Origin of the sequence: Mycobacterium barrassiae (assembly GCF_025822765.1) — a bacterium.
Lineage (GTDB): Bacteria > Actinomycetota > Actinomycetes > Mycobacteriales > Mycobacteriaceae > Mycobacterium > Mycobacterium barrassiae.
Window position 1 is genome coordinate 220,221 of the sequence record NZ_JACKUK010000025.1, and the last position, 57,282, is coordinate 277,502.

Here is a 57,282-nt window from a genome sequence, read left to right on the forward strand (position 1 = left end):
TGTTGATGCCGAAGTCGTCGACCAACTTCTTGTTTGTTGACACCGCCACGAAGTGATTCGACACCGCGGCATCGCCGAGCGCATCGGTGAGCCAGCGGCGCGCCGCCGTCGCATTGGTCAGTGTCTCCAGCGTCGAGAACGTCTTGGACGCGATGATGAAAAGCGTTGTCGCGGGGTCGAGTCCGTCGAGCTTGGCCACCAGGTCGGCGGGGTCGACATTGGACACGAACCGTGCCGAGATGCCGGCGTCCGCGTAGTGGCGTAGGCCGAGGGTGACCATCGCGGGGCCGAGATCCGAGCCGCCGATTCCGATGTTGACGACCGTGGTGATGCGTTCCCCGGTGGCGCCGGTCCATTCGCCGCTGCGCAGCCGATCGGTGAAGTCGCCCATTTTGTCGAGCACTTCGTGCACGTCGGCGGCGACGTCCTGCCCGTCGACCGTCAGCTCGGCGCCGCGCGGCAGCCGCAGCGCAGTGTGCAGCACCGCCCGGTCTTCGGAGGTGTTGATGTGCACACCGGAGAACATCGCGTCGCGGCGCTGCTCCAGGCCCGCCGCGCGAGCGAGGTCCACCAGCAACGACAGGGTCTCGCGGGTGACGCGGTGCTTGCTGTAGTCGATGTACAGATCGCCGACCGTGAGCGCCAGTTCCGTCCCGCGGGCGGGATCTTCGGCGAACAGTTCACGCAGCGACTTGTCGCCGATATCGTCATGATGCCGTTGCAGGGCCTGCCATGCGGCAGTGGTGGTGATGTCGGGAATCTGCGAGGTGTCGGCGGTCATGTAGCCGACACTAATGCGGCTCAATGGCCAAAGGAGTAATGAAGTAGTTATGGATACCGCCAAGCTGCTGTCGTCTGTGCCCACCGGTCTGTGGATCGGGGGCGAGGAGCGCCAGGGTTCGTCGACGTTCGACGTGCTCGACCCCTCTGATGACAAGGTTCTGATTTCGGTCGCGAACGCCACGGCCGAGGATGCCGTCGCCGCGCTGGACGCCGCCTGCGCGGTGCAGGCCGACTGGGCCGCCACCCCGGCGCGTGAGCGCGGCGAGATTCTGCGTTCGGTGTTCGAGACGATCACCGCCCGCGCCGAAGACCTCGCCACCTTGATGACCCTCGAGATGGGCAAGGTGCTGCCGGAGAGCATGGGAGAGGTCAAGTACGGCGCCGAGTTCTTCCGGTGGTTCGCCGAGGAGGCGGTGCGCATCGCGGGCCGGTTCACCCCGAGCCCGGCGGGTACCGGACGCATCCTCGTCACCAAGCAGCCGGTCGGGCCGTGTTACGCGATCACACCGTGGAACTTCCCGCTGGCCATGGGCACCCGCAAGATCGGCCCGGCGTTCGCCGCGGGCTGCACGATGATCGTCAAGCCGGCCCAGGAGACGCCGCTGACGATGCTGCTGCTGGCCAAGCTGATGGACGAGGCGGGCCTGCCCAAGGGTGTGCTGTCGGTGCTGCCGACCAGCAGCCCCGGCCCGGTCACCGAGGCGCTGATCAACGACGGCCGGCTGCGCAAGCTGACGTTCACCGGATCCACCGGCGTCGGCAAGGCGTTGGTGAAGCAGTCGGCGGACAAACTGTTGCGCACCTCGATGGAGCTCGGTGGCAATGCACCGTTCATCGTGTTCGACGACGCCGATGTCGATGCCGCCGTCGACGGCGCGATCCTCGCCAAGATGCGCAACGGCGGTGAGGCGTGCACGGCGGCCAACCGCTTCCACGTCGCCAACGCGGTGCGCGAGGAGTTCACCGAGAAGCTCGTGAAGCGGATGAGCGAGTTCACCCTCGGCAAGGGCCTCGACGAGAAGTCGACGCTGGGCCCGCTGATCAACGCCAAGCAGGTCGCCACGGTCACCGAGCTGGTCTCCGACGCGGTGTCGCGCGGCGCCACCGTCGCCGTGGGTGGGGTCGCTCCCGGCGGCCCGGGCAACTTCTATCCCGCCACCGTGCTCGCCGACGTGCCCGCCGACGCCCGCATCCTCAAGGAGGAGGTGTTCGGCCCCGTCGCGCCGATCACCGGCTTCGACACCGAGGAACAGGGCATCGCGGCGGCCAACGACACCGAATACGGGCTGGCGGCCTACGTCTACACCCAGTCGCTGGACCGCGCGCTCCGCGTGGCCGAAGCCATCCAATCCGGGATGGTCGGCATCAATCGCGGTGTCATCTCCGACCCTGCCGCCCCGTTCGGCGGCGTCAAGGAATCCGGCTTCGGGCGTGAGGGCGGCATCGAAGGCATCGAGGAATACCTCGATACGAAATACATCGCGCTGACGAAGTAGGTCACTTGTCGCGAACAGACGCGAAAACCCCCCAATTCTCGGCGTGTCGGGGGTTTTCGCGTCTGCTCGCGCGGGAAAAATCGCGGCAGTGCGCACCGCTGAAAGCCGTCGGGGCATTCCCGCGTTGGACGGCATCAGGGCCGTCGCGGTTGCGCTCGTGCTCGCCGACCACGGCGGCATCCCGGGAGTGCCCGGCGGGTTCCTCGGCGTCGACGTGTTCTTCGTCCTCAGCGGGTTCCTGATCACCTCGCTGCTGCTGGACGAACACCGCACCACCGGGCGCGTCGGGCTGACCGCGTTCTGGATCCGGCGCGCCCGTCGCCTGCTGCCCGCACTGCTCGTGATGGTGCTGGCCGTGGTGGCCGCGCGCGAGTTGTTCTCGCCCGAATCCACGGCGTCCCTGCGCGACGACGCCGTCGCCGCGTTCTTCTGGGTTTCGAACTGGGCCTTCGTCGCGCAGCGGACCGACTACTTCGCGCAGGGCGCGCCGCCGTCGCCGCTTCAGCACACCTGGTCGCTCGGCGTCGAGGAGCAGTACTACGTGCTGTGGCCGTTGCTGCTCATCGCCGTCGCCGCATTCTTCTGGGCACAGATGCGACTGGCGGTCTTCCTGCTGGCGACCGCCGGCGTCATCGCGTCGGCAACGGCGTCCATCGTGCTCACCACCGACACGACGCTGAACCGCATCTACTTCGGCACCGACTCGCGGGCGCAGGCGCTCCTCGTCGGTGCGGCCGCGGCGGCGCTTCTGGTGCGCGACTGGTCGGTGCTCAACGACCGCGGCACGCTGATCCGGACGCGCTGGGGTCACATCGTCGCGCGGATCGTCCCGTTCGTCGGCGTCGCGGTGCTGGCGGCCGCGGCGCACTACGCGACGGGCAGCGTCGGCGACTTCCGTCACGGCCTGCTGATCGTGGTCGCGATCGGGGCGGTCCTCGTCATCGCGCCGGTGGCGCTGGAGCAGGAGGGGCCCGTCGCCCGCGTCCTCGCCTGGCGGCCGCTCGTTGCGCTCGGCACCATCTCCTACGGCGTGTACCTCTGGCACTGGCCGGTCTTCCTGGCCCTCAATGGGCAGCGCACGGGATGGACGGGCTGGCCGCTGTTCGTGGCGCGCTGCGCGGTGACGGTCGCACTGGCCGCGGCGTCGTGGTGGCTGGTGGAGCAGCCGATCCGGCGCTGGCGCCCGGTGTTCGTGCCGATGCTGCCGCTGGCGGGTGCGACGGCCGCCACTGCGGCGGTCGTGACGATGACGGTGCTTCCGGTGGGCGTGAAGTCCGAGGTGCCGCTGGGTCCGTCGATCGATTCCGCCGCGCTGGTGGCCCCCGAGATACCCGTCGAAGTTCGCAGACCGACAGCGCGCGAGCCCGGTACCCGGACCGTCGCGGTGTTCGGCGACTCGATCGCGTGGACGCTGATGCGCTACCTGCCGCCGACGCCGGGGCTCGCGTTCACCAACTACACGACGATCGGCTGCGGTATCGCCCGCGGCGGGCCCTACCGCTACGTCGGTCAGACCCTGAACCAGAAGCCGGAGTGCGACGCGTGGCCGAGCCGGTGGTCACAGCGCATCAACCACGACCGGCCGGATGTGGTGCTGTTGATCGTCGGCCGCTGGGAGGTCGTCGACCGGATGAGCGAGGGCCGGTGGACGAATATCACCGAGTCCGGCTACGAGGACTATCTGCGCGTCGAACTCAACCGTGCGCTGGACATTCTCGGCTCGACCGGCGCGGAGATCGTCGTCACCACCGAGCCCTACAACCGGCGGGCGGAAAAGCCGGACGGCAGCCTGTATCCCGAAGACGACCCCGACCGTGTCGACGAGTGGAACGCGTTGCTGCGCAGCGTCGTCAAGAAGCGCCCGAACGTCACCCTGCTCGATCTGAACGACAAGCTGGGGCCCAACGGGGTGTACACCAACTGGGTCGACGGCATCCGCATGCGCAGCGACGGCGTGCATCCGACACCGCAGGCCGTGGAATGGTTGACGCCGTGGCTGACCGACGCGCTCCGTGAGTGATTTCGGCGTGCGCAGTCTCGCTAAGCGTGACCCAGCACGCCCAAATCGCAGAGGTGGCGGCTAGTGGCCGAGGCGACCGCGGCCCAGGCGCAGCAGCAGCATCGCCAGGTCTTTGCCGTCGGGTCCGAGTTCGCTGTAGCGCTCGATGACCTTCATTTCACGGCTGTGCACCAGGCGGGTACCGCCGGACGCCATCCTGGCCTTGCCGATGAGCTTGGACACCTCGGTGCGGCGCTTCACCGCTTCGAGGATCGCCGCGTCCAGCTGGTCGATCTCTTGACGCAGCTCGTCGATGGTTTGCAAGTGTTCAGCTTCGATCGTCATAGTCGTGTCTCGCCTTCTCTTGTGTGGGTATCCGGTCCGTCCGGATGCGGGCCTCACACAAGAGACGAGCCCCGGATCCGGAAGGGACCGGGGCTCTGCTGAGCAGCTAGACCACGGGCACCGCCGGCGGAGACCCGTAGAAAAATCGTCCTTGCTGCATGAGCATGTAAAGAGTGTGCCATCTAGGGCCACGCCCGCGCAAAGATGTCGCTGGACAGCGGTAAGTTCAGTGATGACATGTCTGTATCTTCCGCGACCAACGAGACCGATCAGTTGCTCGACGGGCTGAATCCCCAGCAGCGCCAGGCCGTGCTGCACGAGGGTTCGCCGCTGCTCATCGTCGCTGGCGCGGGGTCGGGCAAGACGGCCGTGCTGACCCGCCGGATCGCTTATCTGCTTGCCGCTCGCGAGGTGGGCGTCGGGCAGGTACTGGCCATCACGTTCACCAACAAAGCCGCCGCCGAGATGCGCGAGCGGGTGGTCGGATTGGTGGGGCCCCGGGCCAGGAACATGTGGATTTCCACCTTCCATTCCTCGTGTGTGCGGATCCTGCGCAACCAGGCGTCCCTTATCAAGGGCCTCAACTCGAACTTCTCGATCTACGACGCTGACGACTCGCGTCGGTTGCTGCTGATGATCGGCAAGGACATGGGCCTGGACACCAAGCGTTACTCGCCGCGTTTGCTGGCCAACGGCATCTCGAACCACAAGAACGAGCTGATCGGACCCGAGCAGGCCGCGGCCGAGGCGTCGGAGGCGGGCGAGGACCTGCCCCGCATCATCGCCGAGGTGTACGGCGAGTACCAGCGACGGCTACGTGCGGCCAACGCGCTCGACTTCGACGACCTCATCGGTGAGACGGTCGCGGTGCTGCAGGCCTTCCCGCAGATCGCGCAGTACTACCGGCGGCGGTTCCGGCACATCCTGGTCGACGAATACCAGGACACCAACCACGCGCAGTACGTCCTCGTGCGTGAGCTCGTGGGCCGGGAGACCGAAGACGGGGTGCCTCCGGCCGAGCTGTGCGTCGTCGGCGACGCCGACCAGTCGATCTACGCCTTCCGCGGCGCCACCATCCGCAACATCGAGGACTTCGAGCGCGACTTCCCGAACGCCACAACGATTCTGCTCGAGCAGAACTACCGCTCGACGCAGAACATCCTGTCGGCCGCGAACTCGGTGATCTCACGGAACGCCGGTCGCCGCGAGAAGCGGCTGTGGACCGATTCCGGCGAGGGTGAGCTGATCGTCGGCTACGTCGCAGACAACGAGCACGACGAGGCGCGCTTCGTCGCCGGGGAGATCGACGCCCTGGCCGACCGGGGCGAGATCAACTACAACGACGTCGCGGTCTTCTATCGCACCAACAACTCGTCGCGCGCCCTCGAGGAAGTGTTCATCCGCGCCGGCATTCCCTACAAAGTCGTTGGGGGAGTTCGCTTTTACGAGCGCAGGGAAATCCGCGACATCGTCGCCTACCTTCGCGTGCTGGACAATCCCGGCGACTCGGTCAGCATGCGGCGCATCCTGAACACCCCGCGTCGCGGTATCGGCGACCGCGCCGAGGCGTGCGTGGCGGTGTACGCCGAGAACACCGGCGGCAGTTTCAACGACGCGCTGCAGGCGGCCGCCGAGGGCAAGGTGCCGATGCTGAACACCCGCTCGGAGAAGGCCATCGCGGGTTTCGTCGCCATGCTCGACGAACTGCGCGGAGGCCTCGACGGGGAGCTGGGCGAGCTCGTCGAAGCGGTGCTCGACCGCACCGGATACCGCACCGAGCTGGAGTCCTCGAGCGATCCGCAGGATCTTGCGCGGTTGGACAACCTCAACGAATTGGTCAGCGTCGCACACGAATTCAGCACCGATCTGGCCAACGCCGAGGCGCTGGGTGAAATCGAGGACGAGGATGTCCCCGACACCGGGGTGCTTGCCAAGTTCCTGGAGCGGGTGTCGCTGGTCGCCGACGCCGACGAGCTCCCCGAGCACGGCGCCGGTGTGGTGACCATGATGACGTTGCACACCGCCAAGGGGCTGGAGTTTCCCGTCGTGTTCGTGACCGGCTGGGAGGACGGCATGTTCCCGCACATGCGGGCGCTGGGCGATCCGACCGAACTGTCCGAGGAGCGTCGCCTGGCCTATGTCGGCATCACCCGCGCGCGTCAGCGGCTCTACGTCAGCCGGGCCAAGGTCCGCTCGTCGTGGGGGCAGCCGATGCTCAATCCGGAATCGCGCTTCCTCAAAGAGATTCCGCAGCATCTCATCGACTGGCGCCGTCCGGATCCGGGTCCGTCAATGCCCGCGCCGGTCAGTGGGGCGGGTCGATTCGGCACGCCGCGCCCATCGCCCACCCGCTCGGGTGCCGGAAAGCGTCCGCTGCTGGTGCTCGAGCCCGGCGACCGGGTCAACCACGACAAGTACGGTCTCGGCCGCGTCGAGGAGGTCTCCGGCGTCGGCGAATCGGCGATGTCGCTCATCGACTTCGGCAGCGCGGGTCGGGTCAAGCTGATGCACAACCACGCCCCGGTGTCCAAGCTTTGATCGCTATCCGCTTTTTGCAGACCCCCACTCGCACTTCCTCTGCACTTCGCGGATAGCGTTGCGCTGCTTACGGTCTGGCCCACCGTCCCGTGGCGGGCAGCAGCGCCGACACGATGGTGGCCAGCGGTAGCACCGGGATCGCGTAGACGACCGGCGGCAGTTTGGCGCCGGCCACGAACAGACTCGAGAAGATCAGCAGCGCGACGACGGCGCCGACGATGATCAGCAGGCGACTCACGCGGCGGCGCAGCAGCAGCCCGATCAACCCCGCGATGAGGGCGGCCGCGGAGATCGCGGTCAGAAACGCGACGGCGACACAGAACAACATGTCGGACTCCCACCAACCGGTGATCAGGTCGGTGGCGATGACCGCGGTCGCCCAGCCGCTGAGGATGCTGAGGACGGCGGTCGCGATCGCGGTCCGCGGATTGGGCCACGGCGTCTTGGGGACGACGGCCGACGGCCTGGCGCGTGGAATGTAATCCCCCTGCCCTTCGGGCGGGAGGTGCCCCCACGTCTGCGGGTCTGCGCCCTCGGCGATCGGGAACTCGCCGGTGGGATGGCGACGGATGATCGACGTCTGCGGCTCCGCGGCGGCGGGGATTTCACCCGTGGGGTGCCGACGGATTATGCGAGCGGAGCTGGGTTCGTCGTCGTCGCTGGCCACTCAGCCAGACTAATTGGACGGCGAGAGTCCGCGTTTTGCGAGCCAGCCGACGGGGTCCACCCGGTCGGTGCCGTTGAGGAGCACCTCGAAGTGCAGATGCGGGCCCGTGGAGTTACCGGTGTTGCCCATCTTGGCGATCTGGTCGCCGGCCCACACGCGCTGCCCGATCTCGACATTCCATGCGCTGAGATGGCCGTACAACGTGACGGTGCCATCGGAGTGCCGAAGCTTGACCCAGTTCCCGTAGCCGCCCGTCGGTCCTACGTCGATGACGACGCCGTCGGAAGCCGCGAGGATCGGGGTGCCGATCGAGTTGGCGATGTCGATGCCGCCGTGCAGCACGCCCCAGCGGTATCCGAAGCCAGACGTCCAGGCGCCCTTGGTGGGCATCACGAACATGGGTCGCTGCAGCCGCGCCTCGCGCTCGGCGCGCTCCTGTGCGAACGCGGCGGCCTTGGTGACCTCTTCGGCGTGCACGGCCGAGTTGGCGGTGGAGGACACGCTCACGATCTGCATGCCGTCGGTCGAACCGACGATCGCGCCGCCGCCCATCACGTCCTGATCCGCCGCCAGGACGGTGCTCGGAGCTTCCTTGGACGAGTTGGCCATCGTGTACGCGCCCGCGGCGGTTGCTCCGACCGCCATGGCGGCGACCATCAACCGGCCCCTGATGGGCACTTCCTGCTTGCGGTGTGCACCACCGCGGCCGGCGATGGCGATGACGTCGGTCGCGGCGACGCCGTCGCTGACGTCGGTGTGGCTGTCGCGGTAGGCGTGAGACGACCGGCGTTCGTCGCGTGCAACGCGGCGAAACTCGGACGGCACGGCCAGTGGAAGCGGTAGCTGGTCGTCTGTGTCGTTCAGGTCGTCGAGCTCGGGTGCGCGGTTGATCCGCGCCTCGCGATCGAAGGCACTGTTCTCGTAGAAGTCGAGGTCAGTGAGGTCGCCGAATTCGTTGAACGGAATGATGTCGGTGACTTCGGCAGCCTGCTCAGGGATGCGGCCGGTGGTTTGCCGTTTCGTCGCTAGTCCTCTCGGAGACCGGGACGAACGGTGCTGGGCCAACCTGGAATTCCCTCTGCTCGTGATCAGTTCGTTATCTACCTAGACCACAGGCACGTTAACCAAATCCCAATGTTGGTGGCAACCCAAGGGAGTATTCCGCCGATTAATGTGACGTGTATCACCTAGGCCATGCGGTGAGATCCACCACATGACAGGTGGGCGGTTCAGAGGTCTCGACCCCGTGTGGATAAAGTTCCCCCGAGCCCGCCAGGGGTAAACCTTCGACCTCATGCTCGACTGACACGCTTCACAGACAAGGGATGTTCCAGAGCCCATGGATCTTTTCGAATACCAAGCCAAAGAGTTGTTCGCCAAGCACAACGTGCCGACCACGCCCGGCCGCGTCACGACGACCGCCGAGGACGCCAAGGCGATCGCCGAGGAAATCGGCAAGCCCGTCATGGTCAAGGCTCAGGTCAAGACCGGTGGCCGCGGTAAGGCTGGCGGCGTGAAGTACGCGGCCACTGCCGACGACGCCTTCACCCACGCTCAGAACATTCTCGGTCTCGACATCAAGGGCCACATCGTCAAGAAGCTGCTCGTCTCCGAGGCCAGCGACATCGCCGAGGAGTACTACATCTCGTTCCTGCTCGATCGCGCGAACCGCACTTACCTCGCGATGTGCTCGGTCGAGGGCGGCATGGAGATCGAAGAGGTCGCCGCCACCAAGCCGGACCGGCTCGCCAAGGTGCCCGTCGACGCGACCAAGGGTGTCGACGTGGCGTTCGCCCGCGAGATCGCCGAGAAGGGTCACCTGCCCGCCGAGGTGCTCGATTCCGCGGCGGTGACCATCGCCAAGCTGTGGGAGGTGTTCGTCAAGGAGGACGCCACCCTGGTCGAGGTCAACCCGTTGGTGCGAACGCCCGACGATCAGATCCTCGCGCTGGACGGCAAGGTCACGCTGGACGCCAACGCCGACTTCCGCCATCCCGACCATGCGGAGTTCGAGGACAAGGACTCGACGGATCCGCTGGAGCTCAAGGCCAAGGAGCACGACCTCAACTACGTCAAGCTCGACGGCGAGGTCGGCATCATCGGCAACGGCGCGGGCCTGGTCATGTCGACACTCGACGTCACCGCGTACGCCGGTGAGAAGCATGGCGGAGTGAAGCCGGCCAACTTCCTCGACATCGGCGGCGGCGCCTCGGCCGAGGTGATGGCCGCAGGCCTGGACGTCATCCTGAACGACTCTCAGGTCAAGAGCGTGTTCGTGAACGTGTTCGGCGGCATCACCTCGTGTGACGCCGTCGCCAACGGCATCGTCAACGCGCTGAAGATCCTCGGTGACGAGGCCAACAAGCCGCTGGTGGTCCGACTCGACGGCAACAACGTCGAGGAAGGCCGTCGCATCCTGGCCGAGGCCAACCACCCGCTGGTGATCCAGGCCGAGACCATGGACGCCGGTGCCGACAAAGCCGCCGAGCTGGCGAACAAGTAAGGGACGCAAGCTATGTCGATTTTTCTGAACAAGGACTCCAAGGTCATCGTCCAGGGCATCACCGGCGGTGAGGGCACCAAGCACACCGCGCTGATGCTCAAGGCTGGCACGCAGCTGGTCGGTGGCGTCAACGCGCGCAAGGCCGGAACGACCGTGTCGCACAAGGACAAAGACGGTAACGACGTCGAGCTGCCGGTGTTCGGCACCGTCGCCGAGGCCATCAAGGAGACGGGCGCCGACGTGTCGGTCGTCTTCGTGCCGCCGAAGTTCGCCAAGGACGCGATCATCGAGGCCATCGACGCCGAGATTCCGCTGCTGGTGGTCATCACCGAGGGAATTCCGGTGCAGGACAGCGCATATGCGTGGGCCTATAACGTCGAGAAGGGCCAGAAGACCCGCATCATCGGCCCGAACTGCCCCGGCATCATCACGCCTGGCGAGGCGCTGGCGGGTATCACGCCGGCCAACATCACCGGCTCCGGTCCGGTCGGCCTGGTGTCGAAGTCGGGCACGCTGACCTACCAGATGATGTTCGAGTTGCGCGACTTCGGCTTCTCTACGGCCATCGGCATCGGCGGTGACCCGGTCATCGGCACCACCCACATCGATGCCATCGAGGCGTTCGAGAAGGATCCCGAGACCAAGATCATCGTGATGATCGGCGAGATCGGCGGCGACGCCGAGGAGCGGGCGGCCGACTACATCAAGGCCAACGTCTCCAAGCCGGTCGTCGGCTACGTCGCGGGCTTCACCGCGCCGGAGGGCAAGACGATGGGCCACGCGGGTGCGATCGTGTCGGGTTCGTCGGGCACCGCCGCCGCGAAGAAGGAAGCGCTGGAGGCCGCCGGCGTCAAGGTCGGTAAGACCCCGTCGGAGACCGCCAACCTGGCGCGGGAGATCCTGCAGAGCCTCTAAGGCCTCATCGAAACTGTCCCCTACCTCCAGGTAGGGGACAGTTTCGCGTTCGGGGGCGTGACGTGCGCCGCAGAATTAGGAACACGTTCTAACAATCCGTTAGCCTGACGAATTAACACGTGTCAGGAGGTCTGTAATGGCAGTCGATCCGCGTACGCCGGTGTTGGTCGGTGTCGGCCAGTTCACCGAGCGCATCGACGACCCCTCCTATCGGGGCATGTCGTCCGTGGAGTTGGCGACGGCGGCGGCGGAGGCCGCGCTAGCCGACACCGGCGTGGATTCGGCCGCCGTTGCGGGTGCGATCGAGGTGTTCGCCGGACTGCGGCAGTTCGAGATCTGCACGCCCTACACCAAGCCGCCGCTCGGCTGCTCCGACAACTATTTGCGGTCGGTGGCGCGCCGGATCGGGGCCGACCCGAAGCGTGCCGTGCTGGAACCCATCGGCGGCAACGGCCCGCAGAAGCTGGTGACGGAATTCGCCGGGGCGATCGCCGCAGGCGACGTCGAGGTCGCGTTGGTACTGGGTTCCGAGAACGGTTCCACGCTGCGGACTTTTGCGCGCCGCGATGACAAGCCAGACCACAGTGAGACCGTCGGCGGCCAGCTCGAGGACCGCGGCTACGGCTTCGAGCAGTACATGAGCGAATACACCGCGACCCACGGTCTCACCGGCGCCCCCGTCCAGTACGGGCTGTTGGACAATGCGCGCCGCGCGCGGCTGGGCCTCAGCGTCGAGGACTACCTTCGCAGCATGGCAGAGCTCTTCTCGCCGTTCTCCAAAGTTGCTGCCAAGAACCCGTTTTCGTCTTCACCGGTGGAGCGTTCGGTCGACGAGTTGATGACGGTCACCGACGAGAACCGGATGATCTGCGATCCGTATCCGCGCCTGATGGTGGCGCGCGATCAGGTGAACCAGGGTGCGGCCGTGCTGCTGATGTCGGTGTCGGCCGCGCGCCGGCTCGGTGTGGCCGAGGAGAAGTGGGTGTATCTGCACGGTCACGCGGATCAAACCGAGCAGGATCTCCTGAACCGCGTTGACCTCAGTGTGAGCATTTCGGCGAAACAGGCGGTGGCAGAGGCGCTTCGGGTGGCAGACATCGGTATCGACGATGTGGCGTCATTCGATCTCTACAGCTGCTTCCCGTTCCCCGTCTTCGCGGTGTGCGACGAGTTCGGCTTGGCGCCGAACGATCCGCGCGGAATGACGCTGACCGGCGGCCTGCCCTATTTCGGTGGCCCGGGCAACAGCTACTCCCTGCACGGTATCGGCGAGACGGTTGCCGAAATGCGGGACAAGCCAGGCACATTCGGTCTCGTCGGCGCCAACGGCGGAATCATGTCCAAGTACTCGGTAGGGGTGTACTCGACCGAACCACGCGACTGGGCCCCCGACCGCAGCAAGGAGCTGCAGGCCGATATCGCTGCGCTCCCCAAGGTCGCGGTGACCCGTAACGTCGAGGGGCGCGGCACCATCGAGACGTACTCGGTGCGCTACGACTGGCCCGTCCGAACCGGCGTCATCATCGGGCGCCTGGACGCCGACGGCAGCCGATTCATGGCGCTGACCACCGACGAGGAGTTGGTGGGGTTGATGAGCGACGGTGACCCGATCGGTGCGGCGATCTCCGTCACCTGCGACGGCAAGAAGAACACCGCCTCGCTCAGCGTTTAGACCAGCGCGGCGAGCTTGCCCGCCAGGCGCTCCACGTAGGCCGCGACCTCGTCCGCCGATTTGTCGGGCAGGCCGAACAGCACCTCGGTGACCCCGAGATCGGCCCACCGCGCCAGCTTGTCGGGGTCGGGCTTGAAGTCCAGCGCGACGATCTGCGGTGCGCCGTCGCGGCCCGCCGCCGCCCAGGTGTCCTGCAGCAGCTTGACCGGCGCGTCTATGTCGAAGTCACGCGGTGTGGTGATCCAGCCGTCGGCCGAGCGCGCGATCCACTTGAAGTTCTTCTCGTTCCCGGCTGCGCCCACCAGCACCGGGATGTGCGCCTGGACCGGCTTCGGCCAGGCCCAGCTGGGCCCGAACTTGACGAACTCGCCGTCGTAGGAGGCTTCCTCCTGAGTCCACAGCGCGCGCATGGCCTCCAGGTATTCGCGCAACATCGTGCGGCGCCGGCCGGGCGGGACGTTATGGTCGGCCAATTCGTCTGTGTTCCAACCGAATCCGACGCCGAGGGATACGCGGCCGCCGGAAAGATGATCCAGCGTGGCGATCGACTTCGCCAGGGTGATCGGGTCGTGTTCGACCGGCAGCGCCACCGCCGTGGACAGCCGCACCCGCGAGGTCACCGCGCAGGCGGCGCCCAACGACACCCAGGGATCGAGGGTGCGCATATAGCGGTCATCGGGCAGTGATTCGTCACCCGTCGTGGGGTGCGCGGCCTCTCGCTTGACCGGGATATGCGTGTGTTCGGGCACGTAGAACGTGGTGAAGCCATGTTCGTCGGCCAGCTTGGCAGCGGATGCCGGGTCGATGCCCCGGTCGCTGGTGAAAAGTACGAGCCCGTAGTCCATAGCTGAATTAGAACGTGTTCTAGTCTGAAGGGCAAGACCGGGGTCCCCAACCGCAGACGAGGCCCTGGTGGCCGTTCGCTGCGGTGGTGTGAACCATTTCGCATTCTGCCGTGACACCCCGCGTGAGCGCCGGGTATCCGCCTTTGGCAAGCACGACGAATTACTTTGCCGGGTAACGGCATCGGTCCGGCGCCCGACATAGTCCAGGAAAGCTCCATTCGATTCGATTGCATGTTGAGCACGAATGCCCGGCGCAGTCGCCGGTGCAAAAACCAAATCCTGAGGCAAATTCATGGCCCGCGTTAACCGTGGCGGCGTCGTATTCGGCGCCGTTTTATTGATGTTCATCGCGTTCGTCGTCTTCGGCGGACGCCTGCTGGGAGGCGAGAGCCATTCCGGCGCACCACCATCGGTGCCCTCGTCGACCACCGACGAAGGCTCCTCCGGCTTCCAGCAGGTACCCGTGCCCCGCGCGCCCGGCGATCGCAGTGTCGGCGCCTCAGGAGGTGCGTTACCCCAGGCCGACGGCGTCCAGGCGGTCTCAGCGGAACCCCCGTCGTCGTCGGTGCCGCAGGCGCAGCGCCAGGATGACGCATCCTGGCCGCAGTTCATCCTCTACGGCCTGCTGATCGCGGTGTCGTCGGCGCTGTTCATCGTGGCCGCCACCACGCTCTGGTGGATGCTGCATGCCTGGCGCAGTCCAGACGTGTTGGCATCGACAGGGTTTCGCCGACGGTCCGCGCGGAGCCCACGCTCGTTCTCACTGCTGTTGCCCGCGAGACACGAAGAAGATGTGCTCGGCGACACCGTCGATGCGCTGGCGCGGCTGGACCATCCCTCCTACGAGGTGATCGTCATCATCGGCCATGACGACCCCGACACTGAGCGGGTGGCCCGTGCCGCCGCCGCGCGGCACCGCCGGACAGTGCGGGTGGTCATCGACGACAACATCCCGAAGAACAAGCCGAAGGCGCTCAACACGGCGCTGCCGGCCTGTCGCGGCGAGATCGTCGGGGTGTTCGACGCGGAGGACGAGGTACACCCGCGCCTACTGCGGCTCGTCGAGGCGCGGTTCGAGGAGTCCCGCGCCGACGTCGTCCAGGCCGGCGTGCAGCTGATGAACGTGCGGTCGACGTGGTGGTCGCTGCGCAACTGTCTGGAGTACTACTTCTGGTTCCGGTCGCGCCTGCACTTCCACGCCGACCAGCGGTTCATTCCGCTTGGTGGCAACACGGTGTTCGTCCGCACCGAGCTGTTGCGTGCGGTGGGGGGCTGGGACCGCAATTGTCTGGCCGAGGACTGCGAGATCGGGGTGCGACTGTCGACCCGCGGGGCGCGCGTCGCCGTGGCCTACGACCCCAAGGTCGTGACGCGGGAGGAGACGCCCGGATCCGTCCGTGCTCTGGTCAAACAGCGCACCCGCTGGGATCAGGGCTTCATGCAGGTGTACCGCAAGGGGGAATGGCGCAGGCTGCCCAGCAGGCGTCAGCGCCTGCTGGCGCGCTACACGCTGGCGATGCCGTTCCTGCAGGCGGCCACCGGTGCACTGCTACCGATCGCGATCGCTTCGATGTTCGTGCTCAAGGTTCCGGTTCCGATGACCCTCCTGACGTTCCTGCCGTTGGCGCCGACGCTCGTCACAGTGGCCGTCGAGTCGGCGGCACTCAGCGAGTTCGGCAAGGAGTTCGGCATCCGGATCCGGCTCTGGGATCACCTTCGGCTCGTGTTGGGCGCGTTTCCTTACCAGCTCCTACTCGCCGCGGCCGCTGTTCGCTCGGTGTGGCGTCAGAGCAGGGGACAGGGCGGCTGGGAGAAGACATCACACGCCAACGCCCACCGCACCGCAGAACCGGAACGGATCGCGGCATGAACCGACTGAGAAGGCTGAATCCGTCGATCCCGGTCGTTGCAATCCTGTTGCTGCTGACCGCGATACCGCGGTTGGTCAATCTGACCGGATCGCCGACCCGCCTCGACGACGAGGGAACCTATGTCGCACAGGCGTTTGCGGTCTCCGAATGGGGTGAGCTCGCCCACTACACCTACTGGTATGACCACCCGCCCGCCGGCTGGCTGCAGCTGGCCGCGTGGAACATGGTCGTCGGCAACGAATTCGGTGGCAGCGCGGTGGTCGCGGGCCGGTACCTGATGGTCCTGGTCGCGGTGCTCACGGCGACGCTGCTCTGGATGCTGGGCCGACGGATCGGGATGTCGCGCCTGGCCGTTGCGGCCGCGGTGACCATCTACGCGGTGTCGCCGTTGGCGATCTCGCTCAGCCGCTCGGTCTATCTCGACAACCTGGCGATCGCGTGGCTGCTGGGCGCGCTGGTGCTGGTGTGCTCTCCGCGGCACCGGTTGTCCGCGATCTTCGGCGCCGCAGCATGTTTCGGCATCTGTGTGTTGACCAAAGAGACGATGATGCTGCTCGTGCCGATGTTGGCATGGCTGGTGTGGATCAAGACTGCCCCCGCCACCCGTCGATACGCGTTGACCGTCTTTGCCGCGGTCTTCGGTGTGGCCGTCAGCACCTATCTACTGATGGCCGTGGTGCGAGGCGAGCTCCTGCCGGGTCCTGGCCACGTGAGCCTGTGGGAAGGCATCAAGTTTCAGCTGTGGCAGCGTGAGGACAGCGGTGCGCTCGGCGATCCCCAGTCGCTCAAACGTCACACCATCGACGAGTGGCTGGCACTCGACCCCGCTCTGCCATGGCTCGCCGCACCGATCGCCTTGACCGGCTTGCTCATTGAGCGCATCAGGCCGTTCGCAGTCGGACTGCTGATCCTCGTCGTCACGGTTGTCCGACCGGGCTACCTACCGGTGCCGTTTGTGATCGCCGCCCTACCGTTCATCGCGCTTTTGGCCGCGGGTATCGGCGAGGCCGGGGTGGCTCGATTGCGCCAACGTGCCGAGGCGCCGCGGCCCAGTGCCGCCCGGTACCTGCGCACCGCGGCCGTGGCGGCGACGGCGCTGGTCGCTTCCGTGGTGGTGTCGCTGTGGCTGCCCAGCTATCACAGTGTGCTTGTCGCCGACAACGATGCGTCGATGCGCCAAGCGCAGCAATGGATCACCCAGAATGTGCCCAAACCGGACCGGCTCATCGTCGACGACGCATTGTGGGTGGACCTGGTCGACGACGGACGCGACAGGCGCAACGTCATCTGGTCCTACAAGGTCGACACCGACCAGCAGGTGCAGAACTGGGCACCGCGCGGCTGGGCCGACTACGAGTGGGTGGTGTCGACGGCGTCGATGCGCGCCAACATGCCCGATGAAGGCGTCCTCACCGATGCGATGTCCCACGCCCGCCCCGTGGCGACCTTCGGTTCCGGCGGTAAGCGGGTCGACGTGTTACGTGTTGACACCGGATCCTCGTCCGAACCCGGGGCTCCCGCGCTGCCCTCGTTCGGTGGGCAGGTCGCGGCCCGTCTCGACGCGGCAAGCAACCCCGATGCGGTTGCGGCGCTGCAGTCACGCACCGTCGACCAGCGGGTGGTCGCCGCGCTCGCGGTTCTGTCATCCACACAACCCGTTGTGCTCGATGGGTTTTCGGCCATCGACGCGGAGAGGGTCGCAGGAACGCCGCAACGGGAGTTCACACTGAGGGGCGCGCCGGGACAGCTGCAGACGTTCGTCGCCTTCTTCGAACGGCAGAGTGAGCCATTCGCAGTCGAGTCCGCCAAAATCGACGGCGACAAACTCCGGGTCCGATTCCCGGCCCGCGCAACGGATGTCGGTCTCGGCGAGGGACAGGCCGCGCCCGCCGAGGGGACGGCCGCGGTGCGGGTCGCCGATGTGCGCAGGACCGTCCCGGCCGATCACATCGAGTTCGTCCGCATCGACGGGGGCGCGGACGGATCGGTCCACGCCGGGCCGGACCCGGCGACGTATCGGACGTTGCCGGCGGGCGCCTACGTCATGCTGACGGTGGGCGATCGCGGCGCTGCCCCGAAGATGCGCCAGGCGTTCACCGTGGCGCCCGGTGGTGTCTACACGCTCGCATTGTTCTCCGCAGCCGAATCCACCGATTTGGCAGCACAACTCGCTCCCGACAGTGCGCCGGGCGGTCCTGGGGTGCGGCTGCTGCACGCGGCCGGTGTCGCAGGAGCTGTCCGACTCACGTTGACGCCGCCGGGCGGCGAGCCCACCGTTCTCGCCGACAACGCGCAGTACGGACTGATCACCGGTTACGCCCCGATGCCCGCGGGCCGTTACGACGCGACGGTGACGGCCAACGGCCACGAATGGCGGATACCCGTTGAGGTGGCCGACGGTGGACCGACGACGCTGGTGCTCAACGACGGCCAGGACGGCCCGCTGCTGCACGGGATGCATGACGTGCCCGGTGCCGCCGCGCCGCTGGATCCGCCGAACCTGACGATGCCCGCTGCGGGTGCCGTCCCCGAGAAGACGCCATCGCAGGACGTGCATGCAGATACGTGGCGCGGCAAGATGATCCCCGTCGTGCTGTGCGCCGTCGTCATCGTCGGCGCGTCCGTCGTGTTCGCGAAAACCCGAGGGAGGCAGCGATGATGAGCAAGCTACGGATCGGTGCCCTGTACGCCCTGGCGCTCATCGTGATCGTCGGCGCGGGATGGGGAATCGCGCAGGCGGTCGACCCGAGGATCACCGCCAGTGACATTCAGGGCATGCGTGAAGCGGCCGCAGTGCAAGCCGGTCGGGAATTCCTCGACGAATACGTCGAGGACGACGGCAGGGTGGTCCGCCGGGACGAGGGCGGCGACGTCGTCAGCGAGGGACAGGCCTACGGCATGCTGATCGCCGTCGCGGTCGGCGACGAGGCCTGCTTCCGGAAGATCTGGGACTGGACCAAGACGCACCTGAGCAGACCCGACGGGTTGCTGTCGTGGCGTTGGGCCGACGGCGCCGTCACCGACGCCAACAGCGCCGCCGATGCAGATCTGGACGTGGCAAGATCACTTCTATTGGCGGGCAACCGATTTGAGGATAACGGTCTTGCGGAGGACGGCAAGCAGCTCGGTCGACACATCCTGGATGCCGAGAGCATCCCCGTCGGTGGTCGCACCGCACCCAGTGAGCAGGTGGTGGTGCCGGGCCGGATGGTGGTCGCAGGCAACTGGGCGACCGCACCGCCGTTCTCCGTCAACCCGGGATATTTCAGTCCCCGCGCCGAGCTTGAGCTCTTCCAGGTGTCTGCGGACCAACGATGGCGGGAGATCAGCCGATCCCAGCGAGTGCTCAGCTGGCAGCTGATCGGCGGGGGAGCGCTGCCGCCGGACTGGGCAGTCGTCGATGAGGCCGGCCATGCAGTGCCGATGCCGGCGCCGGGGGGCGGACCCGTGCACTTCGGCCTCGACGCCGCGCGCGTGCCGATCCGGTTCGCCGAATCCTGCGATCCCGCCGACCGCGAAGTGGCCGCCGGGATGCGCACCGTCGTCGCGGCGCCCGGCGATGTCCCCGGTCTGCGCAACCTCGACGGGACGCCGGCAGGAGACTGGCAGCATCCGGTGGCACTGGTGGCCGCTGCGGCGGCCGACGACGCGGCGGGGGACGACGACGCCGCGGCGACCCGTCTCGATGAGGCGACGGCGCTGCAGCGGCAGTACCCGACGTACTTCGGCTCCGCCTGGGTGGCGCTGGGCCGGATCATGTTGGCCACCTCGTTGCTGGGCGAATGCCCGCAGAACGGCGGACGTTTCCTTCATCGCGATCCATAACGATGACCAACAGGCCGCCCGGCGATGGGATGGCTTCCCATGACGACCGAACGCATCGCAGACCACATCAAGTTCGCGTACTGGGTGCCCAACGTCAGCGGGGGCCTGGTGACCAGCGATATCGAACAGCGCACCGACTGGAACTACGAATACAACGCCAAACTCGCTCAGACGGCGGAGAACAACGGCTTCGAGTACGCGCTGTCGCAGGTGCGCTACGAGGCCAGCTACGGCGCGGAGTACCAGCACGAATCGACCAGTTTCTCGCTGGCGCTGCTGCTGGCCACGCAGCGGCTCAAGGTGATCGCCGCGGTTCATCCGGGTCTGTGGCAGCCGGCCGTGCTCGCGAAACTCGGTGCGACGGCCGACCATCTGTCCAACGGCCGCTTCGCCGTCAACGTCGTATCAGGCTGGTTCAAGGACGAATTCACGCATCTGGGTGAACCATGGCTCGAACACGACGAGCGGTACCGCCGCAGCGCGGAGTTCCTGCAGGTGCTGCGCAAGATCTGGACCGAGGACGACGTGGATTTCCGCGGCGACTTCTACCGCATCCACGACTTCACGCTCAAGCCCAAACCCGTTACCACCCCCGATCGGCCGAATCCCGAAATTTTCCAGGGCGGCAATTCAACGGCCGCGCGGCGTAACGGCGGCCGCTACGCCGACTGGTACTTCTCCAACGGCAAGGACTTCGACGGCGTCACCGAACAAATTGTGGAGGTCCGCGATCACGCCCGCGACGCGGGACGCGAGGTGCGATTCGGCCTCAATGGATTCATCATCGCGCGCGACACCGAGAAAGAAGCCCGCGACGTCCTCCGCGAGATCATCGAGAAGGCCAATCGTCCGGCGGTGGCGGGGTTCCACGCCGCTGTGCAGCAGGCAGGCAACTCGACCGCGGACAAGCGCGGAATGTGGGCCGACTCGACGTTCGAGGACTTGGTCCAGTACAACGACGGGTTCCGCACCCAATTGATCGGCACTCCCGAGCAGATCGCGGAACGCATTGCGGCGTATCGCAAACGCGGAGTCGACCTCATTCTCGGAGGCTTCCTGCACTTCCAGGAGGAGATCGAGTACTTCGGCTCGCATGTGCTGCCGTTGGTTCGCGAAATCGAGGAATCCGAGAAGGACGCAGGGGGTGCGCCGGCCGAACCCTTGCTGGCTTCTCTCTAACCGTCGGTGCGCTAGCGTGGGTTGAAGCCGTCGAGCACAGGAGAGGTCATGTCGTACCCGCAAGGTCCGCCCGGAAACCCCGGATACCCGCCCGCGCAGCAGCCGACGACTCAGTTCGCCGCGCCGACCCAACAATTCGGAAGGACGCCCGAACCCGCACCCGCCGGACCTGCGGGCGCCAGCCCGCTGCCGATGTACCTGACGATCGCGGTCGCGGTGCTCGGACTCGGCGTGTACCTGTCCAGCTTCGGCCCGCTGTTCACGGCCGGCGCGGACTACTTCACGCCGACACTGCTCGACCTCGCGGTGGTCGCGTCGATCGCCGCCGGGTTGATCGCGGGTGTCTCCCTGCTGCCCAAGCAGAAGGCTCTGCCCGCGGTGCTCGCCGTCCTCTCGGTGCTTGCGTTTCTGCTCGTGATCGCGATCGTGCTGACGGCGCCGCAAGGGGTGTCCCTCGACTGGGGTCTCTACCTGATCATCGCGTTCACCATGTTCCAGGCCATCGTCGCGGTGGCGATCCTGCTGTTCGACGCGGGCATCATCAGCCCGCCCGCGCCGCGGCAACCTCGATACGAGCAGCAGCAGTACGGCCAGTACGGCGCGCCGGGCGGGCAATATTACGGACACGCCCAGCACGGCGGTCCGCCGCAGCAGCAGGGCCCGCCACAGCGTCAGGGCTATCCATCGCAGTACGGCGGATATCAGAGCAGCGGTCCGTCGACCGGCGGATACGGCGGCGCTCATCAGAGCGGACCCCCGACACCCCCGACCGGCTTCCCGGCCTACGGCCAGCCGCCGTCGAGCTCCGCGCCGACCACCGAGACGCAGTCGCCGTCGCAATCGGGGGCGTCTTCCACGCAGTCGGGCCTCCCGCCGTCGTAGTCTGAGCCGCGCGTGCGTCAACTTCGCGCGCGCGTGAGCTTGCGCGAGGAGCGGCCTTAGTGGAAAACCGGCCAGTCGGCACACGTCAGGCGCGTGAGCTGCTTCGGGTCGCGTTCGGGCCGTCCGTCGTGGCACTGGGCATCATCGCGGCGGTGGTGTTGCTGCAGCTGCTGATCGCCAACAGCGACATGACCGGCGCGCTGGGTGCGATCGCGAGCATGTGGTTGGGCGTGCACCTGGTGCCGATCTCGATCGGCGGCAGTGAGCTCGGCGTGATGCCGCTGCTGCCCATGCTCGCGATGGTGTGGGGCACCGCACGCTCCACAGCGGGGGCCACGTCGCCGCAAGGCTCCTGGTTCGTCACGCGCTGGGTCGTCGCATCCGCCTTGGGCGGCCCGCTGCTGATCGCCGCGATCTCGCTGGCCGTCATCCACGACGCCGCGTCCGTGCTCACCAAGCTCCAGACTCCCGACGCGCTGCGCGCATTCGGCTGCGTGCTGGCGGTGCACGCGGTCGGCGCGGTGATCGGGGTCGGATCGAGGATCGGCCGACGAGTGCTTGCGGACTCGCCACTGCCCGACTGGCTGCCCGACGCGTTTCGTGCGGCTGCCGCCGGCGTGCTGGCGCTGGTCGGGCTGTCCGGCGTCGTGGTGGCGGGGTCGCTGATCGTGCACTGGGCGACGATGGACGATCTCTACGGCGTCACCAACTCGGTGTTCGGGCAGTTCAGCCTGACGCTGTTGGCGGCGCTGTACATCCCCAACGTGCTCGTCGGCGCAGCCGCGGTCGCCGTCGGGTCCAGTGCGCACATCGGGCTGGCGACATTCAGTGCGTTCACCGTGTTCGGCGGGGACATCCCGGCGCTGCCGGTGCTGGCGGCCGTTCCTACGCCACCGCTGGGCCCAGTGTGGGTGGCGCTGCTCATCGTCGCGGCGGCCTCCGGTGTGGCATTGGGCCAACAGTCGGCGCGCAAACCGCTGCCGCTGGTACCGGCCATCGGCAAGCTCCTCGTCGCCGCCGCGCTCGCCGCACTGGTCATGGCGCTGCTCGGCTACGCCGGGGGCGGTCGGCTGGGTAACTTCGGGCCGGTCGGTGTCGACCAGGCGACGTTCGGGCCGGCCGTCTTCCTCTGGTTTGCCGGGATCGGAGCGTTGACCGTGGCGATGACCGGCGGTATCGCGCGGCGGGTCAAGGCGCCCAAACCGGCTCCGGACCCCGAGCCAGAGCCCGAGTCGGAGCCGGACGCAGACGAGCCTGAGCCGCGGGAGGACCAGGAGCCGGTGGCCGCCGAGCTGGTGGCCGAGGGGCCGGACGTCGAGCCGGAGATCGAGGAGGCCGAGGAGTTCGAGGAGCCCGAGGCCGCAGACCTCGACCTCCCGCCTGCCCCCGCCGAGCCGCCGGGCGTCTTCACCGACACCCCGGCGGACCCAATTGCAGACCCGTCGGCGGACCCCTTCGAGGACCCCGAGGAGCACTTCGTCGCGGACAACGACGGCGATCCGGACCCGACCACAGGTCGCGCACCTGACGGCGATGACTAGGCTGCCAGGCGTGCAGCAACCGGTTCATGTGCCCCCGAAGGTGCCTGCACGGGTTGTCGTGCTGGCATCTGGCACCGGTTCGCTGTTGCGATCACTTCTCGATGCCACCAGCGGCGACTACCCGGCCAGCATCGTCGCGGTCGGCGTCGACCGCGACTGCCCGGCCGTCCGCATCGCCGCGGAGGCATCCGTGCCGAGCTATGCCGTTCGGCTGCGCGACCATGCCGACCGCGACGCGTGGGACGTCGCCATCACCGAGGCCACCGCAGCCCACGAGCCCGACCTGATCGTGTCCGCCGGGTTCATGAAAATACTTGGCCCCCATTTTCTTTCCCGCTTCATGGGCAGGATCATCAACACTCATCCCGCGCTGTTGCCCGCCTTCCCGGGCGCGCACGCGGTTCCCGATGCGCTCGAGTACGGCGTCAAGGTGACGGGCTGCAGCGTGCACCTCGTCGATGCCGGAACCGACACCGGCCCGTTGCTGGCCCAGGAAGCCGTGCCCGTACTCGACGATGACGACGAAGCCGCCCTGCACGAGCGGATCAAGGTCGTCGAACGGCGACTGCTCGTGGATGTGCTGGCCGCGGTGGCGACCCGCGGTGTGACCTGGACCGGACGAAAGGCGAAAATAGGATGACTGACCGTAGGGCTATTCGGCGCGCATTGATCAGCGTGTACGACAAGACCGGTCTCGCCGACCTCGCGCGCGGTCTGCACGAGGCGGGCGTCGAACTAGTCTCGACCGGTTCGACCGCGAAAACCATTGCCGACGCTGGGGTTCCGGTCACCTCCGTCGAACAGGTCACCGGGTTCCCCGAGGTGCTCGACGGCAGGGTCAAGACGCTGCATCCGCATGTGCACGCGGGGTTGCTCGCCGATCAGCGCAAGCCCGCCCACGTGGCGGCGCTCGCCGAACTCGGTGTCGCACCATTCGAATTGGTGGTCGTCAACCTCTACCCGTTCAGTCAGACCGTCGATTCCGGCGCCGGTGAGGACGAATGCGTCGAACAGATCGACATCGGCGGTCCATCGATGGTGCGTGCGGCCGCCAAGAATCATCCGAGCGTCGCGGTGGTCGTCGATCCGCTGGGTTACGACGGTGTGCTCGCCGCGGTGCGGGCCGGCGGGTTCACGCTCGAGGAGCGGAAGAAGCTGGCGGCCTTGGCATTCCGGCATACCGCTGAGTACGACGTCGCGGTGGCGGGTTGGATGTCGTCTGTGCTGGTGTCCGAAGGCGATTCGGCTCCAGCGTCGTTGCCCGTTTGGGCGGGCGCGACATGGCGTCGTGAAGCCGTGCTGCGGTACGGCGAGAATCCACATCAGCAGGCGGCGTTGTATCGCAACGACGTGGACTGGCCGGGACTCGCGCAGGCCCAGCAGCTGCACGGAAAAGAGATGTCCTACAACAACTACACCGATGCCGACGCCGCATGGCGGGCCGCATTCGACCACGAAGAGATCTGCGTGGCGATCATCAAGCACGCCAATCCGTGCGGGATCGCGATCTCGTCGGTGTCGGTGGCCGACGCCCACCGCAAGGCCCACGAATGCGATCCGCTGTCCGCGTTCGGCGGGGTGATCGCGGCCAACACCGAAGTGACCGTCGAGATGGCCGAGACGGTCGCCGACATCTTCACCGAGGTGATCATCGCGCCCGCATACGAACCGGGTGCGGTGGAAGTCCTTGCGCGCAAGAAGAACATCCGCGTCTTGTTGGCGTCCGAGCCGCAGACCGGTGGCACCGAGTTCCGTCAGATCAGCGGTGGGCTGCTGATTCAGCAGCGCGACGAGTTCACCGCGCCCGGCGACGATGCCGACAACTGGACGCTGGCCACCGGCTCACCCGCGGACCCGGCGACGCTCGCCGACCTCAAGTTCGCGTGGCGGACGTGCCGCGCGGTGAAATCCAACGCGATCGTGGTCGCCGCCGACGGCGCGACCGTCGGGGTCGGCATGGGACAGGTCAATCGGGTGGACGCCGCCAAGCTCGCCGTGCAGCGCGCCGGCGACCGCGTCCGCGGCGCCGTCGCCGCATCCGACGCCTTCTTCCCGTTCCCCGACGGGCTCGAGGTGCTGACGGAGGCCGGCGTGAAGGCGATCGTGCACCCGGGCGGGTCGGTGCGTGACGAAGAAGTCACGGCGGCGGCCGCCAATGCGGGCATCACGCTGTACCTGACCGGCGCCCGCCACTTCGCGCACTGACGTTTCGCGCTAGGAGTTGCGGATCTTGTCGATCAGCTTCGACTTGGTGAGAGCCGAGTAGCCGGAGATGCCGATCTCCTTGGCCCGCTTCTTCAGCTCCGGAACCGTCCAGTCGTCGTAGGAACCGGACTTCCCGCCCTTGCGGCCCACGGCCGAGGTCCCGCGAGCAGCGGCGGCATTGGCGATCCTGGCGGACTTCTGCTTCGAGTTGCCCTCCTCGCGCAGGTCCTCGTACAGCTTTTCGTTCTTGATAGACGGATTTGGCATTCCGATGCTCCCTATCTGATTGCTCACCGAAGAGTGCCCGTTGCCTCGCCTTTTATGCAGGGATTGAGCGGTTGTGTCGACCGGGGGACACGCGCATGCGCGGCACACGTCGTAGCGTGGAGTGGTGACTTCACCGAACGACCTGCCCCGCACCGTCGGAGAGCTGCGCGCCTCCGGTCACGTCGAACGGGGCGTCAAAGCCGAGATCCGAGAGAACCTGCTGGCTGCGCTAGCCGAGGGGCGAGACGCATGGCCAGGCATCCTGGGCTTCGAGGACACCGTGATCCCGCAGCTGGAACGAGCCCTGATCGCCGGGCACGACGTGGTGCTCCTCGGCGAACGCGGACAGGGCAAGACGCGGCTGCTGCGGGCGCTGACCGGTCTGCTCGACGAGTGGACTCCCGTCATCGCGGGTGCGGAACTGAACGAGCACCCGTACTCGCCGATCACGCCCGAGTCGATCCGGCGGGCCGCGGACTCCGGGGACGACCTGCCCGTCGAGTGGCGGCACCGCAGCGAGCGCTACACCGAGAAGCTGGCGACCCCCGACACCAGCGTGGCCGACCTCGTCGGCGACATCGACCCCATCAAGGTGGCCGAGGGCCGCAGCCTCGGTGACCCCGAGACCATCGCCTACGGTCTGATCCCGCGCGCGCACCGCGGCATCGTCGCGATCAACGAGCTGCCCGACCTAGCCGAGCGCATCCAGGTGTCGATGCTGAACGTGATGGAGGAGCGCGACATCCAGGTGCGCGGCTACACGCTGCGGCTGCCGCTGGACGTGATCGTCGTCGCCAGCGCCAACCCCGAGGACTACACCAACCGCGGGCGCATCATCACACCGCTCAAGGACCGCTTCGGCGCTGAGATCCGCACGCACTACCCGTACGAACTCGAGGCCGAGGTAGGCGTCATCCGTCAGGAGGCGCATCTGGCCGCCGAGGTTCCCGAGTACCTGCTGCACGTGCTCGCCCGGTTCGCGCGCTACCTGCGCGAGTCGCGCTCGATCGACCAGCGTTCCGGTGTCTCGGCGCGCTTCGCGATTGCGGCGGCCGAGACCGTCGCGGCTTCGGCCCGGCACCGCGCGGCCCTGCTCGGCGAAGAGGATCCGGTGGCCCGAGTGGTCGACCTGTCGACCGTGATCGACGTGCTGCGCGGCAAATTGGAGTTCGAATCCGGCGAGGAGGGCCGCGAGCAGGCCGTGCTCGAACACCTCCTGCGCCGTGCCACCGCCGACACCGCGCAGCGACTGCTCGGCGGCATCGACGTCGGTCCGCTGGTCGTCGCGATCGAGAACGGTTCCGCGGTCACCACCGGCGAGCGGGTGTCCTCCCGCGAGGTGCTCGCCGCGGTGCCGGAGGTCCCGGCGATCGCGGAGATCCAGAAACGGCTCGGGGCGACCAGCGACGGTCAGCGTGCGGCCGCCGTCGAGCTGGCGCTCGAGGCGCTGTATTTGGCCAAACGCATCGACAAGGTGTCCTCAGAGGGCGAAACCGTTTATGGCTAAACGCACTTCGCGGTATTCGCGATACACCGGCGGCCCCGACCCCCTGGCTCCGCCGATCGATCTGCGCGAGGCGCTCGAGCAGATCGGCCAGGACGTGATGGAGGGCAGCTCGCCCCGTCGCGCACTGTCGGAGTTGTTGCGGCGCGGCACGCAGAATATGCGTGGCGCGGACAAGCTCGCCGCCGAGGCCAACCGTCGCCGCCGGGAACTGTTACAGCGCAATAATCTCGACGGCACCCTACAGGAGATCAAGAAGCTGCTCGACGAGGCGGTGCTGGCCGAGCGTAAGGAACTGGCGCGGGCGCTCGACGACGATGCGCGGTTCAACGAGATGCGGATCGAGTCGTTGCCGCCGTCGCCCGCGAAGGCCGTGCAAGAGCTCTCCGACTACGACTGGCGAAGTGCCGAGGCGCGCGAAAAGTACGAGCAGATCAAGGATCTCCTCGGTCGCGAAATGCTCGACCAGCGATTCGCCGGTATGAAGCAGGCCCTTGAGAACGCCACCGACGAGGATCGCCAGCGGGTCAACGACATGCTGGATGACCTCAACGACCTGCTGGACAAACACGCCCAGGGCACCGATACGCCCGAGGATTTCCAGAACTTCATGGACAAGCACGGCGAGTTCTTTCCGGAGAATCCGCGCAATGTCGAGGAGTTGCTGGACTCCCTGGCCAAGCGGGCCGCCGCCGCGCAGCGTTTCCGCAACAGCTTGTCTGCCGATCAGCGCGCCGAGCTGGATGCGTTGGCGCAGCAGGCATTCGGTTCGCCTTCGTTGATGAATGCGCTCAACCGGCTCGACGGTCATCTGCAGGCGGCACGGCCAGGGGAGGACTGGGAAGGCTCGTCACGGTTCTCCGGCGACAACCCAATGGGCATGGGTGAGGGCACCCAGGCGATGGCCGACATCGCCGAACTCGAAGAGCTCGCCGAGGCGCTCTCGCAGAGCTATGCCGGCGCCACGATGGAGGACGTCGACCTCGACATGCTCGCCCGGCAGCTCGGCGATGACGCCGCAGTCGATGCCAAGACCCTGGCCGAACTGGAACGAGCGCTGATGGACCAGGGCTTCCTGGACCGCGGGTCGGACGGACAGTGGCGATTGTCGCCGAAGGCGATGCGCCAGCTCGGTCAGGCCGCGCTTAGGGATGTGGCGCAACAGCTTTCAGGGCGACACGGCGAACGCGATACCCGTCGCGCAGGGGCTGCAGGTGAGCTGACCGGCGCGACGCGGCCATGGGCGTTCGGCGACACCGAACCGTGGAATGTCACCCGCACCCTGACGAACTCGGTGCTGCGCCAGGCCGGCGGCGGTGGCGTCGACATGCCGTTGAAGATCACCGTCGACGACGTCGAGATCTCTGAGACGGAGACCCGTACGCAGGCGGCGGTGGCGCTGCTGGTGGACACCTCGTTCTCGATGGTGATGGAGAATCGCTGGCTGCCGATGAAGCGCACGGCGCTGGCCTTGAGCCACCTCATCAGCACCCGGTTCCGCTCGGATGCGTTGCAGATCATCGCTTTCGGCCGCTATGCCCGCACCGTGACGACCGCCGAACTGACCGGGCTGGAGGGCGTCTACGAGCAGGGCACCAACCTGCATCACGCGCTGGCACTGGCGGGCAGGCATCTGCGCCGCCATCCCAATGCGCAACCGGTGGTGCTCGTGGTGACCGACGGTGAACCGACCGCGCACCTGGAGTCATACGGTGAGGGCGGCGACGGAACGTCGGTGTTCTTCGACTACCCGCCGCATCCGCGGACCATCGCTCACACCGTCAAGGGCTTCGACGACATGGCGGGATTGGGTGCGCAGGTGACGATCTTCCGGCTGGGCAACGATCCTGGGCTCGCGAAGTTCATCGATCAGGTCGCGCGTCGCGTGGAGGGGCGCGTCGTGGTGCCCGATCTCGACGGTTTGGGCGCCGCCGTCGTCGGCGATTATTTACGTTCGCGTCGACGCCGCTAGGCCTTCTACCTGCACTTTTGGGGTGTCCAGGCAACCTCTGCGGACCCCGGTCTTGCCCGGTATGGTTTCGGCGTGCTGAGCAGATTTCTGACGGGCCTCGGGATGGCTGGATTCGTCGCGATAATCGGTGTCCCGGCGACCGCCCTTGCTGATCCTGAGCCGGCGCCCGGCCCGCCGAACGTCGACGCCTTCGCACCGGTGAAGCCGTCGGACTATTCGGTGAATGACGGCGCCTGGTACGCCTTCAGCGCCCCCAGTGGCTTGACGTGCGTGCTGGACCGCCAGACGGGTGGCTATGGCTGCAGTGGGCCGCTGCCCGCGGCGCCGGGCGGAGCCAACCTGGTCAGCGCGGGCCCCGTCGGTGGGCCCGGCTTCGCGAACTCGGCTCGCCCGCTGTACGGCGTGAGCGACGGGGCCAAGCCGCTGCCGCCGAACACACGGCTGTCGTTTCGCACCGTCAGCTGCGGTACCGACGGTGTGGCGACGATGTGCACGAACAGCATCGACCAAACCGGCTTCGTGCTCAGCCCGGCAGGCAGCTTCGTCTTCGGGGCCTAATTACTGGTTTTGCGCGGCTTGCGCTTGACGCCGACGCTGCCCCACAGCGAGAACCCGCGGATTCGCACGCACGGTGCGCCGGGCGTGCCTTCACCGCTGACGGTCTGGTCGAAGGTGCCCATCACCCCGATGCCGCGCAGGTCCACGTTCACCTCGGGCGGCACCAGGATCGTCTGACCGCCGAAGATCGAGTACGAATGGATCTCGACTTCCGGCGCCGTGAAGTCCGCATAGCGCAAATCCAGCACTCCGCCGCCGAACAGAGCAAACGTGGTCATCCGTTTGGGGACGTTCCAGCGGCCGCGGCGCTCGAAGCCGCTCATGATCGCCAGCAGCAGGGTCGACGGCGCGGGCCGGACGGGGCCGCCGCTCGGGCCGCGGGTGAACGCCCCGGGCAGGTCGGCGGAGAGCCGGTCGAGCTCGTCGTACGTCTGGGCGGCGTATGCCTTCGTCAGGCGCGCTTCGTACTCGCTCAGCGGCAATCGGCCCTGAGCCGCGGCATCACTGAGCAACTGCGCCATCTGGATCCGATCAGTATCTGCAGCGCGCATCGAGCCGTTCCGCGACGCTGGAGTGCTCATCCCGGCCAACTGTTCTTTGCCAAAACGCTCATCACTGACGAGCCTACGACGAACGCTGGCACATGCAAGGCCGTTGCCCAAAGTGCGATGTCATCGTTGCCGGCGAATCAGCTAGCTGAACAAACTTTATTGTCTCGCCGACAGGTATTCGGCAAACCCGATGGTGCCGACCGGGTTCTCGGGTGCCAGGTTCGCACCCGCGCGGTAGCCGGCCGCAATACGTCCGGGCACCGGCACCGACACCACTTTCCGGCGGCTGCCGCGTGCCTTGAGGTACATCCGCGCCAGCTCCGCGTGGGTGTGGACCGTGGGGCCGCCGATGTCCGGGACACGGCCCATGGGCTCGGAGTCGATGAGCTCTACGAGCCGGTTGGCGACGTCGCGGGTGTCGATCGGTTGGAAGCGGATATCGCGCACGGCCCACAGCACCGGCGAGTACCGCTGAATCGAGAAGATGGTTTCGATCAGCTCGTGGAACTGGGTGGCGCGCAGCACGGTGTGACCCACGCCGCAGTCCCTCAGCACTTCTTCGACGCGGAGCTTCGTCTGGTAGTAGGGCAACGGGATGCGGTCGATCCCGACGATCGACACGTGCACGAGGTGCGCGACGCCTGCCCGCTGCGCCCCCGCGCCTGCGAGCAGATCGCCGCGCCGCCACTGCACTGCAGTGTCGTCGGTCCGGTCCCTGCGGCTCAGCCCGTAGACCTGATGACCGGCGGCCAATGCGGCGGGCACCACCCGGCGGCCCAACGTGCCGGTTGCTCCGGTGACCAGGACACGCACGGCGCTACTCCTCGGCGATCGCCCAGCTCGGTGGCCGCTTCTGCAGGAACGCCAACATGCCCTCTCGTGCCTCCTCGGACACGAACAACTCGGCCGACTGCCGCGTCAGCGCATCGGCGTCCCGGTCGAACGCGGCAAGCAGTGGGGCGGTGGTGAGTGCCTTCGAGGCCGCGAGTCCCTGCGGCGACGCCTTGCCGATCGCGGTCGTCAGGCTCTTGACCGTGGCGTCGACGTCGTCGGCGGCGACGGTGACCAAGCCGACCTCCGCGGCCTCGGCGGCGCCGAACTTCTCGCCGGTCAGGAAGTACCGGCCCGCGGCACGCGCCGTCATCTTGGGCAGCAGCGTCAGCGAAATGATCGACGGCGCAACGCCGATGCGCGCCTCGGTCAGCGCGAACGTGCTCGCCGGCCCGGCCACGACGATGTCGCAGGCGCCGACGATGCCGAGGCCACCTGCGCGCACGTTCCCGTCGATGGCCCCGATCACCGGCAACGGCAGCTCGAGGATGCGACGGAGCAAGCGGGTCATCTCACGGGCTCGGTCGACGGCCACGTCGCTGGGATCCCGACCCGCAGCCTCAGCGAGATCTGCTCCCGCGCAGAAGGTTCCGCCCGTATGGCCGAGCACCACCGCCCGCACTCCCGTCTCTTCGGTGGCGGCGGTCAGCCCTTGATGCAGCTGGTTCACCAACTCGGTCGACAGCGCGTTGCGGTTGCCGGGCGAATCCAACGTCAGCCGGGCGACGCCGGCTTCGGCGGAGTAACGGACGAGTGTGCTCATCAGTACGACCGTGGCAGACCGAGTGAGGTCTGCGCGACGAAATTGAGCACCATCTCCCGGCTGACCGGTGCGATGCGTGCGAGCTTCGACGCGGTCACTGCCGCAGCGATGCCGTACTCCTTGGTCAGTCCGTTACCGCCGAGGCTCTGGACCGCCTGGTCGACGGCCCGTACCGACGCCTCACCCGCAGCGTATTTGGCCATGTTCGCGGCTTCGGCGGCGCCGGCATCGTCGCCGAGATCGTAGAGAGTGGCGGCCTTCTGCATCATCAACTTGGCCAACTCGATCTCGATGTGGTTCTGCGCCAACGGATGTGACAACCCCTGGTGCGCGCCGATCGGCGTCTTCCACACCTGCCGGGTCTTGACGTAGTCGACGGCCTTGTTGATCGCGAACCGGCCCATCCCCACCGCGCTGGCCGCACCCATGATGCGCTCCGGGTTCAGGCCCGCGAACAACTGTGCGATCGCTGCGTCCTCGGAGCCCACCAACGCGTCGGCGGGCAGGCGCACCTCGTCGAGAAACACCTGGAACTGGCTTTCGGGGCTGATGAGTTCCATCTCGATCTTGGTCCAGCTCAGCCCGGGCGTATCGGTAGGCACGATGAACAGCGCGGGTTTCAGGTTGCCGGTTTTGTGGTCTTCGGTGCGACCCACCACGAGGACGGCCTGCGACTGGTCGATACCGGAGATGAACACCTTCTGGCCCGACAGGATCCAATCGCTGCCGTCGCGCCGAGCGGTGGTCGTGATGCGGTGGCTGTTGGACCCGGCGTCGGGTTCGGTGATTGCGAACGCCATGGTGATCGACCCGTCGGCGATGCCGGGGATCCAGCGCTTCTTCTGTTCCTCGGTGCCGAACTTGGAGATGATCGTGCCGTTGATGGCGGGGGAGACCACCATCAGCAGCAGCGCGCATCCGGCCGCGGCCATCTCCTCCATCACGAGCGACAGCTCGTACATGCCCGCGCCGCCGCCGCCGTACTCCTCGGGCAGGTTGACGCCGATGAACCCGAGTTTGCCTGCCTCACTCCATAACTCGTCGGTGTGCTGGCCGGACCGCGCCTTCTCCAGGTAGTAGTCCTGGCCGTAGTTGGCGGCCATCGCGGCGACGGCCTTGCGCAGCTCCCGCTGCTCTTCGGTCTCGACGAAGCTCATTGCTCTCCTCCAAGTACTCGGGCCAGTGGGAAGCCGACGTCGACCTGCTGGCCGACTTCGACATTGAGTTCGGCAAGCACGCCGTCGGCGGGAGCGACGATGGTGTGCTCCATCTTCATCGCCTCCAGCCACACCAGGGGTTGCCCGGCGGTGACAGGATCGTTGACCTTGGCGCCGATGCGCAGCACGGAACCCGGCATCGGGGCCAGCAGCGAGCCTTGTGCGACGGCGGCGTCGGGATCGCCGAAGCGTGGCAGCGCCACCAAATGTACGGGGCCCAAAGGGGAGTCGACGAACACGTCGGTTCCGTAGCGAGCGATGTCGAAGGGGCGTTCCACGCCGCCGATCGACAGCACGGCCCGGTCGGCCGCGGCGGTGACGAGGGTGATGTCGTCGTGGTCGGGAAGTTCCAGACCGGTGCGGATGTACCGGTAGCGGACCACATGCTCGGCACCGGCGTCGTCGACGTAGGGCTTGGTCTGGTACCCCGAGGCCAGGTTGCGCCAGCCGCTGGGCGCAGCGGCGAATACCGTTGCGCTGGCGCGGTTCTGCGCGGCGTCGGCCAATGCGGCTGCGACCGCGGACAGCTCGACGGCACGGTCGTCACCGAGGGGTGCGGCCAGTCGGTCCAGGCCGTGGGTGTCGAAGAAAGCGGTGTCAGTGGCGCCGTCGAGGAACGCCGGGTGTCGTAACACGTTGACCAACAGGTCGCGGTTGGTCCGCACACCGTGGATGCGGGCGCGGGTCAGCGCGTCGGCCAGCACACCCGCGGCCTGGCGTCGTGTCGGCGCCCACGAGATCACCTTGGCCAGCATCGGGTCGTAGAAGATCGAGACCTGCGAACCGTCCACGACGCCGGTGTCGACGCGCACGCCGCGCACGTCGGGATCGAACTCGGTGGCGGCGGGTACGTCGAAGCGGTGCACCGCGCCCGCCTGCGGCTGCCAGCCCTTCGCCGGGTCTTCGGCGTAAACCCTTGCCTCGATTGAGGATCCGCGTGACGCCGGTGGCTCGCCGTCCAGGCGTCCGCCGTCGGCGACGTGCAGCTGCAACTCGACGAGGTCCAGTCCGGTGGTGGCTTCGGTGACGGGGTGTTCGACCTGCAGTCGGGTGTTCATCTCGAGGAAGAAGAACTCTCCGTCATCGTCGGCCATGAACTCGACGGTCCCCGCGCCACTGTAGCCGATCGCCTCCGCAGCCAGGCGGGCGGCGTCGAACAGCTTGGCGCGCATTCCCGGTATGCGCTCGACCAATGGCGAGGGCGCCTCTTCGATGATCTTCTGGTGACGACGCTGAATCGAGCATTCGCGTTCACCGACCGCCCATACCGTGCCGTGTTGGTCGGCCATCACCTGGACCTCGACGTGGTGGCCGGTGGCCAGGTAGCGCTCGCAGAACACCGTCGGGTCGCCGAACGCCGACTGCGCTTCGCGGCGCGCGGCCTCCACTTGCCCGGCCAGCGCGGACAATTCGTCGACCACCCGCATACCGCGGCCGCCGCCACCCGCCGAGGCCTTGATCAGCACCGGCAACTGGTCGGCGGTCACTGTCTCAGGGTCGAGTTCGGTGAGCACCGGTACGCCCGCGGCGGCCATCAGTTTCTTCGCCTCGATCTTGGAGCCCATCGCTGCCACCGCGGCCACCGGCGGCCCGATCCACGTCAGCCCGGCATCGCCGACCGCTGCGGCGAAATCGGCGTTCTCCGAGAGGAATCCGTATCCGGGATGGATCGCGTCCGCGCCGGCCGCGCGTGCCGCGGCGATCAGCTGTGCCGCGTCGAGGTAACCGCGGGTGCCCTCCAGTCGCACCCGGGCGTCGGCCTCGCCGACATGAGGCGATGCTGCGTCGGGATCGGTGTAGACGGCCACGGTGCTGATGCCCAGTCGCCGGCAGGTGGCGAACACCCGGCGCGCGATTTCGCCGCGGTTGGCCACCAGCACTCGAGTGATCATGTCGCCTCCTCTGCGATTTGTGTGCGTTTCGGCGCGCTCACCGCTCCTGAATGCACACAAATCGCAATCACATCCGGAAGACGCCGAAGTTCGACGTCCCCTCGATCGGTCCGTTGGCGATCGCCGACAGGCACATACCCAGCACGGTGCGGGTGTCGCGCGGGTCGATCACACCGTCGTCGTAGAGGCGACCGGACAGAAACATCGGCAGCGACTCCGCCTCGATCTGCGCCTCCACCGCTGCCCGCAGCGCCGCGTCGGCGTCCTCGTCGACCTGCTGGCCGCGCGCCTCGGCGGCGGCTCGGCTGACGATCGACAGCACGCCGGCCAGCTGAGTGCCGCCCATCACGGCGGATTTCGCGCTGGGCCAGGCGAACAGGAAACGCGGGTCGTAGGCGCGCCCGCACATGCCGTAGTGGCCCGCGCCGTAGGAGGCGCCGATCAGCAGGGAGATGTGCGGCACGGTGGAATTGGAGACCGCGTTGATCATCATCGAGCCGTGCTTGATCATCCCGCCTTCCTCGTACTTGCGACCCACCATGTAGCCGGTCGTGTTGTGCAGGAACAACAGTGGCGTGTCGGCGCGGTTGGCCAACTGGATGAACTGGGTGGCCTTCTGCGACTCCTCACTGAACAGCACGCCACGATGGTTGGCCAAAATGCCGATCGGATAGCCGTACAGCGTGGCCCAGCCCGTCACCAGCGATGAGCCGTACAGCGGCTTGAACTCGTCGAAGTCCGAGCCGTCGACGACGCGGGCGATGACCTCGCGCGGATCGAACGGGATGCGCAGATCGGCGGGCACGATGCCGAGCAGCTCGTCGGGATCGAACAGCGGCTCGGTCACCGGCCGCGGCTGCGGCCCCTGCTTGCGCCAGTTCAGTCGGGACACGATGCGACGCCCGATCCGGATCGCGTCGAGTTCGTCGACGGCGAAATAGTCGCCGAGCCCCGACGTGCGGGCGTGCATCTCGGCGCCGCCGAGCGACTCGTCGTCTGATTCCTCACCGGTGGCCATCTTCACCAGCGGTGGCCCGGCAAGAAACACCTTGGATCGCTCTTTGATCATCACCACGTGATCCGACATGCCGGGGATGTAGGCACCACCGGCGGTCGAGTTTCCGAAAACCAGTGCAATGGTGGGGATTCCGGCTGCCGACAGCCGGGTCAGATCGCGGAACATCTGCCCGCCGGGGATGAAGATCTCCTTCTGGGTGGGCAGGTCGGCGCCGCCGGACTCCACCAGCGAGATGACCGGCAGGCGGTTCTCCAACGCGATCTGGTTGGCCCGCAACACCTTCTTCAAGGTCCACGGGTTGCTGGTACCGCCCTTGACGGTCGGGTCGTGGGCCACCAGCATGCACTCCACGCCCTCGACCGCGCCGATGCCGGTCACCAAGCTGGCGCCCACGGTGAAATCGCTGCCCCAGGCGGCCAGCGGACTGAGTTCCAAAAACGGCGAATCAGGATCGAGCAGCAGCTCGATGCGCTCACGCGCCGTCATCTTGCCGCGCTCGTGGTGGCGCCGCACGTACTTCTCACCGCCACCCGCGAGCGCCTTGGCATGTTCGGCGTCGAGTTCAGCCAGTTTGGCCGCCATCACCTCGGCGGCCTCGGTGAATGCCGCCGATCGCGGATCGATGGTGGACTTCAGCGCGGTCATGACTGAAACCCAAGGGTTTTGGCGGCGAGGCTGGTGAGGATCTCCGTCGTACCGCCGCCGATGCCGAGGATGCGCATATCGCGATACTGCCTTTCGACTTCGGATTCGGCCATATACCCCAGCCCACCGAACAACTGCACCGCCTGATTGGCCACCCACTCGCCCGCCTCGACGGCGGTGTTCTTGGCAAAGCACACCTCGGCGATCAGGTTGACTTCGCCGGCCAGCTGCCGTTCGACGACATGACGGGTGTACACCCGGGCCACATCGATACGCCGTGCCATCTCCGACAGCGTGTTCTGGACCGACTGTCGCGAGATCAACGGTCTGCCAAACGTTTCCCGGTTGCGGCACCACTCGACGGTGAGATCGAGGCAGCGCTGCGCGCTGGCGTAGGCCTGTGTCGCGAGGCCGACCCGTTCGGACACGAACGCCGCAGCGATCTGCCGGAACCCGGAGTGCTCCGGGCCGATCAGGTTGGCGACGGGCACGCGCACGTCGGTGTACGACAGTTCGGCGGTGTCCGACGACCGCCAGCCCATCTTGTCCAGCTTGCGGCTGACCGCAAAACCCGGTCCGTCTTTGTCGACGACGATCAGGGATACGCCGGCCGCCCCCGGCCCACCGGTGCGCGCCGCGGTCACCACGTAGTCGGCGCGCACGCCCGAGGTGATGTAGGTCTTGGCGCCGTTGATGATGTACTCGTTGCCGTCCCGCACGGCGCGCGTGGTCAGGTGCCCGACATCCGAGCCGCCGCCGGGCTCGGTGATGGCCAGGCTGCCGATGAGATCGCCCGCCAACGTCGGGCGCACATACGTGTCGATCAGCCGCTGGTCGCCCGAAGCGATCATGTGCGGCACGGAGATCCCGCAGGTGAACAATGACGCGTACACACCGCCGGGGGACCCGGCGTAGTGCATCTCTTCGCAGATGACCACCGCGTCGGCGCCGTCGCCACCACCGCCACCGACCGCCTCGGGATACGCCGCGCCGAGCAGGCCCGCGTCACCGGCCTTGCGGTGCAGCTCGCGCGGCAGTTCGCCGCGGCGCTCCCACTCCTCGACGTTGGGCAGCACCTCGCGTTCTACGAACGCCCGCACCGTCTTTCGGAGTTGTTCCCGTTCCGGGGTGTACCAGATGCTCAACGAAGCAGCTCCTCGGGTATCTCGATCAACCGGCTGCGCAGCCATTCACCCAGCCCCTTGGCCTGCGGGTCGAAGCGGGCCTGATAGGCCACCCCCCGGCCGAGGATGCCCTCGATCACGAAGTTCACGGCCCGTAGGTTCGGCAGCACGTGCCGCGTCACCTTCAGATCGGTAGTCTCAGGCAGCAACTCGCGGAGCTTGTCGACGGTCAGGGTGTGCGCCAGCCAACGCCAGTGGTCGTCGCGGCGTACCCACACTCCGACGTTGGCGTTGCCCCCTTTGTCGCCGCTGCGTGCCCCCGCGATCACTCCCAGCGGCACGCGTCGTGTTGCGCCACCGACAATCGGCTCCGGCAGCGCGGGCGTCGGTACGTCGGCCAGTTCCAGGGTGTCGGCGGCTGGCGGAATCTCGGTACGGGTGCTGTCGGCGTGCACCGCGACATGGGTGACGGCGGTGGCAGGCACGAAGGCGGGTTCGAACACGCCGTACAGCTGACCGTCGCCGGGTGGCGTGGTGCTGGTGAAGCCCGGATAGCTGGCCAACGCGAGTTCGACTGCCGCCGAGGAGAATTTGCGTCCGACATTGGCGGGATCGGGGTCGCGCACCACACAGCGCAGCAGCGCGCTGGCCGCTTCCTCGGTGTCGGCGTCCTCGTGGTCGGTGCGTGCCAGCGTCCACTGCATCTCGGCCGGTTTGACCGTCAGCGTGTCCTCGAGCTGTTTGCGCACCAGCGCGGCCTTGGCCTCGATGTCCAACCCGGTGAGCACCAATGTCATCTCGTTGCGGAATCCGCCGACGGCGTTGAGTGACACCTTCATCGTCGGCGGCGGCGGTTCGCCCTTCACTCCGCTGATGCGCACGCGATCGGGCCCGTCGTCGGACAGCTCGATGGTGTCGACCCGCAGCGTCGCGTCAGGATTGGCATATCGGCCGCCGGTGATCTCGTAGAGCAGTTGTGCGGTGACGGTGTTCACCGTGATTGCGCCACCCGTGCCGGGATGTTTGGTGATCACCGACGAGCCGTCGGAATGGACCTCGGTGAGCGGGAAGCCAGCATGAATGAGGTCGGGGATCTCGGTGAAGAAGGAGTAGTTGCCGCCGGTGGCTTGCGCGCCGCATTCGATGACGTGGCCGGCGGCGATCGCGCCCGCAAGCCGGTCGTAGTCAGTCCGACCCCATCCGTGGTGCGCGGCCGCAGGCCCGACGACGACCGACGCATCGGTGACTCGGCCGGTGACGACGACATCGGCACCCGCATTCAGGCAGTCGACGATGCCCCAGGCGCCGAGGTAGGCATTGGCCGCCAGGGGCGTGCCGAATCCCAGCTCCTCGGCACGAGGGAGGAGGTCGTCGCCTTCGACGTGGGCGACCGTCACGCTCAACCCGAGCCGGTCGGCCAGGGTCCGCACCGCGGCCGCCAACCCGGCGGGATTGAGCCCTCCGGCGTTGGCGACGATGCGGACCCCGCGGTCCAACGCGGTGCCCAGGCATTCCTCGAGCTGGACGAGAAAGGTCTTGGCGTAGCCACGGTCGGGCGACTTGGCGCGGTCGCGCGCGAGGATCAACATAGTCAGTTCGGCGAGGTAGTCACCGGTGAGATAGTCCAGGTCGCCGCCGGTGAGCATTTCCCGCATGGCCGCGATCCGGTCGCCGTAAAAGCCCGAGCAGTTGCCGATGCGAACCGCAGGCGTCACCTGACACGCTCCCCTCGTCATCGAGTGCGGGGCCGACCAACCGGTAGGTTAGCCGCAATTGCCGCGATAGTGCAGACAGGGTTGTGAATCGCCGCCGACAACGACCCTGGGTGCAATCTCGACGGTAGGACCCCGTTTCAAGTGCGGGGCCGCGGCAACCTCCGGCCTGCGCATTCTGCGGCGCGGCCCGGCGCCCGCGGTGCATTTTGGAGCAGATACAGGTCACGGGCTATCCTGAAGGGCAATTGCCGACGCCTGACACCTCGCGCGGCTCTGACTTCAGTACTTCTCAAGAGGAGAATCTCGATCATGGCTGTGCCCAAGCGCAGGATGTCGCGTGCGAACACCCGTAGCCGGCGTTCGCAGTGGAAGGCCAAGCGCACCGAGCTCGTGGGTGTGACCGTCGCCGGCCAGCAGCACAAGGTGCCGCGCCGCCTGCTCAAGGCCGCGCGCCTCGGCCTGATCGATCTCGACCGCCGCTGATCAGGGGGAGTGCCCCCGCATCGGCGCGCCTCTCAGGTCACTCTCAGATAGTGGGTTGACACTGTGGCTGTGCGCATACTTGTCGTCGACGATGACCGCGCTGTGCGCGAATCGCTGCGTCGTTCGCTGTCGTTCAACGGGTACTCGGTCGAGTTGGCCCAGGACGGACTCGAAGCCCTCGAACTGATCGCCAGCGATCGCCCCGATGCCCTGGTGCTCGATGTGATGATGCCGCGGCTGGACGGCCTCGAGGTCTGCCGTCAGCTCCGCAGCACCGGCGACGATCTGCCCATTCTCGTGCTGACCGCGCGCGATTCGGTTTCCGAACGGGTCGCCGGGCTGGATGCGGGTGCCGACGACTATCTGCCGAAACCGTTCGCGCTCGAGGAGCTGCTGGCCCGGATGCGCGCGCTGCTGCGGCGCACCTCGCCCGACGACGGCGCGGAGTCGCCCGCGATGACGTTCTCCGACCTGTCCCTCGATCCGGTTACCCGCGAGGTGACCCGTGGGCAGCGCTCGATCAGCCTGACCCGCACCGAGTTCGCGCTTCTCGAGATGCTCATCGCGAACCCCCGACGGGTGCTCACCCGCAGCCGCATCCTCGAGGAGGTGTGGGGCTTCGACTTTCCCACGTCGGGCAACGCCCTCGAGGTCTACGTCGGGTATCTGCGCCGCAAGACCGAGGCGGAAGGAGAGCCGCGGCTGATCCACACCGTGCGCGGGGTGGGTTATGTGCTGCGCGAGACCCCACCCTGATGTCGGCACCGCACTACTCGCCCGAGTCCCGGCCCTCGGCGCCGCCGGCGAGTTCATTGTCGCTTCGCTGGCGGGTGATGCTGCTCGCGATGTCGATGGTGGCGATGGTGGTGGTCCTGATGGCCGTCGCCGTGTACGCGGTCGTGTCCCGCGCGCTCTACGACGACATGGACAACCAGCTGCACAGCCGGGCCAGGCTGCTGATCGAGAGCGGCTCGTTGACCAGCGACCCCGGTAAGGCGATCGAGGGCACCGCCTACTCCGACGTCAACGCGATGCTGGTGAATCCCGGCCGGTCGATCTTCACCGCCAACCAGGAGGGCCAGACCCTGCCGCTGGGTGATCCCGAGAAGGCCGTCATCCGCGGCGACCTGTGGATGTCGAAGCGGTCGGTCGACAAGCAGCGGGTGCTCGCGCTGCACCTGTCCAACGGAAGTTCGCTGCTGATCTCCAAGAGCCTGGTGCCGACCGATCAGTTGCTGAAACGGCTCGGCACGGTTCTGCTCATCGTCGGCGGGGTCGGGGTGGTGGTGGCCGCGATGGCGGGCGGCGCTGTCGCCCGGGCGGGGCTTCGCCCGGTGGCGCGGCTCACCGAAGCTGCGGAGCGGGTGGCCCGCACCGACGACCTGCGACCCATCCCTGTCTACGGCAGCGACGAACTCGCCCGTCTCACTGAGGCTTTCAACATGATGCTGCGCGCGCTGGCCGAATCGCGCGAGCGTCAAGCAAGACTCGTGACGGACGCCGGCCACGAACTGCGCACGCCGCTGACGTCGTTGCGCACCAACGTCGAACTGCTGATGGCATCGATGGCTCCCGGCGCCCCACGACTGCCCGAGGACGAGATGGAGGGTCTACGGACCGACGTCATCGCTCAGATCGAAGAACTGTCCACCCTCGTTGGCGATCTCGTCGATCTGACCCGCGACGAGGCGGGTGTCGTCATCCACGAACCCGTCGACATGACCGAGATCATCGACCGCTCTCTGGAGCGAGTTCGGCGTCGCCGCAACGACATTGACTTCGACGTCGCCGTGGTGCCGTGGCAGGTCTACGGTGACAGCAGCGGACTGGGCCGTGCGGTCCTCAATGTGCTGGACAACGCCGCCAAGTGGAGCCCGCCCGGTGGACGGGTAGGCGTGCGACTGGAACAGGTCGATGCGGGCCACGCCGAGATTGTCGTGACGGATCAGGGGCCCGGTATCCCGCCCGAGGAACGGCGATTCGTGTTCGAGCGGTTCTTCCGTTCGGAATCCGCACGCGCGATGCCGGGTTCGGGACTCGGCCTGGCGATCGTGAAACAGGTTGTCCTCAAACACGGCGGCGCGCTACGCGTCGAGTACGCCGACCCCGGTGCACAGCCGCCGGGCACCGCGATTCACATGGTGTTGCCCGGCCGGCCGTTGTCTGACACGGAGCGACACGCGGGCACGGGCGTGGACTTGCCCGTGGTCAGCGCCGACAATGATTAGCCAGGGACCGATGGGGGAAGCAAATCTGTGCGGGTCCCGAAAGTTCTCTAAGTGGATTCTCAGCCCGCTTAGGCAACTTTGACGGTGCGAACGCCGTTGTTCTATTTGCCGGACTACAACAGGAAGAACACCGCAGCGAGATGACCAACCACCCGAGGTATTCGCCGCCACCGCCCCCGGGTCGTCGGCCCGGCGTTCCCGAGCACACCCCACCCGGGTACCCGGGTGGGCAGCGGCCCGACCCGTACGGGCAGCCGTATGACTGGCGGTATCAGACCCAGCAGCAGCCGCAGCAGACGTTCCGCGCCCCCTACGACCCGTACCGCGGTGCCCCGTCCCCTGCGACAGCTGGCTATGCGCAAGTTCCGATGCCGCCCCAAAAGCGTTCTCGCGCTGGAGGTTTGATCGCGGGTGCGCTCGCGATAGCCGTCGTTTCCGCAGGTATCGGCGGGGGTGTCGCACTGCTCGCACAGCCCGACCAGCCGAGCGCGACATCGACCCTCAACGGCGCAGCGCCCGGCGTACCCGTCGCCAGCCTGCCCGCCGGTTCGGTGGAGCAGGTCGCCGCGAAGGTCGTGCCCAGCGTCGTCAAGCTCGAGGTGGACCTCGGCAGGCAATCGGAGGAGGGCTCCGGGGTGATCCTGTCGTCGGACGGCCTCATCTTGACCAACAACCACGTCGTGACCGCCGCCCAGGATGGCCCCGCCGGGCCGGGTGGGCCCGCCGCGCCGGGCGGTGCGGGCGCCAAGACCAAGGTGACCTTCGCCGACGGCCGCAGCGCAGCGTTCACCGTGGTCGGCACCGACCCCAGCAGTGACATCGCGGTGGTGCGCGCCAAAGGAGTGACGGGTCTGACCCCGATCACCGTCGGATCATCGGCCAACCTGCGGGTGGGCCAGGATGTCGTCGCCATCGGGTCGCCGCTGGGCCTGGAGGGCACCGTCACCACGGGCATCATCAGTGCGCTGAACCGGCCGGTGGCCGCGGGTGGCGACATCCGCAACCAGAACACCGTGCTCGACGCGATCCAGACCGACGCCGCGATCAACCCCGGTAACTCCGGCGGAGCGCTGGTCAACATGAACGGCGAGCTGGTCGGCATCAACTCGGCCATCGCCACGCTGGGCGGTGACGCTGCCGGGGAGGGCCAGGGTGGCTCGATCGGCCTGGGCTTCGCCATCCCCGTCGACCAGGCCAAGCGGATCGCGGACGAACTGATCAACAACGGCACCGCCTCGCACGCCTCGCTCGGTGTCCAGGTGGGTAACGACGCGAACACCGACGGCGCGCGAATCGTCGAGGTCACCGGCGGCGGTGCCGCCGCGGCGGCGGGACTGCCCAGCGGTGTGGTGGTGACAAAGGTCGACGACCGCGTGATCAACAGTGCCGACGCCCTCGTCGCGGCGGTCCGGTCCAGGGCCCCCGGGGACAAGCTCACGCTGACCTATCTCGATCAGTCGGGTAAGCCGCAGACCGTGGAGGTCACCCTCGGGAAGGCCCAGCAGTGACGCCTCCGTCGACTTCCGGGCCGGCGACCCTGAGAGTGGCCGCGCCGCTGTCTCTGCCTGGATATACGGTTGGCGTCATGGAACAGCCAGGGGAGTTGGTGGGCCGCGCACTGGTCGTTGTTGTCGACGACCGCACCGCACACGGTGACGAGGAGGACCACAGTGGTCCGTTGGTCACTGAACTGCTCGGGGAGGCGGGGTTCGTCGTCGACGGCGTGGTCGTCGTCTCCGCCGATGAGGTCGAGATCCGCAACGCACTGAACACAGCGGTGATCGGCGGTGTCGACCTGGTCGTTTCGGTCGGCGGAACGGGTGTGACCCCGCGAGATGTCACGCCGGAGGCGACCGTCGATCTGCTCGATCGCGAGCTGCTCGGCATCGCGGAGGCGTTGCGCGCGTCGGGTTTGTCGGCCGGCATCGCCGACGCCGGGGTATCGCGTGGCCTCGCCGGGATCTCCGGCAGCACTCTGGTTGTCAACCTCGCCGGCTCGCGTGCAGCGGTGCGCGACGGCATGGCGACGCTTAGCCCGCTGGCCATTCAGATCATTGGGCAGCTCTCCAGCCTCGAGATCTAAGACCTAGCTGAGGCTAGGCTGTGAAGTGTGACCTTCGTCACACTGTGAGGAAGGCGATGTCAGACCGGTCGGAGCGCCCGCGCGATGCGGTGAGCAAAATCTTCGGAGACGAGCTAGCGCCGAAGAGTATTGACGACCCTGAAAACGCTGGCTCCGAGGAGTCTGCGCACGACCGGTGGTTGCGCGAGAACACTCCGCCGCATCATCAGTGACCTGCTGCTTTGCCGTAAGCCCCGACCCCGGTAACCCCGACTGAGCTGATACCCCCCGTTGTGGGGCGGCAAAGCCGAAACAGGCGGTCGAATATCCCGCAAAGACCCCGCTGTGGACGCGTTGCACACGTGACGCAAGTGGGCAAAGTGGTGTTTCGGGTAACACTCGCCTGACCAAATGCGATTCTCGCGTTGCCGGGTTGGTGCCCGACCGTTATGTTCCTCGCGTCAACGATGAGTAAGACCTAAGACCTGCATGTGAGAACTCTCATTTGCCTCTCATGAAGGCTCTTTCTTTCGAGTCGTTGGCCACGTGTGCCAGGCACGAACAACAACAGGACACAGTGAGCCCGGTCGGGTAGCTGTCGACATCGCTAGGGAGATCATGAAGGTATTCAGTCGGGTGCTGATTGCGGTGGTAGCGGCCATCGCGTCTCTGTTCGTGAGCACTGGCACCTCTCACGCTGGGCTGGACAATGAGCTGAGCCTCATTGACGGCCAAGACCGGACGCTGACCATTCAGCAGTGGGACACCTTCCTCAATGGTGTGTTCCCGCTGGACCGCAACCGGCTGACCCGTGAGTGGTTCCACAGCGGCCGCGCCAAGTACATCGTGGCCGGCCCCGGCGCCGACGAGTTCGAAGGCACCCTGGAACTCGGCTACCAGATCGGCTTCCCGTGGTCGCTGGGTGTGGGCATCAACTTCAGCTACACGACCCCCAACATCCTGCTCGACGACGCGTCGATCTTCCCGGACGTCACCGCTCCGATCGGTAGCCCGCTCGGCCCGACGGTCGGTGTCGGCTTCGCGCCGCTGGGCTCGATCATCACGCCGAACCTGTTCCCCGGTGTGTCGATCAGCGCCGACCTCGGCAACGGCCCCGGTATCCAGGAAGTCGCCACCTTCTCGGTGGACGTGGCAGGCCCGCAGGGCGGTGTCGCGGTGTCGAACGCACATGGCACGGTGACCGGTGCTGCCGGTGGTGTGCTGCTGCGTCCGTTCGCCCGGCTCATCTCGTCGGCCGGTGACAGCGTCACCACCTACGGCGAGCCCTGGAACATGAACTAGCACTCTCCCGAGAGCAACAAAGCAGCCCCCGGAACCATCCGGGGGCTGCTTTGCGTATGTCGCTCAGGTTGGGTCGTTGCTTGTGGTCTTCGCCGTATCGGTGCCGCGCCCCGGCGTTTCGGCCAGGATGTTGCGGATCTCGGTGAGCAGCGACAGTTCGGTGTCCTGGGCCTGTTCGACTTCGCCCTTCTTGCGCAGCCTGTTGTAGGGCACCACGACCAGGAAGTAGACGACAGCAGCGACGAGGATGAAATTGATGGCCGCCGAGAGCAATACGTTCAGGTCGATGGTCTGGTCGCCCCCGATGTTGATGCGCAGGATGCCGTAGTCCGATTCCCCGCCTGCGCCGATCCGGTTGATGAGCGGTTGGATGATGCTGTCGGTGAACTTGGTGACCAGAGCCGTGAACGCGGTACCGATGACCACCGCGACCGATAGGTCGACGATGTTGCCCCGGGCGAGAAACTCCTTGAAACCCTTCAACATGCGTGTACATCCCTCCCTATCCGTACGGCAATCTGACAGCTATCGACGTTAGTCCGGTCAACCCTGCGGTACGTGGAGTCCGGTGTTAGCTTGCGTGCAGAAACTGTGCACCAGGAAGGGGTTTGCGATGCGGTGGCTGTTCGCGGCGGTGGCGGCAGTGCTGATCGGCCTCGCGGCGGGCGCTACGGGCGTGGCGAGCGCGCAGCCGGATCCGCCGCCGGGGCCCGGATCGACCACCGACGAACTGGCGGACATGGTCCTCGACGTGATCGAACACGGCTCACCTGCTATTCCGACCACAACGCCGCTGCCCCCGCCACAGCCCTGACCTGTTCAGTGGAAGGTCAGCGTGACGGTCTGCACCAGCGCCGCACCCGCGACCTTGTTGGCCTCGTGACCGGGCAGGGCGACGAGCACCACCCGGTCACCTCCGCTGCCCGCACCCGCCGGTTTCTGTGACACCAAAACCACCACGGCATCGGTGGCCATGACCTGTGGCGTCGCGTCGGTGTCCCCTCCGGCGTCGGATCCGGCACCCAGCACGTCGACCACGTCGCCGGGGCGAATCAAGTCGAGCAGAGCCGTGTCCTCGAGGTGAAGCGGAACGATGCGGGCATCGGGGCCGGCGGTCGATTCGGCGAGTCGAGGACCCAGCAGTCGAACGTCGGTGAGTGCTTCTCCGCGGCGGGCCGGACCGGCTAGCGTCGCGCCAACCACCGACGCGAGATCTGTCTGTGAACCGTCGGGAACTGTTGTCGCCGTATGGGTTTCGAGCCGCACGTCGTCGACGCTCAGTTCGATGCCGGGTGCCAGATCGCGGGCGGCGACGACGATGTCGGTCCGGTCGTGCGTGGGATCGGGTCGAAGTGCCGCGACGGCGGCCAGGATGACGAGAGCGCCTGCGGCGACCCGTCGCGCCGCCACGGTGCGTGACCAATCCGGCCGTAAGCGGTCAGCTATCCGAGTCAGTACCGACGGATCGAGCGATTCCCCCATACCGCCAAACTAGGCAGCCGGCGAGGGTGGTGGCGCCGGGTGACGACGCGCCTGTGGATAACTAGCTCGATGCCGCTGCGGCCGGGGCCGAACTCGTGGAGCTGGAGCTCGAGTCGCTGGACGAGCTGGACGACGACGCTTTGTCCGACGACGAGGAAGAGGAGTCCGAGCTGCCGTTCGAGGACCCGTTCGATGACGAGCTGGACGTCGAACTCTTGCCCGCCTCACGGCTGTCGTTGCGGTAGAAACCGCTGCCCTTGAAGACCACTCCGACGTTGCCGAACAGCTTGCGTAGCCGACCATTGCACTTGAGGCAGGTCGTCAGCGCGTCATCGGTGAACGCCTGCACCTGATCGAACCGATCGCCGCATTCGGTACATGCATACGAATACGTGGGCACGAAAACCTCCGAGGTCGTCAAACTTCTTAGCACTCTACCGGCTCAAGTGCTAGAACCGCTATGTGGGCTCGGTCATTCCCGGCCATTGCCGCCCCGCTACACCTTCTCCGCCCGCCCGCTCAGGGCCGCGGTCAATGCGCGTCTGAGTTATGGTTTGTGGAATTTTTCGAGCTCAGGAACGGCGGTGGTGATGACTGATCGGGACGGGCAGGAGGGCAGCCTCCGCCGACGTTTCGGGCAGCTTTCGTCACTGCAAGAGCGGTTCGAGGGCTCTCCCGTAGGCCAGGTCGTGATCAGCGCTGTCGTCACCGCGATCATCGGCGTCACGGTGGCCTTCAACATGCCCGATTCGCCGATCAAGCGCGCTCTCGCACCGGTGGTCGATCGGGTTGCGACGGCCGCCTACCTCAACCAGCAGTTCGCGCTGTTCGCCCCGGACGTTCCCAAGCGGACGGAGACGGTCGAGGTCCAGGTGTTGATGGACGACGGCACGATCCGTGTGTGGACCATCCCCGAACGCGACCGTGCGACGGGTGGATTCGCGTACGCCCGTTGGATGCGGTTGGCCAGCCTCGCGGTGACCAAGCCGGAGATACGACCCGGGATCGCGCGCTGGGCCGCCCATGAGGTCGCCGAGTCAAACGAGCGTCCCATCCAAGTCGCCATGGTGCTGCGCGTCCAGAACCTGCCCCCACCCGGAGAGAGCACTCGAGGAGCGACCGCAATGAAGGTCCTCTACCAGGAAGACCTCACAGGACAACGATGACGGATTCGACCCGCCCGCAGCGATCGGGGATCGCGGCGGCCATCGACGCCTGGCGCGCGTTCTGGTTCGCCCCGCAACCCGCCCACACGCTCGGACTCGTCCGAATGGCGTTCGGCGCGTTGACCGTGGCGTGGGCGCTGGCGCTCCTGCCGGACCTCTACAACCTGTTCGGCGAGAGCGGCGTCGCGCCGGAGCCCACGCATTGGGCGTACCAATGGGGCGTCTTCGAGTTCTTCAGCAGCGACCGAGCCCTGCTGATCGGCTGGGTCGTCCTTCTGCTGGCGGCGCTCGCGCTGGCCGTCGGCTGGCACAGCAGGCTCGCCGCGATCCTCGTGTTCGTCCTGATCCAGTCGTTCATCCAACGCGACCGCTGGGCCTTCAACGGCGGCGATGCGTTGATGAGCATCGAGGCCTTGTTCTTGGCGCTGTCCTCGTGCGGGGCGGCCGTCTCGCTCGATCAGCGCCGACGGACCGGCTCATTCTGGTCGGCGCAGACGCGAGCACCGTGGGTCATCCGACTGCTGCAGGTTCAGCTGTCGGTGATCTACCTGGTGAATGTGCAGGCAAAGCTGGCCGGCGAAGCATGGCTGGACGGCTCTGCGGCGTCGTATTCATGGCGGGCATGGCCGCTGCACATGGCGCCGGAATGGTTGACGGGCAACGCATTACTGTCCAATGCCGCAACCTGGGGCACGATTCTGATCGAGCTCGCGGTCGCGATTCTGGTCTGGAACCGGCGGTGCCGGCCCTGGGTTCTCGCCGCAGGCGTCGCATTGCACCTGGCGATCATGATCACCATGAGCGTCGGTTTCCACAGCCTGGCGATCTTCGTGCTGTACCTCGCGTTCGTCCCCTGGGAAAGGGTCGCTGAACTGCCCGACAAGCTCAGCCGGAAACGGTCATCGCCGTCGACCGAGCCAGCGGCGGACCCAGTCGGCGAACCCGGTACTGAACCGGCCGTCTGATCCCGAGAGCCGGGACCCACAGTCAGCAGACTCTGAGTTTCGCGCCCTAGGCTCGAGATTGAACAGAGGGTTGTCGTCGAGTAGCCACCAAACGGCTAGCCGAGACTTACAAGTCCGCCGTGCGGGGTCAGCGCGTGGGTCATGGGCACATCGTGCCGTTCTGCGGGCAGGTGGTCGACGAGTTCGTCGTCGCGCACGATCGCGATCAGGCGGGCCGCCGCATCCGCCAGCGCAAGGGACCGATCGTAGAAGCCCGCGCCGCGACCCAGTCGTACGCCCGTGCGATCGACGGCGAGCGCGGGAACGAGGATCACCGAGGCCTCGGCCACCGCTCCGGCGCCCAGCCACGGCGGCGCGGGCTCGCGTAATCCGTAAGGCGCGTCGACGAGTTCGCCGGGCCGGTACTCGCCCCACTGCAACGGCTGCGGGTTACCCGCGCTGTCGCCGCGCGCGATTGGCAGCAGCGCCCGAATCCCACGCCGATGAAGCTCATCGATGAGTTCAGGGGAGCCGGGCTCGGAGCCGACCGGCACATAGGCGCAGACGGTTTGGACGTCGGTGATCAACGCCGAGAGATGGCCGACGAGCGCCTGCGCCTCGGCGTCATGTTCGTGCGGTGTCAGCGCGCGGCGAGCCGCCAGAATCGCTGTCCGTAGTTCGGCCTTCGATCGCTGCACTGCACTGCCTCCAAACACCGGGGCCTCGGGACGTTGTGCCGCCACAGGGACACTAATGTGTGAACGATGACACGGGCTGAGGTACCAATTCCGCGTACCGCTGTCGTTCCTGCGGCAGGTCTGGGAACGCGATTCCTGCCTGCCACGAAGACGGTGCCGAAAGAACTGCTGCCCGTCGTGGATACACCGGGAATCGAACTGGTGGCCGCGGAGGCAGCGGAGGCGGGCGCCGAACGGCTCGTCATCGTGACGTCCGAAGGCAAGGACAGCGTGGTCGCACATTTCGTCGAGGACCTCGTCCTCGAGGGCACGCTGAAGGCGCGCGGCAAGCACGTGATGCTGGAGAAGGTGCGCCGGGCCGCGGAGCTCATCAAGGTCGAGTCGGTGGTGCAGGCCCAGCCTCTGGGTCTCGGCCACGCGGTCGGCTGCGTCGAAAGTGTCCTGACACCCGAGGACGATGCGATCGCGGTGTTGTTGCCCGACGACCTCGTGCTGCCCACGGGCGTGCTGGAGACGATGTCGAAAGTCCGTGCCAAGCGCGGCGGTTCGGTGCTGTGCGCCTTTGAGGTGCCTCCCGAGGAGATCAGCGCCTACGGCGTATTCGACGTCGAACCCGTTGCCGACACCAACAATCCGAACGTGATGAGGGTCAAGGGCATGTACGAGAAGCCGAAGGCCGAGGACGCGCCGTCGCCCTATGCCGCCGCAGGACGTTACGTGCTCGACCGCGCGATCTTCGATGCGCTGAAGCGGGTTCCGCGAGGTGCCGGCGGTGAGATCCAACTGACCGACGCGATCGCTCTGCTGATCAACGAGGGTCATCCGGTTCACGTCGTCGTGCATCGCGGTGCTCGACACGACCTCGGAAATCCCGGCGGGTACCTCAAGGCTGCGGTTGACTTTGCGTTGGAGCGCGACGACTACGGGCCCGAGTTGCGGCGGTGGTTGGTGGAGCGCTTAGGGCTGGTCGATTGCTGACACGCAACGATCGCCCCGACACCTAGAAAGGCGTGTTGTGCGGTCGGTGGAGGAGCAGCAGGCTCGGGTAGCGGCTGCCGCGGTGGCCCCAAGACCGGTCCGGGTGGCGATCGCCGAGGCGCAAGGCCTCATGTGCGCCGAAGAGGTGGTCACCGAACGCCCGCTGCCGGGATTCGATCAGGCCGCCATCGACGGTTATGCCGTGCGCAGCGTGGACGTGCTCGGCGTGGGCACCGGTGACGACGACTCAGACGACGGCGAATCGGGCGACGGCCCCAATGGTGAGGTGAGCCTGCCGGTGATCGGGTCGATCGAGGCCGGCGCCCGCACCCCCAGCCGCCTGCAGCCGCGCCAGGCCGCGCGGGTCCAGACGGGCGCGCCGATGCCGACACTCGCCGACGCGGTGCTTCCACTGCGGTGGACCGACGGCGGGGATTCCCGAGTAAGGGTGCTGCGCGGGGTGCGCTCCGGCGCCTATGTCCGCAGAACCGGCGACGACGTTCAACCCGGCGACGTGGCGGTGCGGGCGGGAGCGATCATCGGGCCCGCCCAGGTGGGACTGCTGGCGGCGGTCGGCCGGGAGCGCGTGCTGGTCCACCCGAAGCCACGGTTGTCGGTGCTGAGCGTGGGCGGCGAACTCGTCGACATCTCCCGCACGCCGGGCAACGGACAGGTCTACGACGTCAACTCGTATGCGCTCGCCGCGGCGGGACGTGACGCGGGCGCGGAGGTGAACCGGGTCGGAATCGTCGACACGGATCCCAAGACGCTGCGCGACGTCGTCGAGGGACAGCTCAACCGGGCTGAGGTGGTGGTGATCGCCGGCGCGGTCGGCGGTGCGGCCGCCGAGGGTGTGCGGGCGGTGCTTTCGAAGCTCGGCGAGATGGAAGTGGCGCGCATCGCCATGCATCCCGGCTCGGTGCAGGGGTTCGGACAGTTGGGCCGCGACGGTGTGCCGGTGTTCCTGTTGCCGGCGAATCCGGTCAGCGCGCTGGTGGTTTTCGAGGTGATGGTGCGCCCGCTGATCCGGCTTTCGCTGGGCAAACGGCAGGCCCACCGGAGGATCGTGCAGGCGCGCACCCTCTCGCCGATCACGTCGGTGGCGGGTCGCAAGGGCTTCCTGCGCGGACAGCTGATGCGCGACCAGGACACCGGCGAATACCTGGTGCAGGCGCTCGGTGGTGCGCCGGGCGCGCCGTCGCATCTGCTCGCGACACTGGCCGAGGCAAACTGTTTGGTGGTCGTTCCCAGCGAGGCCGAACAGATCCGCACGGGCGAGATCGTCGACGTGGCATTCCTGGCTCAGCGCGGCTGATCGACTCCGGGGCTACCGTCATGAACCTGTGGCGTAACACTTCGATGCATCCGGGATGGCCCGCCCCTGCCGGTGCGCTGCGGGTGCCTGCCGGCGCGGTGAAACTTCGTCCGGTTCGTCTGCGCGACGGGGCCCAGTGGAGCCGCATCAGGTTGGCCGATCGGGCTCACCTGGAGCCATGGGAGCCGTCCAACGGTGTGGATTGGGAAGCGCGCCACGCTATTACGGCATGGCCGTCGGTGTGCTCCGGGTTGCGGTCGGAGGCGCGTAAGGGGCGGATGCTGCCCTATGTGATCGAGCTCGACGGGGAGTTCGTCGGTCAGCTGACGATCGGAAACGTCACGCACGGCGCGCTGCGCTCGGCGTGGATCGGGTACTGGGTGGCGACCTCCGCGACGGGTGGAGGTGTCGCGACGGCCGCGTTGGCGCTGGGGGTGGACCACTGCTTCAGCGCGGTGCGGCTGCATCGGGTCGAGGCGACGGTGCGTCCGGAAAACGCGGCGAGCCGCGCCGTGCTGGCAAAGGTTGGCTTTCGCGAGGAGGGTTTGCTGCGGCGCTACCTCGAGGTAGACGGCGCGTGGCGCGACCACCTGCTGGTGGCCATCACCATCGAGGAACTTCACGGCTCGGCGGCGTCCGCCCTGGTGCGCGCGGGCCACGCCAGCTGGTCCTGACCCTGCGCGAACAGACGCAGAGTTCACCACTTCTCCGGCGTGTCTGGTCACTTTGTGTCTGCTCGCCGCAGAGACCCAACTGTTACAAAAGTGACACATGTGACTTTTGGTGCTTGTCAGCAACGAATTACAGGTGTGTAATTGTCTCGGCGCGCCGTCCACGGATGCGCAGGTCACAGACCTAGCCTTAACGGGGAAAGGAGCCGGCGACATGCCAAGCCTCCCCCAATCCCTCCTGTGGATCTCTCTCGTCGTGTTGTGGCTGTTCGTGCTCGTTCCGATGCTGATCAGCAAGCGCGACGCGGTCCGGCGCACCAGCGACGTCGCATTGGCGACGCGGGTTCTCAACGACGGCAGAGCGCGACTGCTGCGGCGCAAGGCGCCGGCGGCTGGCCACGCGAGCGATCCCGACTGGCGGCCATCCGACGAAGACCTCGATGACGATCTCGACGACGACCCCGCCGAGGAACCGGCGCGCCGCTCGGTCGTGCGGGTCGCGGGCCTCGACATCGAACAGGACGACGATCCGGGCTACCTCGACGTGGACGTGGTCGAAGAACCCTCCGGCGCGTTGCCCATCGGTGAGTCCGCCCGCGCCGCCGCTGAAACCGATGAGCTGGCACTCGATTTCGGAGAGGAAGCCGACGCGGAGCCCATCGCAATGGAAGCCGAGGAAGCCGACGAACCGGAGGCCGAACCCGAGCCCGACGGCTCCGAGGACGAGTACGAGTACGTGGCCGATTCGTCCGGGCTGGAGACGCCGTCGGAGTCCGACCTGGAGCTGGCTGACTCCTTGAGCGCAGCCCGCAGACGCCGGTACGAATCGAAGACCGGCGCGGCGGTCAGCGCCCGTAAGTACAAGTTTCGCAAGCGCGTGTTGACGGTCATGGCGATCTTGGTGATCGCCTCGGTTGCCACGGCGTACACGGTGACCCCGACCATGTGGTGGGTCAGTGCTGCGGTCAGCGCGATGACCCTGTTCTACCTGGCCTACCTGCGGCGTCAGACCCGTATCGAGGAGCGCCTGCGGCGCCGTCGGGCGCAGCGCATCGCCCGGTCGCGGCTCGGGGTGGAGAACACCGACGACAGGGAGTTCGACGTGGTGCCCTCGCGGCTGCGGCGGCCGGGTTCGGTCGTGCTGGAGATCGATGACGAGGATCCGATCTTCGAGCACCTGGACTACGCACCGTTCGCGCGCCACTTCGATCTGCCGCGCGCCGCGGGCCAGTAGCCTCGCGGTTTCGACCCGCGGGTCACGGCTGGTAGCCTGTGCTACCGGTATCAGGGGCTATGGCGCAGTTGGTAGCGCGACTCGTTCGCATCGAGTAGGTCAGGGGTTCGATTCCCCTTAGCTCCACAATTTTTGAACAAGCGTCGGCTCACGGCGTCCAGATCATCAGGTCTTCCATGCCGTTGTTCATCACGTCGAAGTGGATCTTGCCGGTCGACTGCGCCCCCGACGAATCGTCGCGCCACTGATGTTGACCGGGCTCGCGACCTGCCACAGCACACGGTAGGCAGCCTGGTTCGGCGCGACGGCGTTGAACTGTGAAATCGCCGGGGTGACGGGGCCGTCGAGCGCCTGGCCGGTGGCGGTGGCCTCCCACAGCTGGCCGGCGACCGTGCGGCCAACGACTACCGACGTTCTGACCGGTCAGACCGAACACAATTTGGCTAGTTCATAGCTCGCTCACAGCAGTGGCTGCCCTGCACCGCTCATGCTGGGTTGTACCGTCGAGGGTCGTCGCGTGTACTTCGACGACGCGAAGAGGACCGCGAAGAGGACCGCGTAGGAGACAGGGCCATGACGCCGACACAGTCGACCACTTGTGCAATCGTCGGCGGCGGTCCGGCCGGAATGGTGCTCGGCCTGTTACTGGCGCGCGCCGGAGTCGAGGTCACCGTGTTCGAGAAGCACGCGGACTTCCTTCGCGACTTCCGCGGCGACACTGTCCATCCCGTGACGCTCACCCTGCTCGACGAGCTCGGCCTCTACGAGCGGTTCAAGGCGTTGACCCACAGCGAGATCCACAAGGCCGAGTTCACCATCGGCGGGCGCATGGTGACGGTCGTCGACTTCCGTCGGTTGAGTGAACCGCACCCGGTCCTGGCTTTGGTGCCGCAATGGGATCTGCTCAACTTGCTGGCCGAGGCTGGGCAAGCCGAGTCGACGTTCACCCTGCGGATGCAGACCGAGGTCACCGGGCTACTCCGGGATGGCGGGAAGATCGCGGGTGTGCGCTATCGCGGGCCCGACGGGTTCGGAGAATTGCGCGCCGATCTGACGGTCGCCTGCGACGGTCGCACCTCGCTGGTACGACGTGATGCCGGCATGGTGCCACGCGACTTCCCGGTACCGTTCGACGTTGCCTGGTTCCGTCTGGACGCCAAGGAGAACATCAAATATCAACTGACCCCACGTCTTTCAAGAGGGCAGGCGCTGGCGCTGATTCCGCGCGAAGGCTACTTCCAGGTGGGTGCGTTCCTGCCCAAGGGCGGTGAGCCGCAGTTGCAGGCCCGTGGGCTCGACAGCTTTAAGTCCCAGATCGCCGAGCTGGTGCCCGAAGCGTCGGTCGACAGCATCCAATCCTGGGATGACGTGAAGGTTCTCGACGTCCGGGTCAACCGACTGCATCAGTGGTACAAGCCCGGACTGCTGTGCATCGGCGACGCCGCCCACGCCATGTCGCCCGTTGGCGGTGTCGGTATCAACCTGGCCGTCGCCGATGCGGTCGCCGCTGCCGAGATCCTCGCCGAACCGCTGCTCACGCGCCGGGTAACCGAAGAGGACCTCGCGAAGGTGCAAGAGCGCCGCAAGCTGCCCGCCGTCATCACCCAGGGAGTCCAGCGGCTCCTGCACCGCGCGATGCGGCGCGTCCTGCTTGGCGGCGTCGTGCCGGATCCGCCGGAGTTCGTAGCGCGTGGGCTCGGGGCGATTCTCACCCGTCTACCCGCGCTCGCGGTGGTGCCCGCGTACCTCGTCGGCGTCGGCGTGCGGCCCGAGCGCGCACCCGAATTCGCGCGCCGCCCACCCTCCTGAGATCTTCTACTTGGGATCGGTAAGCGACGCGACGCTGTGTACTGGGCCGAATCGACCTGTCCCTAGAAACGGAGCCCTGGTATGCGCAGAGCCCTCGTCACCGCATTGGCGACCGCGTGTTTCAGTGTCGCCGGCGTGCTGGTGCCAACCGGCACAGCCTCCGCCACACCGTTCTGCGAACCGGCGAACGCGAACACACCGCCGTGCGCCCCGCCCGAGGGTCCTCCCGGCACCTGCGACGCCAACGGCGTCTGTGGACAGCTGTGGTGCCCAGGGTCGGGCATGGCGCCGATACCGGACTGGGACCCGACCGTCTGCCACACCTTCTACTTCGACCCCAACGCACCACTGACCGAACCGGTGATCATTCAGGGGCAGCCTCCCGGTCCGCCGGCACCCCCACCGCCGCCGTGCATCCCGCTCATCAACTGCCTGCCCGGTCTCTGATGGCTTGACGGGTCGGTAGATTGCGACCCGTGAGCGAAGACAGGGTTCGGGTGCACGTCGGCGACAACGGCGTGGCCACGGTGACGATGGTGCGCACCGATAAACACAATGCGCTCGACCAGGCGATGTTCCAGGGCCTGGTGGACGCCGCCGAGCAGGTGGCAGGCGACAACTCGGTTCGCGCGGTCGTCTTGCACGGCGACGGCAAGAGCTTCTGCTCCGGGTTGGACGTGGCGAGCTTCATGGCCGGCGCCGGTGGCACCGGCGTCCTTTTGAAAAGGGACGACACCCGGATCGCGAACTTCGCCCAGCGCGTGACCTACGACTGGTCGCTGGTGCCCGCACCCGTCATCGCCGCGATTCACGGCAACTGCTTCGGGGGTGGTCTGCAGATCGCACTCGGCGCCGACATCCGGATCGCCGCGCCGGACGCGAAGCTGAGCATCATGGAGATCAAGTGGGGCCTGGTGCCGGATATGGGCATCACACACACGCTGCCCAAGCTGCTGCCGATCGACGTCGCGAAGGAACTGACGTTCACCGGTCGCATCGTCTCGGGCAGTGAGGCGTCACAACTCGGGCTGGTCACGCGGACGGACGAAGATCCAATGTCGGCGGCGCTGGCGCTGGCCGAGGAGATCGCGCAAAAATCCCCGGATGCCGTCCGCGCCGCGAAGCGTCTGTACGAGGAAACCTGGGCGGGCAACGACCCCGCGGCCGCCCTGAAGCTCGAATCGGAACTGCAGACCGGGCTGCTCGGCAAGCCCAATCAGCTCGCGGCCGTCGTCGCCGGAATGTCCGGAGAGAAGCCGGTATTCACCGAGCCGGAATAGAGCATAGATTTTCGCATCTCCTATCAAACTATCGACTCTGGAACCTGTCCGCTGAGCGAATTCGTTCGGCCCCAAGGTTGCAATTCCTGCCCTCCATATAAGCGTTGCGGCCTATGCTGCGCTCGGTCAGGAATCAGCAGCGTGACCGACGCGCGACCGCGACTTCGGCCACTTCGAGGTGAGGGGCGGCTATGCGCATCAGAGCTTGCTACATGACATTCGGACTCGCCGCGGTACTGATGCCGGCGGGGGTGATGGTTGCATCACCGGCAGTGGCGGACTGCACCAGCTCCGGAGCCGCCACAGT

At 67.0% G+C, this 57,282-nt stretch carries 52 protein-coding genes, 1 tRNA gene and 1 pseudogene (2 of these 54 running past the window's edge); 35 read left to right on the forward strand and 19 right to left on the reverse strand.

Annotation, left to right across the window (positions count from 1 at the left end; translation table 11 throughout):
* On the reverse strand, positions 1-781 hold the beginning of the coding sequence (pgi, locus tag H7J93_RS15765; RefSeq protein ID WP_267307239.1) for a glucose-6-phosphate isomerase. Its footprint begins 887 nt before the window's first position; only the first 781 of its 1,668 coding nucleotides appear in the window; it begins with the start codon at positions 779-781; its stop codon lies beyond the left edge, outside the window.
* A gap of 49 nt (positions 782-830) precedes the next feature.
* Here pgi and H7J93_RS15770 point away from each other — a divergent pair, with 49 nt between their 5' ends.
* Both H7J93_RS15770 and H7J93_RS15775 read left to right on the forward strand, forming a co-directional pair.
* Positions 831-2,279, forward strand: coding sequence for an NAD-dependent succinate-semialdehyde dehydrogenase (locus H7J93_RS15770; protein ID WP_267307240.1), 1,449 nt, complete (start codon positions 831-833; stop codon positions 2,277-2,279).
* 88 nt (positions 2,280-2,367) lie between these two features.
* A complete protein-coding gene (locus tag H7J93_RS15775) occupies positions 2,368-4,299 on the forward strand; it encodes an acyltransferase family protein (protein ID WP_267307241.1) in 1,932 nt (643 codons plus the stop codon).
* Between the two features lie 60 nt (positions 4,300-4,359).
* On the opposite strand, the gene H7J93_RS15780 is transcribed toward H7J93_RS15775, so the two are convergent.
* Entirely contained in the window at positions 4,360-4,623 is a 264-nt protein-coding gene (locus H7J93_RS15780) for a chorismate mutase (RefSeq protein WP_267307242.1), read from the reverse strand.
* Positions 4,624-4,860: 237 nt separating this feature from the next.
* Between H7J93_RS15780 and pcrA the strand changes: the two genes are divergently transcribed.
* Positions 4,861-7,161 (forward strand): DNA helicase PcrA, encoded by a 2,301-nt coding sequence (pcrA, locus tag H7J93_RS15785; protein ID WP_267307243.1) that lies wholly within the window; start codon positions 4,861-4,863, stop codon positions 7,159-7,161.
* A 67-nt stretch (positions 7,162-7,228) separates the two neighbouring features.
* Here pcrA and H7J93_RS15790 read toward each other — a convergent pair whose 3' ends face one another.
* Together H7J93_RS15790 and H7J93_RS15795 are read right to left on the reverse strand one after the other, a co-directional pair.
* Positions 7,229-7,828 (reverse strand): hypothetical protein, encoded by a 600-nt coding sequence (locus H7J93_RS15790; protein ID WP_267307244.1) that lies wholly within the window; start codon positions 7,826-7,828, stop codon positions 7,229-7,231.
* 9 nt (positions 7,829-7,837) lie between these two features.
* A complete protein-coding gene (locus tag H7J93_RS15795) occupies positions 7,838-8,893 on the reverse strand; it encodes a M23 family metallopeptidase (protein WP_267307245.1) in 1,056 nt (351 codons plus the stop codon).
* 274 nt (positions 8,894-9,167) lie between these two features.
* Here H7J93_RS15795 and sucC point away from each other — a divergent pair, with 274 nt between their 5' ends.
* The 3 genes from sucC to H7J93_RS15810 all read left to right on the forward strand — a co-directional run bounded on the left by sucC (position 9,168) and on the right by H7J93_RS15810 (position 12,918).
* On the forward strand, positions 9,168-10,331 hold the full coding sequence (sucC, locus tag H7J93_RS15800; protein ID WP_267307246.1) for an ADP-forming succinate--CoA ligase subunit beta: 1,164 nt from the start codon (positions 9,168-9,170) through the stop codon (positions 10,329-10,331).
* Between the two features lie 12 nt (positions 10,332-10,343).
* A complete protein-coding gene (sucD, locus tag H7J93_RS15805) occupies positions 10,344-11,246 on the forward strand; it encodes a succinate--CoA ligase subunit alpha (RefSeq protein WP_267307247.1) in 903 nt (300 codons plus the stop codon).
* A 136-nt stretch (positions 11,247-11,382) separates the two neighbouring features.
* A complete protein-coding gene (locus tag H7J93_RS15810; RefSeq protein ID WP_267307248.1) occupies positions 11,383-12,918 on the forward strand; it encodes an acetyl-CoA acetyltransferase in 1,536 nt (511 codons plus the stop codon).
* Here H7J93_RS15810 and H7J93_RS15815 read toward each other — a convergent pair.
* The gene (locus H7J93_RS15815; protein ID WP_267307249.1) at positions 12,915-13,763 is read right to left on the reverse strand and encodes an LLM class F420-dependent oxidoreductase; all 849 of its coding nucleotides are present in this window, start codon (positions 13,761-13,763) and stop codon (positions 12,915-12,917) included. The genes H7J93_RS15810 and H7J93_RS15815 overlap by 4 nt on opposite strands.
* A gap of 292 nt (positions 13,764-14,055) precedes the next feature.
* Here H7J93_RS15815 and H7J93_RS15820 point away from each other — a divergent pair, with 292 nt between their 5' ends.
* Genes H7J93_RS15820 through purH form a run of 8 tightly spaced genes read left to right on the forward strand, consistent with a single transcriptional unit; the run spans position 14,056 to position 25,266 of the window.
* A complete protein-coding gene (locus H7J93_RS15820) occupies positions 14,056-15,633 on the forward strand; it encodes a glycosyltransferase (RefSeq protein ID WP_267307250.1) in 1,578 nt (525 codons plus the stop codon).
* Positions 15,630-18,293: an ArnT family glycosyltransferase gene (locus tag H7J93_RS15825; RefSeq protein ID WP_267307251.1), complete on the forward strand. Its 2,664-nt coding sequence runs from the start codon at positions 15,630-15,632 to the stop codon at positions 18,291-18,293. The genes H7J93_RS15820 and H7J93_RS15825 overlap by 4 nt, the downstream gene beginning before the upstream one ends.
* Positions 18,293-19,459 carry a family 8 glycosyl hydrolase gene (locus H7J93_RS15830; RefSeq protein ID WP_267307252.1) on the forward strand — a complete coding sequence of 389 codons (1,167 nt, stop codon included), beginning with the start codon at positions 18,293-18,295 and terminating at the stop codon, positions 19,457-19,459. The genes H7J93_RS15825 and H7J93_RS15830 overlap by 1 nt, the downstream gene beginning before the upstream one ends.
* A 39-nt stretch (positions 19,460-19,498) precedes the next feature.
* Positions 19,499-20,638 (forward strand): dimethylsulfone monooxygenase SfnG, encoded by a 1,140-nt coding sequence (sfnG, locus tag H7J93_RS15835; protein ID WP_267307253.1) that lies wholly within the window; start codon positions 19,499-19,501, stop codon positions 20,636-20,638.
* Between the two features lie 48 nt (positions 20,639-20,686).
* Entirely contained in the window at positions 20,687-21,520 is an 834-nt protein-coding gene (locus H7J93_RS15840; protein WP_267307254.1) for a DUF5336 domain-containing protein, read from the forward strand.
* 59 nt (positions 21,521-21,579) lie between these two features.
* The gene (locus H7J93_RS15845) at positions 21,580-23,061 is read left to right on the forward strand and encodes a cell division protein PerM (protein ID WP_267307255.1); all 1,482 of its coding nucleotides are present in this window, start codon (positions 21,580-21,582) and stop codon (positions 23,059-23,061) included.
* Positions 23,062-23,071: 10 nt separating this feature from the next.
* Entirely contained in the window at positions 23,072-23,701 is a 630-nt protein-coding gene (gene purN, locus H7J93_RS15850) for a phosphoribosylglycinamide formyltransferase (RefSeq protein WP_267307256.1), read from the forward strand.
* Entirely contained in the window at positions 23,698-25,266 is a 1,569-nt protein-coding gene (gene purH, locus H7J93_RS15855) for a bifunctional phosphoribosylaminoimidazolecarboxamide formyltransferase/IMP cyclohydrolase (RefSeq protein ID WP_267307257.1), read from the forward strand. Before purN ends, purH begins: the two co-directional genes overlap by 4 nt.
* Before the next feature lie 9 nt (positions 25,267-25,275).
* Here the strand turns inward: purH and H7J93_RS15860 are convergent, their stop codons facing one another.
* Positions 25,276-25,533 carry a DUF7218 family protein gene (locus tag H7J93_RS15860; RefSeq protein ID WP_006245455.1) on the reverse strand — a complete coding sequence of 86 codons (258 nt, stop codon included), beginning with the start codon at positions 25,531-25,533 and terminating at the stop codon, positions 25,276-25,278.
* A 124-nt stretch (positions 25,534-25,657) separates the two neighbouring features.
* On the opposite strand from H7J93_RS15860, the gene H7J93_RS15865 reads away from it, so the two are divergent.
* The 3 genes from H7J93_RS15865 to H7J93_RS15875 all read left to right on the forward strand — a co-directional run bounded on the left by H7J93_RS15865 (position 25,658) and on the right by H7J93_RS15875 (position 29,567).
* Positions 25,658-27,040, forward strand: a complete 1,383-nt coding sequence (locus H7J93_RS15865; protein WP_267307258.1) for a sigma 54-interacting transcriptional regulator — start codon at positions 25,658-25,660, stop codon at positions 27,038-27,040.
* On the forward strand, positions 27,033-29,009 hold the full coding sequence (locus H7J93_RS15870) for a vWA domain-containing protein (RefSeq protein ID WP_267307259.1): 1,977 nt from the start codon (positions 27,033-27,035) through the stop codon (positions 29,007-29,009). Before H7J93_RS15865 ends, H7J93_RS15870 begins: the two co-directional genes overlap by 8 nt.
* A gap of 72 nt (positions 29,010-29,081) precedes the next feature.
* Positions 29,082-29,567 (forward strand): hypothetical protein, encoded by a 486-nt coding sequence (locus tag H7J93_RS15875; protein ID WP_267307260.1) that lies wholly within the window; start codon positions 29,082-29,084, stop codon positions 29,565-29,567.
* Here H7J93_RS15875 and H7J93_RS15880 read toward each other — a convergent pair.
* The 8 genes from H7J93_RS15880 to H7J93_RS15915 all read right to left on the reverse strand — a co-directional run bounded on the left by H7J93_RS15880 (position 29,564) and on the right by H7J93_RS15915 (position 39,323).
* The gene (locus H7J93_RS15880) at positions 29,564-30,148 is read right to left on the reverse strand and encodes a DUF1707 SHOCT-like domain-containing protein (protein WP_267307261.1); all 585 of its coding nucleotides are present in this window, start codon (positions 30,146-30,148) and stop codon (positions 29,564-29,566) included. The genes H7J93_RS15875 and H7J93_RS15880 overlap by 4 nt on opposite strands.
* A 126-nt stretch (positions 30,149-30,274) precedes the next feature.
* Positions 30,275-30,931 carry an SDR family oxidoreductase gene (locus H7J93_RS15885; RefSeq protein WP_267307262.1) on the reverse strand — a complete coding sequence of 219 codons (657 nt, stop codon included), beginning with the start codon at positions 30,929-30,931 and terminating at the stop codon, positions 30,275-30,277.
* Positions 30,932-30,935: 4 nt separating this feature from the next.
* Complete coding sequence (locus H7J93_RS15890) at positions 30,936-31,712, reverse strand: enoyl-CoA hydratase family protein (protein ID WP_267307263.1); 777 nt, start codon at positions 31,710-31,712, stop codon at positions 30,936-30,938.
* A complete protein-coding gene (locus H7J93_RS15895) occupies positions 31,712-32,869 on the reverse strand; it encodes an acyl-CoA dehydrogenase family protein (RefSeq protein ID WP_267307264.1) in 1,158 nt (385 codons plus the stop codon). Before H7J93_RS15895 ends, H7J93_RS15890 begins: the two co-directional genes overlap by 1 nt.
* Positions 32,866-34,821, reverse strand: a complete 1,956-nt coding sequence (locus H7J93_RS15900) for an acetyl/propionyl/methylcrotonyl-CoA carboxylase subunit alpha (RefSeq protein ID WP_267307265.1) — start codon at positions 34,819-34,821, stop codon at positions 32,866-32,868. Before H7J93_RS15900 ends, H7J93_RS15895 begins: the two co-directional genes overlap by 4 nt.
* Positions 34,822-34,888: 67 nt before the next feature.
* Positions 34,889-36,484, reverse strand: a complete 1,596-nt coding sequence (locus H7J93_RS15905) for an acyl-CoA carboxylase subunit beta (RefSeq protein WP_267307266.1) — start codon at positions 36,482-36,484, stop codon at positions 34,889-34,891.
* A complete protein-coding gene (locus H7J93_RS15910; RefSeq protein WP_267307267.1) occupies positions 36,481-37,629 on the reverse strand; it encodes an acyl-CoA dehydrogenase family protein in 1,149 nt (382 codons plus the stop codon). The genes H7J93_RS15905 and H7J93_RS15910 overlap by 4 nt, the downstream gene beginning before the upstream one ends.
* Positions 37,626-39,323, reverse strand: coding sequence for an acyclic terpene utilization AtuA family protein (locus H7J93_RS15915; protein WP_267307268.1), 1,698 nt, complete (start codon positions 39,321-39,323; stop codon positions 37,626-37,628). Before H7J93_RS15915 ends, H7J93_RS15910 begins: the two co-directional genes overlap by 4 nt.
* A 309-nt stretch (positions 39,324-39,632) precedes the next feature.
* On the opposite strand from H7J93_RS15915, the gene rpmF reads away from it, so the two are divergent.
* The 6 genes from rpmF (at position 39,633) to mspA (ending at position 45,398) form a co-directional block, all read left to right on the forward strand.
* On the forward strand, positions 39,633-39,806 hold the full coding sequence (gene rpmF, locus H7J93_RS15920) for a 50S ribosomal protein L32 (protein ID WP_066978450.1): 174 nt from the start codon (positions 39,633-39,635) through the stop codon (positions 39,804-39,806).
* Positions 39,807-39,875: 69 nt separating this feature from the next.
* On the forward strand, positions 39,876-40,562 hold the full coding sequence (locus tag H7J93_RS15925) for a response regulator transcription factor (RefSeq protein WP_267307269.1): 687 nt from the start codon (positions 39,876-39,878) through the stop codon (positions 40,560-40,562).
* Positions 40,562-42,034 carry a HAMP domain-containing sensor histidine kinase gene (locus tag H7J93_RS15930; RefSeq protein ID WP_267307270.1) on the forward strand — a complete coding sequence of 491 codons (1,473 nt, stop codon included), beginning with the start codon at positions 40,562-40,564 and terminating at the stop codon, positions 42,032-42,034. Before H7J93_RS15925 ends, H7J93_RS15930 begins: the two co-directional genes overlap by 1 nt.
* A gap of 140 nt (positions 42,035-42,174) precedes the next feature.
* Positions 42,175-43,542: a S1C family serine protease gene (locus tag H7J93_RS15935; protein WP_267307271.1), complete on the forward strand. Its 1,368-nt coding sequence runs from the start codon at positions 42,175-42,177 to the stop codon at positions 43,540-43,542.
* Positions 43,543-43,571: 29 nt separating this feature from the next.
* Positions 43,572-44,117 carry a MogA/MoaB family molybdenum cofactor biosynthesis protein gene (locus tag H7J93_RS15940; protein WP_179968024.1) on the forward strand — a complete coding sequence of 182 codons (546 nt, stop codon included), beginning with the start codon at positions 43,572-43,574 and terminating at the stop codon, positions 44,115-44,117.
* Positions 44,118-44,714: 597 nt separating this feature from the next.
* Positions 44,715-45,398, forward strand: a complete 684-nt coding sequence (mspA, locus tag H7J93_RS15945) for a porin MspA (RefSeq protein WP_267307272.1) — start codon at positions 44,715-44,717, stop codon at positions 45,396-45,398.
* Between the two features lie 63 nt (positions 45,399-45,461).
* Here the strand turns inward: mspA and mscL are convergent, their stop codons facing one another.
* Positions 45,462-45,884 (reverse strand): large-conductance mechanosensitive channel protein MscL, encoded by a 423-nt coding sequence (gene mscL, locus H7J93_RS15950; protein WP_267307273.1) that lies wholly within the window; start codon positions 45,882-45,884, stop codon positions 45,462-45,464.
* A 127-nt stretch (positions 45,885-46,011) separates the two neighbouring features.
* Between mscL and H7J93_RS15955 the strand changes: the two genes are divergently transcribed.
* Positions 46,012-46,212, forward strand: a complete 201-nt coding sequence (locus H7J93_RS15955; protein ID WP_267307274.1) for a hypothetical protein — start codon at positions 46,012-46,014, stop codon at positions 46,210-46,212.
* Positions 46,213-46,217: 5 nt separating this feature from the next.
* Here the strand turns inward: H7J93_RS15955 and H7J93_RS15960 are convergent, their stop codons facing one another.
* Both H7J93_RS15960 and H7J93_RS15965 read right to left on the reverse strand, forming a co-directional pair.
* Entirely contained in the window at positions 46,218-46,880 is a 663-nt protein-coding gene (locus tag H7J93_RS15960) for an SAF domain-containing protein (protein ID WP_267307275.1), read from the reverse strand.
* Positions 46,881-46,941: 61 nt separating this feature from the next.
* Positions 46,942-47,280 carry an FmdB family zinc ribbon protein gene (locus H7J93_RS15965; protein ID WP_267307276.1) on the reverse strand — a complete coding sequence of 113 codons (339 nt, stop codon included), beginning with the start codon at positions 47,278-47,280 and terminating at the stop codon, positions 46,942-46,944.
* A 190-nt stretch (positions 47,281-47,470) separates the two neighbouring features.
* Between H7J93_RS15965 and H7J93_RS15970 the strand changes: the two genes are divergently transcribed.
* Together H7J93_RS15970 and H7J93_RS15975 are read left to right on the forward strand one after the other, a co-directional pair.
* Positions 47,471-48,046 carry a hypothetical protein gene (locus tag H7J93_RS15970; RefSeq protein ID WP_267307277.1) on the forward strand — a complete coding sequence of 192 codons (576 nt, stop codon included), beginning with the start codon at positions 47,471-47,473 and terminating at the stop codon, positions 48,044-48,046.
* Entirely contained in the window at positions 48,043-49,011 is a 969-nt protein-coding gene (locus H7J93_RS15975) for an HTTM domain-containing protein (RefSeq protein ID WP_267307278.1), read from the forward strand. Before H7J93_RS15970 ends, H7J93_RS15975 begins: the two co-directional genes overlap by 4 nt.
* A gap of 95 nt (positions 49,012-49,106) precedes the next feature.
* Here the strand turns inward: H7J93_RS15975 and H7J93_RS15980 are convergent, their stop codons facing one another.
* A complete protein-coding gene (locus H7J93_RS15980; protein WP_267307279.1) occupies positions 49,107-49,688 on the reverse strand; it encodes a 5-formyltetrahydrofolate cyclo-ligase in 582 nt (193 codons plus the stop codon).
* A 66-nt stretch (positions 49,689-49,754) separates the two neighbouring features.
* On the opposite strand from H7J93_RS15980, the gene H7J93_RS15985 reads away from it, so the two are divergent.
* From H7J93_RS15985 to H7J93_RS16005, 5 genes are all read left to right on the forward strand, one after another.
* Positions 49,755-50,666: a UTP--glucose-1-phosphate uridylyltransferase gene (locus H7J93_RS15985; RefSeq protein WP_267307280.1), complete on the forward strand. Its 912-nt coding sequence runs from the start codon at positions 49,755-49,757 to the stop codon at positions 50,664-50,666.
* A 37-nt stretch (positions 50,667-50,703) separates the two neighbouring features.
* Entirely contained in the window at positions 50,704-51,981 is a 1,278-nt protein-coding gene (gene glp, locus H7J93_RS15990) for a molybdotransferase-like divisome protein Glp (RefSeq protein WP_267307281.1), read from the forward strand.
* A gap of 20 nt (positions 51,982-52,001) precedes the next feature.
* Positions 52,002-52,655, forward strand: a complete 654-nt coding sequence (locus tag H7J93_RS15995; protein WP_267307282.1) for a GNAT family N-acetyltransferase — start codon at positions 52,002-52,004, stop codon at positions 52,653-52,655.
* A 211-nt stretch (positions 52,656-52,866) separates the two neighbouring features.
* A complete protein-coding gene (gene sepX / locus H7J93_RS16000) occupies positions 52,867-53,886 on the forward strand; it encodes a divisome protein SepX/GlpR (protein WP_267307283.1) in 1,020 nt (339 codons plus the stop codon).
* A 53-nt stretch (positions 53,887-53,939) separates the two neighbouring features.
* Positions 53,940-54,012, forward strand: a tRNA-Ala gene (locus tag H7J93_RS16005).
* Between the two features lie 22 nt (positions 54,013-54,034).
* Here H7J93_RS16005 and H7J93_RS16010 read toward each other — a convergent pair.
* Positions 54,035-54,300: pseudogene (locus H7J93_RS16010) on the reverse strand (DUF1942 domain-containing protein); the annotation flags it as partial.
* A 159-nt stretch (positions 54,301-54,459) separates the two neighbouring features.
* Here H7J93_RS16010 and H7J93_RS16015 point away from each other — a divergent pair.
* The 4 genes from H7J93_RS16015 to H7J93_RS16030 form a co-directional block, all read left to right on the forward strand.
* Complete coding sequence (locus H7J93_RS16015) at positions 54,460-55,695, forward strand: FAD-dependent oxidoreductase (RefSeq protein ID WP_267307284.1); 1,236 nt, start codon at positions 54,460-54,462, stop codon at positions 55,693-55,695.
* Between the two features lie 81 nt (positions 55,696-55,776).
* Positions 55,777-56,142 (forward strand): hypothetical protein, encoded by a 366-nt coding sequence (locus H7J93_RS16020; RefSeq protein WP_267307285.1) that lies wholly within the window; start codon positions 55,777-55,779, stop codon positions 56,140-56,142.
* A 29-nt stretch (positions 56,143-56,171) separates the two neighbouring features.
* Positions 56,172-56,975 (forward strand): crotonase/enoyl-CoA hydratase family protein, encoded by an 804-nt coding sequence (locus tag H7J93_RS16025; RefSeq protein ID WP_267307286.1) that lies wholly within the window; start codon positions 56,172-56,174, stop codon positions 56,973-56,975.
* 191 nt (positions 56,976-57,166) lie between these two features.
* Positions 57,167-57,282, forward strand: the start of a protein-coding gene (locus tag H7J93_RS16030; RefSeq protein ID WP_267307287.1) for a hypothetical protein. 202 nt of this gene lie beyond the right edge of the window; the window shows 116 of its 318 coding nt (coding positions 1-116); the start codon lies at positions 57,167-57,169; its stop codon lies off the right edge, out of view.

Bases quoted from the DNA above. Each gene is read 5' to 3' on its own strand.
- H7J93_RS15975 (WP_267307278.1), top strand. From the start codon at position 48,043: ATGACGGATTCGACCCGCCCGCAGCGATCGGGGATCGCGGCGGCCATC.
- rpmF (WP_066978450.1), top strand. From the start codon at position 39,633: ATGGCTGTGCCCAAGCGCAGGATGTCGCGTGCGAACACCCGTAGCCGG.
- purH (WP_267307257.1), top strand. From the start codon at position 23,698: ATGACTGACCGTAGGGCTATTCGGCGCGCATTGATCAGCGTGTACGAC.
- H7J93_RS15895 (WP_267307264.1), bottom strand. From the start codon at position 32,869: ATGAGCTTCGTCGAGACCGAAGAGCAGCGGGAGCTGCGCAAGGCCGTC.
- H7J93_RS16020 (WP_267307285.1), top strand. From the start codon at position 55,777: ATGCGCAGAGCCCTCGTCACCGCATTGGCGACCGCGTGTTTCAGTGTC.
- sfnG (WP_267307253.1), top strand. From the start codon at position 19,499: ATGACGACCGAACGCATCGCAGACCACATCAAGTTCGCGTACTGGGTG.
- H7J93_RS16015 (WP_267307284.1), top strand. From the start codon at position 54,460: ATGACGCCGACACAGTCGACCACTTGTGCAATCGTCGGCGGCGGTCCG.
- H7J93_RS15960 (WP_267307275.1), bottom strand. From the start codon at position 46,880: ATGGGGGAATCGCTCGATCCGTCGGTACTGACTCGGATAGCTGACCGC.
- H7J93_RS15840 (WP_267307254.1), top strand. From the start codon at position 20,687: ATGTCGTACCCGCAAGGTCCGCCCGGAAACCCCGGATACCCGCCCGCG.
- mspA (WP_267307272.1), top strand. From the start codon at position 44,715: ATGAAGGTATTCAGTCGGGTGCTGATTGCGGTGGTAGCGGCCATCGCG.
- sepX (WP_267307283.1), top strand. From the start codon at position 52,867: ATGCCAAGCCTCCCCCAATCCCTCCTGTGGATCTCTCTCGTCGTGTTG.
- H7J93_RS15810 (WP_267307248.1), top strand. From the start codon at position 11,383: ATGGCAGTCGATCCGCGTACGCCGGTGTTGGTCGGTGTCGGCCAGTTC.
- H7J93_RS15770 (WP_267307240.1), top strand. From the start codon at position 831: ATGGATACCGCCAAGCTGCTGTCGTCTGTGCCCACCGGTCTGTGGATC.
- H7J93_RS15900 (WP_267307265.1), bottom strand. From the start codon at position 34,821: ATGATCACTCGAGTGCTGGTGGCCAACCGCGGCGAAATCGCGCGCCGG.
- H7J93_RS15890 (WP_267307263.1), bottom strand. From the start codon at position 31,712: ATGAGCACACTCGTCCGTTACTCCGCCGAAGCCGGCGTCGCCCGGCTG.
- pcrA (WP_267307243.1), top strand. From the start codon at position 4,861: ATGTCTGTATCTTCCGCGACCAACGAGACCGATCAGTTGCTCGACGGG.
- H7J93_RS15995 (WP_267307282.1), top strand. From the start codon at position 52,002: ATGAACCTGTGGCGTAACACTTCGATGCATCCGGGATGGCCCGCCCCT.
- H7J93_RS15815 (WP_267307249.1), bottom strand. From the start codon at position 13,763: ATGGACTACGGGCTCGTACTTTTCACCAGCGACCGGGGCATCGACCCG.
- H7J93_RS15860 (WP_006245455.1), bottom strand. From the start codon at position 25,533: ATGCCAAATCCGTCTATCAAGAACGAAAAGCTGTACGAGGACCTGCGC.
- H7J93_RS15930 (WP_267307270.1), top strand. From the start codon at position 40,562: ATGTCGGCACCGCACTACTCGCCCGAGTCCCGGCCCTCGGCGCCGCCG.
- sucC (WP_267307246.1), top strand. From the start codon at position 9,168: ATGGATCTTTTCGAATACCAAGCCAAAGAGTTGTTCGCCAAGCACAAC.
- H7J93_RS15935 (WP_267307271.1), top strand. From the start codon at position 42,175: ATGACCAACCACCCGAGGTATTCGCCGCCACCGCCCCCGGGTCGTCGG.
- H7J93_RS15985 (WP_267307280.1), top strand. From the start codon at position 49,755: ATGACACGGGCTGAGGTACCAATTCCGCGTACCGCTGTCGTTCCTGCG.
- sucD (WP_267307247.1), top strand. From the start codon at position 10,344: ATGTCGATTTTTCTGAACAAGGACTCCAAGGTCATCGTCCAGGGCATC.
- H7J93_RS15970 (WP_267307277.1), top strand. From the start codon at position 47,471: ATGACTGATCGGGACGGGCAGGAGGGCAGCCTCCGCCGACGTTTCGGG.
- H7J93_RS15830 (WP_267307252.1), top strand. From the start codon at position 18,293: ATGAGCAAGCTACGGATCGGTGCCCTGTACGCCCTGGCGCTCATCGTG.
- H7J93_RS15955 (WP_267307274.1), top strand. From the start codon at position 46,012: ATGCGGTGGCTGTTCGCGGCGGTGGCGGCAGTGCTGATCGGCCTCGCG.
- mscL (WP_267307273.1), bottom strand. From the start codon at position 45,884: ATGTTGAAGGGTTTCAAGGAGTTTCTCGCCCGGGGCAACATCGTCGAC.
- H7J93_RS15820 (WP_267307250.1), top strand. From the start codon at position 14,056: ATGGCCCGCGTTAACCGTGGCGGCGTCGTATTCGGCGCCGTTTTATTG.
- H7J93_RS15905 (WP_267307266.1), bottom strand. From the start codon at position 36,484: ATGACCGCGCTGAAGTCCACCATCGATCCGCGATCGGCGGCATTCACC.
- H7J93_RS15880 (WP_267307261.1), bottom strand. From the start codon at position 30,148: ATGAGCACTCCAGCGTCGCGGAACGGCTCGATGCGCGCTGCAGATACT.
- H7J93_RS15870 (WP_267307259.1), top strand. From the start codon at position 27,033: ATGGCTAAACGCACTTCGCGGTATTCGCGATACACCGGCGGCCCCGAC.
- H7J93_RS15825 (WP_267307251.1), top strand. From the start codon at position 15,630: ATGAACCGACTGAGAAGGCTGAATCCGTCGATCCCGGTCGTTGCAATC.
- H7J93_RS15780 (WP_267307242.1), bottom strand. From the start codon at position 4,623: ATGACGATCGAAGCTGAACACTTGCAAACCATCGACGAGCTGCGTCAA.